Source organism: Desulfovibrio desulfuricans, from assembly GCF_024460775.1.
Taxonomy (GTDB): Bacteria; Desulfobacterota; Desulfovibrionia; order Desulfovibrionales; family Desulfovibrionaceae; genus Desulfovibrio; species Desulfovibrio desulfuricans_E.
In genome coordinates this window covers 225,360-272,126 of record NZ_JANFYZ010000005.1, presented here as the reverse complement: position 1 = coordinate 272,126, position 46,767 = coordinate 225,360, and the positions used below count along the sequence as shown (strand labels likewise).

Sequence of the window (46,767 nt, the reverse complement as noted above, 5' to 3'; positions counted from 1 at the left end):
CCAGAAGGGCAGCAAAAGACTCAAACTCTACGATGAGCAGAAATTGCTCTGCACCAGCGTCCCAAACTCCGTCGGGCGGCGGAATACAGTGACCGAAGGGCAGTAAAAAAACTTAATCTTCACGGGGAGACGAAATTGCGCGCCGCACAGGGTCCCAACTTCCGCCGGACGGCGGAATACAATGCCCGAAGGGCAATAAAAAGACTTAAGCTCCACGAGGAGGAGAAATGGCTCGTCTCCAGGCGTCCCAAACACTGCCGGATGGCGAAATCTCTTTCCCTAAAGGTGATAAACAAATCAGGTTGAGCTGAGTAAATCAGACTGCTACACACTCAACTCCTCCCCCAGTATATTGATGCTCTTCCTTGCATCAGCAGAAGCTTGGATTTAAACTAGTTTTCTGTATGATTCTGTATGACGTACGGGCAATATTCAAACGTGAATGCCAGTCTCTTGGAACATGTTTTTTTTTGATACGCTGCTATGGAGGTGCAATGTCTGATCTTGAGAAGCGACAAAAAGTCTATGACTACTTGAAGCGGCTTGGAGTGAAGTACACCGTGACGGAGCATCCGGCCGTTTTCTCAATTGATGAAATAAAGGCCCTGAAGATTAATCTTAAGGGTGATGTCTGCAAAAATCTTTTTTTGCGAGATTCCGCTGGGAAGCGGCATTTTCTTGTGACCATGTGCAACGACAAGACAGCACCTTTGAAGGTCTTGCAGCAAAAACTGGGTATTTCACGGCTAAGCTTTGCCTCGCAAGAGCGCCTTGCCAAGTATCTGGATTTGGCCCAAGGGGAAGTAACTCCTTTTGGTATTCTTAATGATGAAGGCTGCGAAGTTGAGATTGTATTTGACTCCGCACTAGAGGGTAATCCCTGCCTTGGCGTTCACCCCAATGACAACACGGCAACCGTCTGGATTTCTTTTGATGACCTTTACCGTTCTGTTTCGGCGCATGGAAATCGTATCCATATGGTCGCGCTGGATGGCTGATTTCTTGCAATTTTAAATGTACGCTCCATTAATGCTGGTTATATTGCCATAGTGTTTGCCCGTGTTTTGCCCTTTGCCGATTAAGACTTCTGGCTCATGCGGCATAACGCAAAAAAGCCGGGTTGCCCCGGCCTTTTTCACATCTGTAATAATATGCTTACTTCACCACAATCAGATCATATTCGCGTGTGCCAAGGCCGATTTTTTCGGCATGCTCCATACAGGTACGCCACTCGGATTCAGGGCCAGAATTTTTAAAGTGGTCGTGGTGATCCACAAATCCTTTTTTCGCAAGATTTTCCACAAGCTGACTGCCGGGCAAGGGTTTGGCCTTCATGCAGGCATCCACGCAGGCCTGATCAAGCGCCAGCGGGTCAAATGAGGCGAACATGCCGATGTTGGGCAGAATGGGCGCGTCATTCTCGCCATGGCAATCGCAGTTGGGTGAAACATCCACAATCAGCGAAATATGAAAGTGTGGGCGACCGTCCAGCACGGCCTTGGTGTATTCCGCCATTTTGTAGTTGAGCATTTCGATGGCGGCATCATGTGCGAAAGAAATGGCGTCAAAATTACACGCGCCAAGGCAGCGGCCACAGCCCACGCAATTATTGTGATCGACCGTGGTTTTCTTGGTTTCGGCGGAGTAGTGCAGGGCGTCATTGGCGCACTGCTTGATGCAGGCCTTGCAGCCAACGCACAGCGATTCGTTGATATTGGCCTGACCGTTGCTGTGCTGCTCCGTTTTACCAGCGCGCGATCCGCAACCCATGCCAATATTTTTGATGGCGCCGCCAAAGCCGGTCATCTCATGCCCCTTAAAGTGGGTGAGGCTGATGAAAATATCGGCATCCATAACGGCGCGGCCAATCTTGGCTTCCTTGACATATTCACCGCCCATCACGGGCACCAGGGCTTCGTCTGTGCCTTTGAGCCCGTCGCCAATGATGATGGGGCAATTCACCGTGAGGGGCGTAAAACCGTTCTGCCATGCGCATTCCAGATGTTCCAGGGCATTTTTGCGGCTACCGGGATACATGGTATTGCAGTCGGTCAAGAAAGGCTTACCGCCAAAATCCTTGACCGTGTCAACAACCGCACGCGCATAGTTGGGGCGCAGGTAACTGATGTTGCCAAGCTCCCCAAAATGCAGTTTGATGGCAACAAAACGGCCCTTCATGTCAATGTGGCCGATGCCAGCTTTTTTGATCATTTTCTTCAGCTTGGTGGGCAAACCATCGCCAAAAGCCTTGGTGCGAAAATCCGTAAAATACACCTTTGCTTTTTCCATAAGTATTCACCTTCGCGTTTAGCAGTGTTGGCCGTAATGATTGCATTGCACAATTGTGCGCAAGTTAAAAAGGGCGGCACATGGCATTCAATTGCCCCATGTTGTTTTTCGCCATCATGTCTGCATGGCTTCCAGTGGGAAAATACAGCCTGCGGCAGGGAACTGCCAAGAGCGGGCACGCCATGATCCCGACATTCTCATACCTCTGGCAGGGCGCTGCTTGCTAGCACGATCCTCCTGTTTATTTGCCTGATCCTGCAAAATCATAAAGTTATGCTAACGGTTACGCTCTCGTGCCTCCACCATATGGAGTTTGAAATAAATCTGCTTGACTTATTATACGACCGGTCTAATAATCATATGGCAAAACACGGAGCACAGATATTTTTGTATGAAAAAGTATGAACTCGTCCACTTGAGCCGCACCTCCCCAACTATCGTTCTGGCTGCACCCACAAACCTGCCGACGGGCTTTTAAGCCCGCAGTATATTACCACCCAAATGAGGATTGAATTATGGAAAGGAAAAAAATTATTGTTGCCGAATACGCCAAAAATATTCTTGAAGCTCTGCCCAAGGGTATATTGCTTACCTCAAAGGCAGATGGCCGGGTGAACAGCATGACCATTGGCTGGGGAACCCTCGGCATTGACTGGTCCAGCCCGGTATTTGTGGCCTATGTGCGCGAGCACCGCTTTACACGCGAATTGCTGGATAAAAATCCAGAATTTACGGTCAATGTGCCCTTTGGCGAATACAGCAAAAAAATCCTCGGCATTTGCGGCTCCAAATGCGGGCGCAATCTGGATAAAATTTCTGAAGCAGGCCTGACTCTTGTGGATTCAGAACTTGTTTCTGTGCCCGCCATCAAGGAGCTGCCCCTCACCCTTGAGTGCAAGATCGTATACAAGCAGAAGCAGGATCTCCCCAGCCTGATCACCGAATACCAGTCAAAGTTTTATCCTCAGGATGTTGACGGCTCCGCAGTTGGAGCAAACCGGGATGCGCACATAGCCTATTATGGCGAAATTGTCACCGCATACATTCTGCAATAAGTTGAATTTGGCAGCACAATAACCAAGGGGGTTCCCATGAAGGAGATTTTCCACAGGGTCAGCGTGCGCAAGTTTGAAGACCGCGCCGTTGAAAGTGACAAGGTCGAGCAGATTTTGCGTGCCGCCATGGCCGCACCTTCTGCAGGCAATCAGCAACCGTGGGATTTTTATGTGGTGACATCCAGAGAAAAGCTGCACGCGCTTGCTCAGGTCAGCCCCTATGCCGGGTGCGCCGCAAATGCCCCCCTGGCCATTGTGGCTGCCTATCGGCAGGATGGCTGCCGCTTTCCACAATATGCGCAGATTGATCTTGCCATAGCCATGCAAAACCTCTGGCTGGCGGTGGATTCGCTGGGCCTGGGCGGCGTGTGGCTTGGTGTGGCCCCTGACGAAGACCGGATGGAAAAGGTAGAGAAAATCCTGCCTGTGGCAGCAGGGCAGAGGGCCTTTGCCATCTTCCCCCTGGGCTATCCTGCGGAGCAAAAAACGCAGCAGGACAGATTTAATGCAGAGCGCATCCACTACGTGAAATAATTTGTGCCCCGGCTTCCGGCCTTGTGTCGAAGCCGGGCCAAGGCCAACGAAAAACGCCCGGTTCCCCTGAGTAATGGGGAACCGGGCGTTGATGTTTTTGTACGAGATAACTTAGCGCAGACGTTCAAGAACCGCCTGGGCAATGGGTTCGCTGGAGGCCGGGTTTTGCCCGGTTATAAGCTTGCCGTCCACTTCCACATGCGGGGCCCACATGGGGCCGACTACAAAGTTCGCGCCTTCGCTGCGCAACGTTGTTTCGAGCATAAAAGGAACTGCCTTTTCCAGCTGCATGGCAATTTCTTCATCATCGGTAAAGGCCGTTATGGTTTTGCCCGCCACAAGGGGGGAGCCGTCAGGCTTTTTGGCACCTACCAGCCCGGCCGGGCCGTGGCACACTGCCGCAATTATCTTGTCTGCTTTGGCAAAATCGTTGAGCAGGCGTTTCAGCTCGGCATCGGTGGCAAAATCCATCATGGTGCCGTGCCCGCCAGGCAGGAAGATGGCGTCAAAGCCCTCAGCCTGAATATCCTTGAGCTGTGCAGAATTTTTCAGCAGTTCAAGGATGTCGGGCCATTTGGCAACAGAGGCATCATCAAGGCTGTGGGGATCAACTGGCACTGCGCCGCCCTTGGGGCTGGCAACGGTTATGGAGAGGCCTGCCTTTGCCAGCGCAATATAGGGAACCGCGATTTCTTCAAGCCACACGCCTGTTTTTCTGCCGTTGGTCAGGGCATCGGCGCTCGTCGTAACCATGAGTATTTTTTTCTGCGCGTTCATAAGAATGCTCGCTGTTGTATGTGTGGTGTGGTTGGGGATGCCGCAGATTTTGGCTGGCAGTGCCCCGAGCATGCGCGGGATTGGCCAGCAGCTTCAGGCTCAGCCGGTTTTGCTGCGGCATCACAATTACCCTGCTGTTAAAACCCTTGTGAACAGCACGTTCACAAATTGTTTCAGTGGCTCGGGCGAGCGCATGACCTTTGCCCGCAAAATGGCTCCTTCCCAGCCAGAAAGGAGAAAGCCTGCAAGCGACTGGGGATCAAGCCCCGGATTCAGTTCGCCAGCCTGTTGCGCTTCGTGCAGGCACTTGGCAAACAGCCCGAGCCAGTCGTGGAAGACTTCTTCCAGGCGGCATCTGAACCGTTCGCTCTGAGCGGCCAACTCCTGCCCCAGATTCCCGATGAGGCAACCCTTGCTGAAGTTGTCCTGCACTGTACGTTCAATGCTTTCTTCCAGATACCTGCGGATGCGCTGGAGCGGGGCCAGCGCTTCATCATCAAGATAGCCGTGCAATTTTTTTGTATAGTTTTCAGCAAAGAGGTTGATGACTTCAATGCCGAAGTTTTCCTTGGTGCCAAAATGGTGGTAGAACGAGCCTTTCGGCACGCCCGCCGCCTTGAGTATGGCGTCTATGCCTGTGGCGTTGAAGCCGGAAACAGCGACTATTTCAACACCTACAGCGATGATTTTTTCTCGTGCGCTTTCTTTCATGACTAAAAATTAGACCGGTCTGATAGTGATGTCAATATCTGCTGCGGTCAGTTTTTATCAACTTGGACGGGCAACTTGCCAAGAGTCTGGTCTTGTTCGGTGCAGGGAGACGTGGACAGAAGTTTATCTGAACTTGCTAAAGCTGTTTCAAAATAAGCGATTTGGCAGAAGCAGGGCAGAAAATAAGGAGGGGAATGCAGGTATGATGGCTTGATTTCAAGAGGGTGCCGGGACTGCCGACCCGATGTCGGCAGCCCCGGCCCGCTTGCGCGGGTGTTTCATGTCGGGAAACACTATTGGGTAGGATTCACCGAGCCAGCAAAGGGATACGGCCCGGCAAACGTAGCCTGCACTGCAATCTGGCAGATGTGGGAATTCCACACGCCCTTGTCAAAGTGGTGGAGCAGATAGCCCGGCGTTTCCATGCGGAAGGTGTCGCCGCCCTCGGGGGAGAGATCAAGGTCTATCTGCATGGAAACCGCAGGTGCCGTCATGGCGATCCGCCCGTGCCATTCTGTGACGATGGGGCGGTGCATGTGGCCGAAACACAGCCGCATCTGCGGGTTGCGTTCTACAATTGCTGCAAAGCGCTCCATATTTTCAAAAGGTTCGTCCATGGCACCCATGCCCGTAACAAACGGGGGGTGGTGCATGAAGAACATGGTTGGCGTATCCGGACGCTTTGCCAGCTCACGTTCCAGCCAGTCGCCGGTTTCGGCGGGGAAGTGGCCGGAATGGGAGCCGGGGCTCATGCTGTCCATCATGATCAGCCGCAGGTTTTCCTCCTCCACCGTATAGCAGAGGTAGGGCGCAATATCTTCCTTGGCCGGGCACCAGTGGGGCATTACCTCGCGCAGGCGGTCGCGCCGGTCGTGGTTGCCGGGCACGGCGTACACTGGCACCCCAAGGGGCGAGAGTTCGTCGTGCAGGATGTGATATGCGTTAAGGTCTCCGCTGTCAGCTAGGTCGCCTGTGATAACAATGAAATCCGGCTGTTGCGTCAGGTTTTTCACGTGAGCCACGGCTTCGTCCAGGCAACGCCGGGTATCTACCACCCTGAAAGACAGGCTGTGGTCGCCCCGCAGGTGCGTGTCTGAAAGTTGCAATATACGCATGATGCTAATCCTGTGCGGTTCCTGCAGCCTGCGCAGCCAGTCTGTTGTGCCGCGCCTGGATGGTAAAGGCCGAGAACGCGCTGGTTGCTGCGGCTACGAGTACGAAGATGCAGATGTAGAAGGGATCGCCATCGTTCCACTGGATCAGGGCGGTGCACACGCCGGGCACTATGCCCGCAACCAGGAAGCCCGGGAACTGGTAGACGATGGAAATGCCCGTGTAACGCACTTCAGCCGGGAAGAGATCCGAGAACAGAGCGGCCTCAGGCCCGAAAACACCGGCGTAAAAGATGCTCAACGGGATGGCGATGGCAAGGCCAACCAGAAACATATTGCCGCCGCTGCTTTGCATAAGCCAGAACGAGGGGAAGATGGAGATGCCGCAGGCAAGGCTGGCAAGGCCATAAATGCGGCCCCGGCCAAAGCGGTCGGCCAGTCGGCCAGCGATCAGAATAAAGGGGCACATGAGCAGGGCCGCAAACATGACCGCCGTAAGTGCCTCGGTGCGGGTGGTGTGGATCTGCTGCACAAGATAGGTGATGGAAAATACGGCCAGCACGTTGAAGAACACGCCGTCAATCCACCGTGCGCCAACACCCAGGGCAATGTTGCCGGGGTAGTTTTTGCACACGGTCACGATGGGCAGGGCCTTTTTGCTGGTTTCGCCCTTGGCTTCGGCCTTGCGGAATTCGGGGGTTTCCAGAATGTGCGTGCGCACATAGAGGGCAATGGCGATGAGTACCACGCTCACAAGGAAGGCAAAGCGCCAGCCCCACTCCAGGAACTGCTCGTTGTCCAGCAGCCAGGAGAGCAGGGCAACCATGCCGGAAGAAAGGCACAGGCCGGTGGCAAGACCCATCTGGGGGATACTGGCGTAAAAGGCCTTTTGGCGATCACTGGCGTATTCGTAGGTCATGAGCACCGCGCCGCCCCATTCGCCGCCAAGGCCAAGGCCCTGACACAGGCGCAGAGTTTGCAGGATGATGGGCGCGGCAATGCCAATGGAGGCATAGGTGGGTACAAGGCCAATACCCATTGTGGCAATGCCCATGATGAGCATGGTTAGAATGAGCATGCGCTTGCGGCCCAGCTTGTCGCCGTAATGGCCGAAGATAAAGCCGCCAAGGGGGCGTGCAAGATAGCCGATGGCAAAGGTGCTGTAGGCCATGATGGTGCCGATGAAGGGGTCGGCGGTGGGGAAGTAGAGCTTGTTGAACACAATGCCCGCCACCACGCCGTAGAGGAAAAAGTCGTACCATTCAATGGTGGCGCCAAGCAGGCTGGCAATTACGACCTTGCGCATTTCTTTTTTGGAAGGAACGTATTTTTGCTGTGAGCTGTCGTCCATACAGACACCCTCCGTGTGGGCTGTCAGCACCGCAATTCTTTTGCGGGTGCAATTAAAATTTTAATTGAATTTTAATCATGCGGTGGAATAAAATTTTAATATAAAATTTTTTAATTGCCTCCACTTCAAAAATAATGTTGAATATGGCTAAATTTAGGGTTTGATATCACGCTGAAAAAAATTGTGTCAATTGAATATTTATTAAATAAAAAATAATTCTTTTGATACATAAAAATCTGAATAAAGCCTTAGGCCTGGTTTCCATGCATCGCCGTGTGGGATCGCCCATGACTGAACAGGAGGCTGCCATGACGGCAGAAACAAGCAGCAAGAGCCGCGTCAGGCATACCGCCGCAAAAAAAGTTACGCTTGCCCATGTGGCAAAAGCAGCCGGAGTTTCCCAGGCTACAGTCTCAATGGTGCTCAACGGGCGCGAAGGGGTTTCGTTTGCAGACGAAACCATTGCCGCAGTCTTTGCGGCAGCGGAAAGCCTGGGTTATCGGGGTGCAAGAAGGGCAACGGGGTGTGCAAACGTTCCCTCAGTGCTTGTGGTGGCCCCTAACGTCACCAATCCATATTATTCCACTGTTATTCAGGCCATGCAGCAGGCTGCCGCGCTCAAGGGCTATGCCACCAGCATATATACCACCTACCGCAGTCTTGAGAGCGAACTGGCGGCCCTGCGCCTTGCCCGCAATATGGGCATGGCGGGTATTATTTTTGCCATGCTGGCCCATCCGGAAGAAGTACTTGAAAAGGCTGACCGCAAGTTGCCCATGGTTGTTATTGGCGACAGGCGGCAGGATCTTAACGTGGATACGGTGGAATTGAACAATTATGATGCTGGCAGCCTCATTGCCCGGCATATGCACGATCTGGGGCATCAGCATCTGGCCTACATTTCCACCACGCTGGATCAGGCCAATCCCATCCGCATGCAGCGATTGCAGGGCCTGCGCGACACCTTTGCCCAACTGTGCCCGCAAGGCTCGGTGCTGGTAAAAAGCCGGGATATCAGCCCCGAGACAGAGCTGGAAAATTTGCAGATAGAACACATTGTGGGTCTTGAACTGACGCGCAAGTGCCTTGATGACAAAAAAATCACCGCCTTTGTGGCGGTGAACGACATGGTGGCTTACGGCGTTATAGATGCCGTGCGCGGAGCAGGTTTTACCATTCCCGGCGATTACAGCGTTTGCGGCTTTGACAATATCTTTCCCTCAGGTTTTGCGGGCGTGGCACTGACCACGGTTGAGCATTATATGCGCGACAAAGGCCGCAACGCGCTGGAAATTTTGCACAATAAAATCAGCGGTGCGGCCTCTGACCGAAATATTACCCGCGTGGAATACAGTCATAAGCTCATTACGCGCACATCTACAGCCGCGCCGCGCGCTGGCGGCTAGGGCACGCCCATAGGCCTGAATCCGGAGGGCCTTGCTGGCAATAAAAACCTGGAAGCAGGGGGGCATTCCACCGTGGGGAATTGCCCCCCTGACCTGTGATGGTAATGTTGTCTCCCCTGTGTTTATTCAAAGTAATTATCTTGTATGATTAGTAAAAATATTTATTTGACATTTTATAACTAAAAAACTAGTTATATAGTTATGAGAACAACGTACCTGAATACCCTCCCCGAACATTGGCAGCCCGTGGCCGCAGTATTCGCAGCCATGGGGGATACCACCCGCCAGCGCATCCTGCTTTTGTTTGAGCCCGGCGAGGAACTTTCCATCAAGGATATTGCCGCAGAATTCGATCTTGGTCGTTCCACCATTGTGCATCACCTTGCAGTGCTGGAAAAAGCCGGGATCCTCGCCGTGCGCCGTGAGGGCAGGCAGGCCCTGTATTCTGTACGCCACCATGTTGTGCTGGATTCTCTGGAAAAACTTCGTCTCTTTATTGAAGAAGACCTGCAAGAAGGGGCCGCTGCGCAGCCCCAAGCTAAAAAGGGAACAAACGCATGAGCCAGTCGCCCGAATCACTCCCGGCAGCCAGTGGGAAAAAAATACTGCTGAGCATGGGCACAACCTATGCCATGGGCACATTCAACGACAATTTTTTCAAACAGGCAGCCCTGTTGCTTGCCGCCAGCGCGGGGCTTGAGTCCATTCAGGGCATTGCCTCCGCCATGTTCGCCTTGCCGTTTGTGGCCTGTTCTGCCTGGGCAGGGTGGCTGGCAGACCGCATGCCCAAGAATAAAATGGTCATCTGGTCAAAATTTATGGAACTGGCGGCCATGCTCTATGGCGTGTGGGCGCTTGTAGATATGAACTGGGCGGGCATGGTTGCTGTAGTTTTTTTGATGGGCCTGCAATCCACAATCTTCAGCCCTGCCCTTAACGGAGCCATACCGGAAAACTTTCCTCCGCAGGAAGTGCCACGGGTGAATGCCCTGCTCAAGCTGGCAACCACGGCAACTATTCTGCTGGGTATCGCCGCCGGGGGCGTTGTGCTGGATCTGCCCGAATTTTCTGCATTTGCTGCATTCATCCCGCAGGGGGATCACGGTTTTGGCCGACTGGCCGTGGGGGCGGTGGCTGTGTTTATAGCTGTTATCGGGCTGGCGTCCGCCTTTGGCATTGGCAAAAGCGTTGTTTCTGCCGGGGCAAACGCTCCCTTTCCCCTGTTGGGGCCTGTGCATTCCGTGCTCCATGCGCTGGAGTGCCGCGGGCGCGACCCGCACCTGTTTCTCACGCTGGCGGGGGAAGCTTTTTTCTACTGCCTGTCGTCCTTTGCCCTGTTGTGCATCAATAATCTCGGCATCATCCAGCTCAGTTTTTCGCTTACCGTTACGAGCCTGCTTTCCGTGGCGATGATGATTGGCATATGCGTGGGTTCCGTTCTGGCCGGGCGGTACGAAGCCACAAGCTGGCGGCGCATTATGGTTCCGGCAGGCGCAGGGCTTGGCCTTGGCCTCATGCTCTCCGGCCTTGCCCCATTGCTGCCGGAGGCACTGCAATTTCCCTGGCTTTTCTTGTTGCTGACGTTTTCCGGTATTTGCGGTGGATTGTATCTCATACCACTTGTGAGCTTTATTCAGGTAAAGCCAGCCGCCACGGAGAAAGGAAAAACTCTGGGGATTTCCAACTGTTCGTGCTTCAGCGGCATCCTTCTTTCCGGTTTGATTTTCGCATGGCTGGGCAAGGTGCCCCCGGCATGGCTGCTGGCTGGCAGCGGCCTTGCGGCGCTGGTTTTCATCAGTTGGGCCGCTGTGCGAATTAGCCGCATGTTTTCTTGCGGTAAGCGTTTCAGCCTTTTGGGGCTATGTTTGCGTCTGCTGCTGGGCCTGCGCTACCGCGTGACCACGACCGGGCTTGAAACCATATCCGGCCCCGGCCCAATCCTGTTTATGCCCAACCATCCCGCGCTGATTGACCCCGTCATTGTATATTCGCTGCTGGCGAATCATGCGCCACGCCCTCTGGCCGACGAGCGCCAGATGGAAGGCCCGCTTGGACGGCTGGCGGCTAAGGCCCTGCGCGCCGTGCTTATTCCTGACGCCATGAAGGATGGGGCCAAGGCCCGACAGGGCGTTGAGGCTGGCATGCAGGCCGTGCTGGATGCCTTGCAGGCCGGGGACAACGTATTGCTGTATCCCGCAGGGAGGGTTTATCGCTCAGGCCGGGAGAGCCTTGGCGGCAACTCCGGGGCAGCGCTTATTCTGCAAAAAATGCCCGGCCTGCGCGTGGTGCTGGTGCGCACAACCGGGCTGTGGGGCAGTGCTTTTGGCTACGGAGCCACGGGCAAAGCGCCGCATTTTGGCAGGGTGCTGCTGCGTGGCGCGCTGGTGGTAGTTGCCAACCTGCTGTTCTTTACGCCCCGCCGCCCCGTGACGGTGGAGTTTGTGGAAGCCGGCGATCTGCCCCGCACGGGCGATAAACGTGTACTCAACCCCTGGCTGGAGCAGTTTTATAATCAGGCGGAGCGCCCGGCGCAGGAAATTCCCCGTTTTTTCTGGCAGGGAAGCGAGGCGCGGATTCTGGATGCCGTGCCGCAAAACCGAGCGGCAGAGGCGGCGGATATCTCTGCGGAAGTGCGCGCCGCCGTCTATGCGGCCTTGCGTGAGGCGGCTGACCTGCCGGAAGCTCACCTACTCTCGGACGACATGACCCTTGGCGGCGATCTGGGGTTGGACAGCCTGGCCCTCATGGATCTGGCCCTCAGCCTTGAAGGTGCGCAGGGTGCAACTATAGCAAATCTGGAGCTTCTGGTTACGGTGCGCGATTGTCTGCTGGCGGCGAGCGGTCAGCTTGGCGAGACCTGTGCGGACTCTCCCGCTCCTGCTGGCTGGTTTGCGCCTGCCGCTGACCAGAAGCTTGCCATACCCAAACACGCCGCAACCATAGCCGATGCCTTTCTGACCCAGGTGCGTTCCGCCCCTGCCCAGCCATTGCTGGCAGACCGCGCAAGCCTGCGCAGCCGGAGGGACATCCTCATGGGCGCACTGATTCTGGCTCGCCGTTTACGGACGCTGCCCGGCGAGCGCCTTGGCATCATGCTGCCCGCCGCGCCCGCAGTGGTCACGGTGTGGCTTGCGGCACTGCTGGCAGGCAAGACGCCTGTGCTGTTCAACTGGACGGTGGGGCAAGCCAACCTCCGTCACTGCATAACTATAACCGGGGTCAGCCATATTCTCAGCGCAACGGCCTTGCAGGATCGGCTGGAACGTCAGGGGCTGGGCCTTGCATCCCTGCCTGTGCAGTGGGTGCTGCTGGACAAGCTGGCGGAATCGCTGACCATCTGTGAAAAACTCTGCGGCGCGCTCAAAGCCCGTCTGCTGCGTAATCTGAAAGAATACGCGGTGCCGGAAACAGCGGCGGTGCTCTTTACATCCGGCTCGGAATCCTTGCCCAAGGCCGTGCCCCTGAGCCACGCCAATCTGCTCGCCAATGCCCGCGATATTGTGGAGGTGCTGCACCTTGATCCGGACGATAGCGTGCTTGCCATGCTGCCGCCTTTCCATTCCTTCGGCCTTATGGTGAATATTGTGTTGCCCCTGTCGTTGGGCATCCGCGCCGCCTTTCATCCCAACCCCACTGAACCCGGCCCGCTGGCGGCCTTGGTGCGCGATTACAGGCTTACGCTCATGGCCGCGCCGCCCACATTTCTTGGGGCAGTGCTGGAGCGGGCCGCAGGGACGGAAAATCTTGCAAGTTTGCGCTGCGCTTTTGTGGGGGCGGAAAAATGTCAGGATCATGTCTACCGCGCTTTTGCAGCGCAATGTCCGCACGCGGCGCTTTGCGAGGGCTATGGCGTTACGGAATGCTCCCCGGTGGTTTCAGTCAACAGACCGGGCGACATTGTGTGCGGAACCATAGGCCACGGCATGCCCTCGGTAACACTGGCCCTTGTGCGCGAAGAGGACGGCAATATCTGCGGGCGCGTGGAGGCGGGGCAGACCGGTATGCTTCTGGTGCGCGGCCCCAGCATCTTTGGCGGCTATCTGAGTGATGCGCCCTCGCCCTTTGTGGAGTTTGAAGGCCATACATGGTACCGCACCGGCGACCTTGTGCGATTGGATGAAACTGGCCGCCTGACCTTTCAGGGACGGCTCAAGCGCTTTGTGAAGATTGGCGGAGAAATGATTTCTCTGCCGCAGATCGAATCCGTGCTGCTCGAAATATTCGGCAAGCGGGGCGACGAGCCGGAGCAAGGCCCAGCGCTGGCTGTGGAAGCCACAGCGGAAGAAAGCGGCTCGGCAATTATGCTCTTCACCCCGATGGCGCTCTCCCTGCCGGAAGTGAATGCCGCCCTGCGTGGGGCGGGGCTTTCATCCCTGTATGCGATAAAGCGCATTGTGAATGTGGAGGCGATTCCCCTGCTGGGCAGCGGAAAAACGGACTACAGAGCGTTGAAAGGGAGTGTTGATGCGGTTTAGCTTGCGTGCCTAGGATGCTGTTATGCAAAGGGCCGCAGGAATAATATATGTTCCTGCGGCCCTTTTGTGATCTTTTTGATCGGCACTGCAGTGGGGATGTGCAGCTTGCTTACATTTGCACCTTGTCCGTTATGAGGGGGAACGCTCCGAGAGTGGCTGCACTTCAAGGTTGCTGCATTACAGCGTAAAGCAGAGAGCCGAGCGCATAAAAACCGAAACCCATGAGGATCACCCCGGACATTCTTGATACGCAAAGGGAAAATCCTTCGGGCAAGCGCCGCTGGGCCAGAGCAACCCCGCCGCTCAACAAGAACCACCACAATAACGACCCCAGAAATACTCCAGCAACAACGGCAAGAGCATTGGTTGCCCCCGGCGTATCGGTCAAGCCGAGGCCAGCGAACAGTGCCGCAAAGGAGAAAATGGTCACCGGGTTGGTGAGCGTAAGAAGGAATGTAGCGGCGATAGTTCCGGAGAGTCCCCTGAATTTATTGGTGCGGGCAGGTGTTGACGCCCGCCGGGGATTTGGCCGCAGGCTGCTACAGCCAAGCCACAGCATGAACAGACCGCCTGCAAGCTTGAGCCACGGGGCAAGCGTCGTCAGTGTTGCCGTTAAAGCTGAAAAGCCGATCGCCGCAAGGCTCGCGTAGATGGCATCGGCCAGGGCCGTTCCCATCCCTCCGGCTACTCCAGCCCAAAAGCCGCGCTCAAGCGTGCGGTTTATGCACAATACGCCGATGGGCCCGAGCGGAGCTGCCACCGCCAGGCCGAGAAGCATGCTTTTACAGAATAACAGGAGTTCCATCAGGCGTTCTTTTTGCGGTGTTGACAGTATGTTGTTGATGATCGGGCATATTCATTGCTGGGACCTTGCTCTACGGGGTTAGCCAATCGTCCGTGCCGTGGTCCCTGTGGTAGCCACCGGAATATCTGGCCCACGTGCAGCCATAAATTTTACCGTTTCTGTCCGTGTACAGATTGAAAACAGTCATGCGCTTGATTGTAAAAGAGTCCATCCTGCTTGGTGCAGCAGGGGAATCGTAGTAATATGCCCAGGTTTTGTCACCATCGTCATTGTATTTTTTGTATATTGATCTTTGGAATGAAGAGAACTCATCAATATGCTTGCCCAGATAGTCCCCCATCTGAACACATTCGCTCCTCGGCTCTGGCGATATATTTCCACGTTTCAACTCGCCGTATTTCTTTTTGAATCCACATGTTGAGGACTTTCCCGGTATTGACATCTATGACAGGCTTGCTGGGAGGTGGTCAGTCGAAATAGCAGCCAGGTCTGGAAGGCACCCGGCAAGAATGACTATGATGGATGCGCAGCATTTCAGATCCCCGCCATAGTTTGCATCGCGGGAGTATACTGGCAACTGATGATAGACGCAACGGTTTGTAATTACTAGATTATTAGTCTGTTTTTGTAGCCAGTGAGAAGTAAAATATGCTAACTTGCTAAAACTAATAGTATAAAATTATTGGGTTATTTCGGTATATAAGAGTGACAGAATGTTGTTTGCACATAGAGCGCCGCGGCTTTGCCTGTTGCACGAGAGGCGGGCACAAAAAAGCGCACCCCCAAGGATGCGCCTTTGCATGTCATTGATTTGCACCAGCCGTGATGCCGGATTTTGTTCGCTACTGTTCGGCGCTTTCCTGCAAGACGTCAACCCAGCGCGTCATGCGGGCAGTTTGTTCCAGATACCATAGTGATGCCATAAGCGGCGAAAGGGTACCGCCGTTGGGGTCAAACATGGCAAGGGAACCGCTCTTGCGCAGGGTGTCCCACGCGCTCAGAGCGTCATTAAAAGCCTTGGCGCGTTCCGGGTTCAGGGTGGCGGCAACGCGCGCGCGTTGCGCGTTCAGGCGGGTTTCAAGCCGTTCCTGTTCCGCACTCATGCAGTCCTGCATGCCGGTTGTCACCCCAGCAGCTTCGTCCATGCAGGCCTGATAGGTCTGGCTGAACAGATTCTCCGCCGGGAGGGCGGAGTCTTGCTGATCAGGGCTGTCGGCGGCAGCGGCGGCGCTGGCATCCTGCTGCGCCGGGGGCGCAGCTTGCGGCGCGGCCTCTGCGGCAAGGGCGGGGTGGGCAACAAGCAGCACGGCGCAGAGCGCACTGAATGCGGCAAGATTGGCAAAGAACGTTGCAAAGGATCGACGAGCAGACGACATCCCAGACTCCTTGGCGAAAAAACCTTATATGTTGAAAGTGTACGCGCGCCGGGTGCCGTGCGCAAGCATTCTTACCTGTATTCCCTTCCAGACCACAGCACGCGACCAATAACCCTGAACTGGTCGGCGCAGTCGCCGCGCAGGTCAAGGCTCACAGGCGGATAGGCCGGGTTGACGCTGTTCAGAACAATCTTGCCGGGGAGTTTATCAATGCGTTTTATATAGATGGCGTCTTCAAAGCCAACGGCATAAAGCCGCCCAGGGCTGATTTCCGTCTGCCCCCGATCCAGCAGCACCAGATCGTTATCAAAAATTTCCGGCACCATGCTGTCGCCAGAAACACGCATGAGCACCATACGCCGGGGGTTGCCCTTGCGGCGTAAAAAATCGCCTCTGAAGGCATAGCTGCCCTGGCTGTGACTGTTGACCTCAAGACTGCCCGTTCCGGCAGAGAGCCGCGCTTCTGCCAGCGGCACACTGATAAGATCAGTTTCACAATCCGCCTGAATGCTGGGCAGTTCGCCATCCGCCGCCTCCGGCAGCCGCATGGGCCCGCTGCCAAAAAAAAGCCAGTGGGCGTTTACGCCTGTCTGGGCGGCGCAGGTTTGAATCCACGCAGGCGGCACTTCGCCGCGTTTGCGCGCTCCACACACGGATTGTGGGGTGATGCCCAGCGATCTTGCCAGTTCCGCATCGCTGACCACGCTGAGGGCCTGCATAAGCCTTTGCAATGTTTCTTTGAACTCTGATTTTTCAGGCATGGCGTTCCTCGCTTCCGCGCGAATGGGTGATTGCCGCACACGCTTTCGGCGGGGTTGTTTCAACTTTTCATTCAGGGTATCAATCTCAGGCGTTGCTTGCAAGGATAAAATAAGCTAAAAACTGATGGTCGCGTGGTTTTGCCCCACATTTTTGCAGATTTTGCCATCCGCATCCGTCGGGCTGCGGTGAACCGATCCACAGGAGGCGGTATGGCTTTCATTTCGTCTTCACTGGAACTGCTGGCTCCGGCAGCGGCCGTTTCTGACCACAGGGCGGGGCTGCCCCTGTATCTTGCGCCTGTGGAGGCGGGTTTTCCTTCTCCGGCGGAGGATTACCTCGACTGCAAGCTGGATCTGCACAGGCACATGGTGCGCAACGAGGCTGCCACCTTCTTTTTGCGCGCTCATGGAGAATCCATGCTGGGCGCGGGTATCCATGACGGAGACCTGCTGGTGGTTGACCGCTCGGTAGAGGCAGGGCACCGCAAGGTGGTTATCGCCGCGCTGGAAGGGGAGCTGACCGTCAAGCGCCTGCTGCGCCGCGATGGACGCGTCTTGCTCGCCCCAGAGAATCCCCGGTTTGACCCCATCGACATTACGGAAAGCGAATTTGTGCATATATGGGGCGTTGTTACCTATGTCGTCCACAAGCTCTGATTCGCCAGCGTCTTTGTGGGCGCTTGTGGACTGCAACAATTTTTACGCCTCGTGCGAAAGACTGTTCCGGCCCGATCTTGCCAATCGCCCTGTGGTTGTGCTCTCCAACAACGATGGCTGCATCGTGTCGCGCTCGGCTGAGGCCAAGGCTCTGGGCATCCCCATGGGCGCGCCGGAATTCAAGCTCCGTTCCCAGTTGCGCGCGCTGAACGTGGCGGTATTTTCCTCTAATTATGCTCTGTACGGCGATATTTCCGCACGGGTAATCAGCATCCTTGAGCAGTGCTGCTCTCTGGTGGAGCCGTATTCCATTGATGAATCCTTTTTGCGGCTTGAGGCCCCCCAGCGGGCCAATCTGCCCGAATTCTGCCGCGATGTGCGGCAACGCATCCAGCGCTGGACGGGAATCACAGTTTCCGTTGGGGTTGGAGCAACGCGCACCCTTGCCAAGATTGCCACACATGTGGCCAAAAAGCATCCGTCCTACGGGGGCGTGTTTTCCCTTGTACGGCAAGAGCGCGACATCGACCGCGTGCTTGCCGGTACGCCCGTTGAGAATGTTTGGGGCGTTGGGCGGCGGCAGGCGCGGCGTTTGTGGGCCGAGGGCATCTGCACGGCCCTGCATATGAAAAACGCTGACGACATCATGCTGCGCCGTCTGCTCACCGTGACGGGCTGGCGCACGGCTTTGGAATTGCGCGGTGTTCCCTGCCTTGGCAACGAGACCGCTCCTGTGGCGCGCAAAACACTCATGTCCACGCGTTCGTTTGCGCAGCGCATCCACGACAAGGCCATGCTGGCGCAGGCGCTCTCAACCTTTGCCGTGCGCGCGGCCACGCGGCTGCGGCGCGAGGGCCTTGTGGCCAGCGGGCTGGGCGTTCATATCCGCACGGCGCGCCCCGGCCAGGCGGCAGCGGAAGAGCGGCTTTACGACCAGACAGCCCAGTGCCCCCTGCCCCTGCCCACGGCTGACAGCCAGATGTTCATCCGCACGGCGCTGGAGGGGCTGGATCGCATATTTTTGCCCGGCTTTGCCTATGCCAAGGCAGGGGTGATGCTCTACGGCCTTGAACGGGCCGATGCCGTGCAGGGCAGCCTGCTGGCCCTTGCGGCCGGGATTGAATCCGGCGGCGATGGGCGGCGGCAGAGCCTCATGCGATCGCTGGACAGCATCAATAACCGTTTTGGCCGGGATACGGTTATCTTTGGCGCGCAGGGCATGGGCGAGGCTCCCTGGCATATGCGGCAGGAACACCGCTCCCCCCGGCTCACAACCTGCTGGAATGAACTCCCGCTTGCCCGCTGTTGAAAACGCCTTCCCCTTCCTTCTTCAATTTCCCGCCCCTTGAGTGCATATGCTCGTCATGGTGGAAGTGTCATTTGCGCTTTGCCTGTCTTGCATAAATTTATGATGCAACACATTATTTATGTTGTATTACACAGCAGCAAATTGCCATATTTGCACAAAATTTCAGTTTATAGTATGGTGTCATTATCGGTACAAAAATTACAAACATCATGGGCACGTGGCATGGTATGCTGTGTGTAGAATTGTGATTTTTTCTGTTGTGGTTGTTTAACGATTTTGTGTTAACATTATGGAAGTTCGGTAGTAACCGAGGAGGCGTTCAAGAGCTGGTGCTGTCTGCGCTGATGACTCCAGCCCGTTCGTTTTGACGGCCATATTGGGGCCGTGCTTCCATATACTCGTCCCTCCTCAGGGGCTACACCCGCAGCGGTTTTCTGCTGCGGCAGAAGGAGAGTATATGGCGAAGATTTCCGTCAAGAATCTGTTCAAGGTCTTTGGGCCAAATCCGGAGCATGCCCTTCAACTGGCATCCAAGGGGCGTTCCCGCGAAGATATTTTGCGGCAGACCCGCTCCACTGTGGCACTGCGTGATGTTTCCCTCAATATAGCTGAGCGTGAGCTGCTCGTGGTCATGGGGCTTTCCGGCAGCGGCAAGTCCACACTGCTGCGCTGTCTCAACGGACTCATCATGCCTACGGCTGGTTCCGTGCTGGTAGATGGTCGGGACATCATGCAGATGAAGCCGCGCGAGCTGCGCCGCGTGCGGCAACGCTGCTTTGGCATGGTTTTTCAGAATTTTGCCCTTTTTCCGCACCGCACCGTGCTGCAAAACGCGGCCTTTGGTCTGGAGGCCATGGGGGTTGGCGAGGCCCTGCGCCTGAAAAAAAGCGGCGAAGTGCTCGAGCGCGTTGGCCTCTCCCAATGGGCTAACGCCTATCCCCGGCAGCTTTCCGGCGGCATGAAGCAACGTGTGGGCCTTGCCCGCGCCCTGGCAATGGAGCCGGAAGTGCTGCTGATGGACGAGGCTTTCAGCGCGCTTGATCCGCTTATCCGGCAGGAAATGCAGGAAGAACTCCTGACCCTCCAGCAGGATATCCGCAAAACCATCATCTTTATTACCCATGATCTGAACGAGGCCTTCCGGCTTGGCGACCGCATTGTGCTGCTGCAGGACGGCGCGGTGGTGCAGACCGGCACGCCGGAGCAGATACTGCAATCGCCAGCCAACAGTCACGTGGCCCGCTTTGTGGCCTCCGCCGACGTGACCCATGTGCTCACGGCTGGCGGCATCATGAAGCGGTCAGAAGACTGGGCCGTACTGGGCCTTGACGGGCCCCATTCCGTTTTGCGCAAAATGGCCGCGCATTCCATAAGCTCGCTGTTTGTCATTGATGCGCAGCGGCGCTTTGCGGGCATTCTGTATGCCGCCGACGCCGAGCGCATGGTGGCCCAAGGCAAGACGGACATTGCCGCCATCACCCAGCGCGACATAACAACAGTCGCGCCCTCGACCCCCATTGCAGAAGTGATGCCCATCATGGCTGAGCTTCCTTATCCGCTGGCCGTTGTTGACGAGCGGCAGAGGCTCCAGGGCGTCATCGTGCGCGGCCTGCTGCTGGCGGCAATGGTGGAAGGCATGGAAGCGGGAGGTCAAAATGCTGCCTAGAATTCCCCTAGCCCAGAGCATTGACGCCTCCGTAGACTTTCTGGTGGAAACCTGCTCGGATTTTACCCGCGCTGGTTCTGCGGCAATGGGCACGCTGCTGGACGGGTTTGAAAACCTGCTCATGTTGCCCCAACCCTGGCTTTTCATCATCCTGCTGGGCCTTGTGTGCTGGTGGGCCACGCGCAGTATCAAGTTGCCCGCCTTTTCCATGCTGGGCTTTGCCCTGCTGTGGAACCTTGGCTTGTGGGAACCGACCATGAGCACGCTTGCCCTGGTGCTTTCCGCAACCTTGCTTTCCGTGCTGCTGGGGGTTCCCTGCGGCATCCTGGCGGCGGTGTCGGGCTGGGGCAGGCAGATCATCATGCCCGTGCTGGATGTTATGCAGACCATGCCCGCATTTGTGTATCTTATCCCCGCCATCCCCTTTTTCGGCATCGGCAAGGTAAGCGCCGTTGTGGCAACGGTGGTCTTTTCCGTGCCGCCAGCCATTCGCCTCACCTGCCTGGGCATCCGGCAGATTCCCGCAGACCTTGTGGAGTGCGCCGAGGCTTTTGGCCTCACGCGTGTGCAGCGCCTGCGCAAGCTTGAGCTGCCCCTCGCCATGCCCACCATTGTGGCGGGCGTAAACCAGACAATCATGCTGGCGCTTTCCATGGCAGTCATCGCCGCCATGATCGGTGCTCGCGGCCTTGGCGGTGAAGTCTGGAAAGCAATTCAGAGATTGCAGATAGGAAATGGCTTTGAAGCCGGACTTGGAATTGTTATCGTGGCAATCACACTTGATCGCCTCTTTCGTGCGTTGGCGCAAAAATGCGCCGGACAAAACTAGACGGGAGGACGCAATGACACGCAGACTTTTTATAATGGTTCTTGCCATCATGGTTTTGTGGGTGTGGCCTGCTCAGGCCGCTGCCGGCAGCAAACAGAACAAAACCCTTAAAATTGTCTATGTTGAATGGGATTGCGCCACTGCCTCCAGCAATCTTGCCAAGGCCGTGCTGGAAGACAAGCTCGGCTACAAGGTGGAATTGCTGCCCGTTACCCAGCCAATATTGTGGACGAGTATTGCCACCGGCGATGCCGATGCCATGGTGACTGCCTGGCTGCCTGACACCCACGCCGCCATGTACGGCAAGGTGAAAAATCAGGTGGAAATGCTGGGCAAGCTTGTGGGCGGCGCGCGTCTGGGGCTGGCCGTACCGGATTATGTGCCGCTCAAGTCCATTGATGAACTGGACGCCAATGCGGACAAGTTCAAGGGGCGCATTGTGGGCATTGATCCGGGTTCCGGCCTGATGCAGCTCACGGAAAAAGCCATTAAAGACTATGATATAAAGCAGTTGCAGCTTGTGGAGGGCAGCGGAACCATCATGACCTCCAGCCTGGCTGAGGCCATCCGCAAGCAGGAATGGATTGTGGTGACGGCATGGTCGCCCCACTGGATGTTTGGCCGCTGGCAGATGCATTATCTGGATGATCCGCTGGGCAGCCTGGGCAAGGAAGAAGGCATTTTCAAGGTTGGCCGCAAAGAGCTGAAAAAGGATCACCCCGATGCCTGGGCCTTTTTGACCAACTTCCGGTACGAAGATCCAAGCCAGCTCCAGAGGCTCATGAACTGGAATCAGGAAAAGGGCGCAGATCCTCTGGAAAACGCCCGCCGCTTCATGAAGGAAAATCCCCAGATGGTAGAAGCCTGGCTTAAAAAATAATCAATGCCTGCAAGAGGCCTTGTTGTTCCTCCTGATGCACCCCGGTTGCCCGCAAAGGCCGTCGGGGTGTATGCGTTCAGGGCCGCGCGGAATGAACGGCTGGCGGGCCAAGACTGTCGCCGCGCGCGGGCCAGATAATCCGCACAGCGCCGTCGCGCCCTGTAAAGTACAGCGGCACCTTGGCGGCATCGCACCATGCGCGTAGTGGTTGTGAAGGGTAGCCATAGCGGTTTTCAAATCCGCACGAGGCGGCCACAATACCGGGGTGCACCGCCTCATAAAATTCCGGCAGAAATCCTGTGGCAGAGCCATGGTGCGGCGCAACAACAACCTCGGCGCGCAGGTCATCGCCATTATCAATCAGACGGCGCAGCACCGGGCGTTCCGCATCGCCCAGAAAAAGGGCCAGACCACGGCCATGCTGAGTCAGCCGGGCCACCACCGAGGCATCGTTGCCTTGCCATGCGTCCCACTCGTTCATTGGCGGGTGCAAAACTTCCAGGCGCAGACCCAGAGACGGTTTGCCCAGTATCAGAACATCGCCACGGACAAGGGCGCGGCTGCGGTGGGCCGTGCGCGCCGCGCGCCACTGTTCGCCCCAACTGCCCTTGCCTTCGCGCCCATTGTCCAGCAGGTGATCCACACGAAAGACGCGCAGTATGTGCAGCAAGCCGCCCATGTGGTCCAGGTCGGGGTGGGTGTTGAGTATGGCGGCCAGGTGCGGCGCGTCATTATAGGTCAGGGCCGGGGCCACCAGCGCCTGCCCCGGATCAAAACGCGGCGAGGCGCTGCCTCCGCCGTCCAGCAGCAGGCGCACATGCCCCGGCAGACGCAGCAGCAGGGCCTGACTCTGCCCCACATCCAGCACATCAAGACGGATATGGTCTGACAGGCGCTCTGCGGTGCGCAGGGCCGGGCCAACGCATAACAGCAGCGCCCCGGCCAGCAGCAGACGTCGCGCCGCGCGGGGCAGGTCTGCGCGCCCCGCCTTCAGCGCCAGCGCCCCAAGCAAGGCCGCAAAAGCTGGCAGGGCTGTCCAGTGCGGGCGCAGCAGGGCCGGGGGCTGCAACAGGTTTGCGCCAGCCAGCCACGCAAGGCAGTCTGTAAGCCATTGGCAGGGCAGAGCCGCCATGTCCAGCACTGCCCGCGCCGCAAGGTCAAGACCAAGAGCGGACAGGAACAGGCCGAGCACAGAGGCGGGCAACACCAGCATGTCGGCCACGGGCAGCCAGAGCACATTGAGCCAGAACCAGTGCCCCATATTGTTGAACAGCAGCATGTTCAGAGGCAGCAGGGCAATCTGGATGCCCAGGGAAACCAGAAATATCCGCGTTAATACCCACGCTCCCCGGCGGATCTTTTGATTCACATGTCTGCCAAGGCCGTTGCTCTGCCGTATTTGCGCAGCCGCATCCGGCTCCGGGGCCAGCACCCGCAGCCAGGGCAGGCTCATGCCGATGACCGCCACGCACAGCACGGAAAGTTGCAGGCCTGTGTCCAGCATGCTCAGCGGGGAGACCACGCTGATGCAGAGCAAGGCGGCGCAGAGCACATCAAGCGTTGTGTGGGGCCGCCCGCGCAAAAAATAGACGGCAAGAAGCAGCAGCATGACGGCAGCCCGCAGCAATGACGCCGGGGCATCGCCCAGCCACAGGTAGGCCAGTGCTGGCGGCAGTGTTGCCAGCAGCGCCCAGACGGCGCGGGGGCGGCGCAGGTATATGCCGGGGCGAACCCGCGCGGCGGCAAGTACGCAGAGCAGGCCCACAAGGCCCGCCACTGTAAGGTGCTGGCCGGAAAGGGCGAGACTGTGCACAAGCGTGGCCGAGGCAAAATTGTTCAGTGTCTGCTGGTTCAGGTATTGCCTGTCGCCAAAGAGCAGAGCCAGCAGGATGGCCTTGCCCTGCGAAAGCTTGTACGGCGTGGGTTTGTTATGGGCTGGTGGAGGGGAAGCGTCAGCCGCTATGGTTTCGTCTGGCCCTCCCGTATGGGACTGTGCCGCCTCCTGGGCCGGAAACAGCGCGTGCACAAAATCCTGCCGCAATGATTCGCGCCAGCGGGCGGAGAGGGTTGGCTGGCCGGAAATGTGCGGCTCTCCCTGATTGCCCAGAGTCCACATGCGCCAGCGCACACCCTGAGCCGCCAGCCACAGGCCCCAGTCGGTCTGGCCTTCGTTGGCAAAGCCCTGCGCGGGCATGGGGCGTCGCGTCAGGCAGACTGTCTGGCCGGGGAGCGGAGGAGAAAGGCCAATGGCGGCTGTGGGCGCTTCCCATGTCCAGGCCAGTTTGCCGGGCAGAGGGCGAACAGTTGAATTTGCAGCGTCTGGCGGTATTGCGGCAGCATCAGAGGCAGAGGGCAAGCCGTCCCTGCCGTCCGTATCGGCGGGGCGCACATCGCTCAGCAGCAGGCGCAGGCGGTTGTCGGGCAGGCCCTGCATATCGCGCACAATGCCGCACACTCGCGGCGGCTGGGCAGATTCGTGCAGCCATTGGGGCGGCTGGCCCGTTTGCCTTGCCTGCGCTTCTGTTGTGAGCAGGGTTTGCCACGGGCAGCCATAGAGCTGCCAGTATCCTGTCAGAAATCCCGCCAAAAGGCACAAGGAGGCCAGAGCCGTGCGCGCGGCGCGCCACAGGCGGGCATCCACAAAAAGCAGCAGCAAGGCGCAGCAAAGCGAGGGCAGGGGCCAGGGGGCCGCGGTAATGCCCGCTATCCAGAAGCCCAGATATGTCTGCCAGAGCAGGGGGGCTTGCAATGGAGGGTGCCGCATGAAGAGCCTTGGGAGAGATGTGAGGTGTCGCGCCCTTGCAGCAAGAGCACCTGCTCACGCAATCGCAGTTTATCTGCGCTGTTAAACGCCGAAGCGGGAGTCTTGCAAACTTTGAAAATGCACATTTTCGAAGGAAATTTGCATCTAGGGGTTGTTTCTAAATAAAATATTTTGCGCCGAGGACAAGGAAAACAGTATTTTTTACGACAGGAGTGGACTTTTTCTGTCCATGACTGGAGTAAAAATGCTGGATGACGCAGTGATCGGCCAAAAGAATTATTTAGAAACAGGCCCTAGGACAACTCCCGGGCCATATCCCGTTCCTCCGCCCTGCGTTTGAGTGTTTCGCGGTGGTCGTGCAGTTTTTTGCCCTTGCCGAGGGCAATTTCTACCTTGATCTTGCCCCTCTTGAAGTAGAGGCGCACGGGCACAACCGTCAGGCCCTGCTGGGCCACCAGCCCCGCGAATTTGGAAATTTCCCGCTCGTGCAGCAGCAGTTTGCGCGCGCGGTCCGGCTCCTGCGACACATAGCCCGCGTTGGCGTAGGGCGCGATGTGCAGCGAAACAAGCCAGGCTTCTCCCTGGCGAAAGTCTACATAGCTATCAATAAAGTTGACCTTGCCCGCGCGGATGCTTTTGACTTCCGGGCCGGTCAGTACAATGCCCGCCTCGGTGAACTCGGAAAGTTCATAGAGGTGGCGGGCCTTTTTGTTCAGGGCCACAGTGGATGGGGGTGTTTTCTGGCTCATGGGTGACTGTATGTGAAAAGGCTTGTGGTGTGAAAGGCCAGTTCCTGTCCCAGTGACTGTTGCAACGCTTCGCGCACCATGCGCTTGGAAGCGGCCACATCGGTGCTGAGCAGCACGCTGTTGGCCAGATCCATGCAGGTCTGGGCGTTGAACTGGCGTATAAGGTGCTTCATGCCCGGTACAAATCGGGGGGCGGCGGACACAGTGTCCACGCCCATGCCCAGCAGCAGGGCCAGGCCAAAGGGGTCAGAAGCAAGCTCGCCGCAGACGGAAACACCTATGCCCTCGCGGTGGGCGGCGTCAATGATGTGCTTGAGCGAGCGCACGATAGCCGGATGCAGCGGCTCGTTGAGGTAGGCCACATGGCGGTTGTTGCGGTCAATGCCCATTATGTAGTGGATAAGGTCATTGGTGCCGATGCTGAAAAAGTCGCATTCCCGCGCAAGGGCATCGCAAATAAGGGCCGCAGCCGGGGTTTCAACCATGACGCCCAGGGGCAGCAAGGGGGCATGGGGCAGGTTTTGCGCCGCAAGCTCCTGATGCAGCTCCTGCATGATGCGCCGTACCTGCTGCACTTCATCCAGGCAGGAAATCATGGGCAGCATGATGGCCACATTGCCCATGGCCCCGGCGCGCATGAGCGCCCGCAACTGCGTGCGAAAAATGCCCTGATGGCGCAGGCAAAAACGTATGCCGCGCAACCCCAGCGCGGGGTTTGGCTCCTTGAGCACTGCCTGCGCGTGGAGCATCTTGTCTGCCCCCACGTCAAGCGTGCGGAATACCACGCGATCCGGCGCGGCCCGCTGGGCCACTGCCGCGTATTCTGCCAGCAGGTCTTCTTCTGACGGCAGGCGGTCGGTAAAATAGGCGAATTCGGTGCGGTACAGGCCCACGCCGTCGGCCCCGCACTGGGCAAGAGCAGACAGCTCGTTGGTGCCTTCAAGATTGGCCTGCACTTCCACGCGCACGCCATCGCACATCTCGGCGGGCCAGCGGGCAGATTTGAGCGTGAGGTCTTCCCACGCCGTATATTCCTCGCGCCGGGCCGCAAAGCGGGCCTCGTCAGCCTCATCGGGGCTCAGCAGCACGCTGCCGCCGAGGCCGTCAACTACCAGCGTCTCGTTTTCGCGGGCAATGTCCATAAGCCCGGTAACGCCCGCAAGGCAGGGAATGTGCAGCCCGCGCGACAAAATGGCCGTGTGGGAGGTGGGGCCGCCTTCTGCGGTCAGAATGCCCAGCACCCGGTCGAGGTTGAGTTCCATGACATCAGCAGGGGAGAGGTCCTCCGCCACCAGCACGCCGGGGGTTTCATCCTCTCCCTTGTGGGCCGGGTCTGCCGCCAGATGCTCGCGCAGGCGCAGGCCCACGGCGCGGATATCCTGGGCGCGGTCGCGCAGGTAGGCGTCGTCCATGCTTCTGAACAGCGCGCACAGTTCATCCACCGTGAGCTTGAGGGCCCACGAGGCGCACACAAGGTTGCTTTCTATGCGGGCCAGCGCGGCCTTGAGCAGCTTGGGGTCGCGCGCCATTTCCATCTGGGCGGCGATGACGTCGCGGTATTCCGAAAGGTCTTCTGGCACATTTTCCATGGTGGCGGCCAGTGAGGCGCGCACGCCTTCAGCGGCGGCGCGCAGGGTCTCCTGCTCCGCAGCTACTTCGGCGGCAGTGATGCGGCGTTCGTCATCCTGCCGTGTCTTGTGCATGAAGCGCACCCTGCCTATGGCTATGCCAGGCGAAACAGGTGTGCCGAAAAGTACCGCGCGGGCCATGTCAGTCCTGTAAATTGGTTAAAAATTGGGCCAGACCACAAAGGGCCTCGCGGGCATCGTCACCCTGAGCCACCAGGGTCAGTTCTGCATTGGCGGGCGGCGCAAGGGAAAGGATGTCGAGCATACTTTTGGCGTCTACTTCGCCTGTGTCGCTGACAAGCAGTATATCTGAGGCATAGCGCTGCGCCTCTTGCGCCAGACGGGCCGCCGGTCGGGCGTGCAGGCCGTTGCGCAGGCCAATGCATACCCGTAGCGCCAGCCCGCGCGGCGTTTGTTCTATGGCTTCTTCCATCATCTTACCTTATGAGCGTGTTATCGGCCAAGGGGGGACAAAGCGTGTCCACTACCGAAAAACACGTATATTCTACATGCCTATGAAGCCCAAGTCCACGAGAATAAGGGCTCCTGTTGTCACAACCCAAAGCAGCAGCCGTGGCAGGCGCATTCGCCCTACGAGCCATGCGGCGGCAAGCACCGCTGCGGCGCCCATGGCATAGGCAGTCCAGGGAAAGGGCTTCATGGTGCTGATGGGCAGATGCCAGATGACCAGGGCAGCCAGCGCCGCATTGACCATCTTGAGCCTGTCCACCCAGTTGATGAGGTTGAGCTTGCGCAGGCGGGCGAGCGTGGTCAGCCCGTACCGCAGGCCGGAAACAAAACAGATGGCCCTGAACAGTAGCAGGGAGCCGAACAGAATCACCGCCAGCAGCATGGCCATGTTGGTAAAGCCAGCCAACAGCAGGCTGATGCTGAGCAGCGACCACAGGGGCAGCAATGTGCCGCTGAAAAATGAGTCGCCCAGGGCGGAAAGGGTTGTGGCCAGTGTTTCGCGCACGGAATTCAGCACGCCCTCCGGCAGCGCCCCCTTGGCGATGGCCTGTTCGAGCGAGAGCAGGATGCCCACGAAAAGGGGAATCATGAAGGGATGGGTGTTGCTGTGTCCCGCGTAACGGCTCATGGCGCGGGCAAAGGCCTGCGGCTCGGGATACAGCTCTCGCAGGGCAGGTTCCAGCACGTAGGCCAAACCTATCTGCTGCATCCCCCGGGCGGTCATGGCTGCATTGATGCAGCTTGTGCGCGCGAGGCAGGCAAGTACAACGCGTGTGGGATACATGGCAACCCCGTGGCATGCCGGTTTGGCCGTTGCAGCGAGGGCGCGTTCAAAAGGAAAGCGCCGCCTTATGATCACTCAGCCACGATCTGCTGCCGCAAGCTGGTTCCGCAGCATGCGCAACTGCTGGCCTGACGCAAGCAGGAGGCAAAAGAGCCCTGGAGTGAACAGCCCCTAAGCTTCCGGCTCTGCTGGCTCTGTACCCGTCAGCAGGGCGTAAATTTCCTTGCCCGACCAGCCGCGCACGGCATCTTGCACCCTGCGGGCAATCTGACGGGGTTTGCCGCCCTGAGCAAGTTCCTCTTGCGCCAGCAGCAGCACATCTTCCCTTGGGGTGCGCTCTGCCTGCTCCGGAGGGCCGACAACCACGGTGATTTCGCCCAGCAGTTCATCGGGCAGCATCTCGCTGTCTTCCAGACGACCTACTATAAATTCCTCGTGTTCCTTGGTCAATTCCCGGCACACGGCCACCTCGCGGGGGCCAAGAATGCGGGCGGCCTGGGCAAGGCTCTCCTTGAGGCGATCCTTGCGCTCAAAAAAAATGAGTGCGCCCGGCACATGGGCAAAGGCGGCAAAAAGGGCATCGCGCCCTGCGGCATCGCGCGGCAAAAAACCCAGAAAACTGTGCGGCAGCGGGGGAATGCCAGCGGCGGAAAGGGCCGTCACAGGAGCCGAAGGCCCCGGCAGGGGGGATACGGCAAGGCCCTCCTTGCGGCAGGCCCGCACCAGCCGGTAGCCGGGGTCCGCCAGCAGCGGCGTTCCGGCATCGGAGACAAGGGCAACTGTCTGGCCTTCACGCAGCATGCGCAATACGCCTTCCTGCCGTTCGCCCTCGTTGTGATCGTAAAAACTCAGCAGCCGACGGGCTTCAATGCCGCAGTCGCGCAACAGGCGGGCAGTGCGGCGTGTATCCTCTGCCAGCACAAGATCGGCGCTGGCCAGCACTTCGCGCGCTCGCGGCGAAAGATCACCAGGGTTGCCAAGTGGCGTTGCCACTATCCACAGACGGTTCGCATTCAAAGGCATGGCGGCAGTGCTCCAGGTGCAGGGTATCGCCCTCGCGCACAATGCAGACCACATCAAACCGGCAGGGGCTGCTCCATGCATCGTGGGCCGCAAGCCACGCCCTGGCCGCCCGGCACAGGGTACGCTGCTTGGCAGGGGTCAGTGCGGCGGCGGGGCCGCCGTAGGTTGAACCGCTGCGGGTTTTTACTTCGACAAAAACAACGGTGTCGCCATCGCGGCAGACAATATCGAGTTCAAGCCTGCCGCTGCGCCAGTTACAGTCCAGCAGTTCCATGCCGTTGCGTTGCAGCAGCTTGCGGGCGGCTTCCTCGCCTTTGCGCCCAAGGTTCAGATGGGCCGGGGCGGCGGCTTGTTCATCCTTGCCGCCAAAAAGTGTTTGCAGCCAGCGCGGCGTCACAACAGGCTGCCCTGCTGCGGGCTGGGCTTTTCGGGCAAAACGCCGCGAAAGGTCAAGCGGTGCTGGGGGCAGGGGCCAAGGCGGCGCAAGGCTTCGTAATGATCCTCTGTGCCGTAGCCTTTGTGCGCTTCAAACCCATAACCGGGCCAGCGTTTTCCCAGCCGGGTCATGAGCTTGTCCCTGTAAGTTTTGGCAAGGATGGACGCGGCGGAAATGGCAGGTTCGCTGGCGTCGCCGCCAATAATGCAGCACTGCGAGGGCAGGGGGGCTGTGTGCCCCTTGCGCCAGTGGAAGGCAAAAACCTCGCCGGGCACGGTTTTGTTGCCGTCAATGAGCAGATGCGCTGGCGCGCACCGCAGGCAGCGCACGGCCCTGCTCATGGCTTCAAAGGTAGCCTGCAAAATATTGATGGCGTCAATGCGGGCGGGCCACACCACGCCCAGCCCCCAGGCTACTGCGCACTGACGTATGCGCGGGGCGAGCATTTCGCGGGTTTTGGCGCTGCATGCCTTGGAATCGTTGAGGCCCGGCAGGTCGTAGCACTCCGGCAATATGACCGCAGCGGCTACTACCGGCCCGGCCAGACAACCGCGACCGGCCTCGTCTATGCCAGCGGTAAAAATTTGCGGGACGGTCTGGCTGTTTGCCTGCAAAAGGGAAGAATCATCCTGAGGCAGCGGGGCGCTCGAGGTGCTCACCATCTGGACAAGGCTCGCCTGTGCCTGCTGGTTGCGCGGCTTTGCCGGGCGGCTCGTTGCTTTTCTGCCCATGATTTCTCCGCTGCGCAGCAATGGCCGCGATCCCATGGTCAATGCGTGATGGTCAGCGCGTCGGTTTAAAGCCGTTTACGAATGAAATGAGTTAACTGCTCTGCAAGGATTTTTCTGAAAATCCTTGCCATGAAATGCGAACAGGCAGGCTTTGCCTACCGTACGCGAGCATTTCAGGTGCTAGTGTTCTAAAGACGCGCGAACAGCGCGCCAGGGGTTTTGCAGTTGCCTGCATGCCCTGGCGCGCCGTAAAAACGCTCGCTGCGATTCTGATGCCTAAAAAAGGATCAGAAGCGGCCACGCGGCTTGATGCGCGCGGCTTTGCCCTTGAGGGCACGCAGGTAGTACAGGCGGCTGCGGCGCACGCGGCCCTGCGTGATCAGCTCAACGCGGTCGATAAAGGGCGAGTTGAGCGGGAAAATACGTTCCACGCCCACGCCGTCGGAAACCTTGCGCACCGTAAAGGTGGCGCTGGTGGTGCCGCGCTTGATGCGGATAACGTTACCCTGGAAGACCTGGATACGTTCTTTTTCGCCTTCCACAATGCGCAGGTGCACTTTCACCGTGTCGCCGGAGCGAAACGCGGGAAGATCCATGCGCTGGTTTTCCAGTTCAATTTTCCTGATGATGTCCATCGTGAACTCCTTGCAAATCCGGGCGGATTGTTGCGTCGTTGCAAAGCGGCGCCGATGCGCTCAGGCCGCCGTGTTGCGTCAGTAGTAGTCGCCTAATATCCTGTCGGCCAGAATGGCGGCCGCGCTGCGCACCGAAAGATGGTTGTAGCCCAAAAAACGCACCGGCCTCAGAGTGCCTTCGCACTGTTCGAGCACCTCCGGCGCAAGCCCTTGCGCCGTGCCCAGGCAGAGCATAACCGGCCCCTGGTCGCACCAGCGCCGCACGTCACGCGGAGTCATGGGCATGCGTCCCGGTTGGGATGCCTTGCCCTTGGCAGGCCAGACGGCAGAACTAGCCACCAGTCTGGGTCGCGTTCCATGCTGCGCGGTCATATGCGCCACCGCTTCTTCAAGCGAAGTCGCGGGTTGCACCAGGCCGAGGGCCTGAGCGCGGTCGGCGTTTCCTGTACCGCCCGGCCCCCGCGTCCAGTGACGCAAAATTTCTTCCAGCACCCGCAACTGGTCGCGAAGAGGGGTCACCGGATAAAAGGAACCCATCGCATAGCTGCGGGAAATTCGGGCTATATCGTGTATGTCCAGATTTGTCAAAGAGGAAGCGCCGATTTTTTTTGGCCCAAGGGAAACCGGGTAGTGAACAAGGCAGAACGAAAGGTTGCGTCCGGGCCTGTCACGCGGGGTTTCAGCCAGCGTTTGCACGTCTTCGCGGTAGAGCGGCGCTTCATTCAACATTTCCGGGCGCATGCGCAAGGTGGCGCGCACGGATTCCTGCCTGCGCCACTGGGCAATGCGGGCATGGTCGCCGCTTTGCAGCACCTCGGGAACCGACAGGCCTTCCAGGGATTCTGGCCGCGTGTAGTGCGGATATTCCAGTAATCCGTGAGAAAAACTTTCATCGTCGCCGGATTCTTCCTTGCCCATAAAGCCGGGCATGAGTCGGGCCACGGCCTCCAGCACGGAAAGAGCCGCGCTTTCGCCGCCGTTGAGTACAATATCACCCACGCTCACAGGTTCAAGCGGAAAAAGCTGCAACAGCCGTGCGTCAATGCCTTCGTACCTGCCGCAAACAATGGTCAGGTCTTCCTCGTGGGCAAGGTCGCGCACCATGTCCTGCGTCAGCGGGCGGCCGCCGGGGGCCATGAACAGCATCCGGCCTGGTCGCTCAATGGAGCGCAGGGCACGGGCCAGAGGCTCGCCCTGCATGACCATGCCGGGGCCGCCGCCGTAGGGGCGGTCGTCCACGTGGCGGTGCTTGTCGGTGCTGAACTGCCGGGGATCATGAAAGCTGCATTCCACAATGCCAGCCTCCCGCGCACGGCCCATGAGGGCGGTGGACAGGGGCGACTCGAAAAATTCGGGAAAAAGCGTGACAAGGTGAAAACGCGGCATGGGCGGAGAGTGCCGTAAAAACGTTCGCCTTGCAAGAAAATGTCTGCCGGGGCGCTTAGACGCGCGGGCGTAAGGCGGAAAGGGCGCGCAGCAGGGTAGTCGGGCTCTGGCGGAGCACCAGTGGTCGAAAAAATTCTGGTGGAAAGGCTGTTTTGGCGCTCACCTGCTGTGCAACGCTCAGCCAGTGGCCGGGGCTGGGCAGACTGCGCCAGTAAAATACGCCCATGGGCCCGTGCCAGATCCCGGCCCTTTGCCCGAAACCGCCTGTGGGAACCCTGGCAGGATCCATGCCCAGCCCCAGACCGGATGCCTTGAGCAGCGCCTCCTTGATTGTCCAGCGGCGCAGGGCTTCGCGGTTGATGCTCTGCTGTGAAAAGCCGGTCTCGCGCCGGGGCAATTCTGACGGGGCAAAGGCATTGGGGGCAGGCGGCAGGGAAAGCAACGATTCGGCATCCAGCGCGTGCGGGGGCATGGCATGAGAGGCCAGCTCTGCATCTGCTGGCCCAGGGCAAAGGGCGCAAAAGGCCGCCTCGCCGCTGTGGCTGAAGGCCGCATGCCAACCGGGGAGCAGGGGACGGCCCTGAGTATCCATGCCCAGGTGCGGCAGCGGCCCCGTTGCGGTTGAGAACGGTGCCTTGGCCTGCTGCGCGGCATGCGTCACCAGTTGGGCGCGCGCGAGCAGCCGCGACAGAGCCGCCCGCAGTACGTTCTGCTGCGCCTCCGGCGTCTCGGCCTGCCCGTTGGGCGAGCGGCCAAAGCGGCGCACATGGGCAAGCTGCCTGTCGTCCAGCCACGGTTCCAGCGCCGCTTCAAGGGCACGCCGCCAGCCGTCCAGCTCTATAATGGAGCCATCGGGCAGGGGGGTGCAGAGTATTGTAAGCGGTCGTTCCATGATTTTTCGTATTTTGCTGTTTGCGGCAAAGACGCGCAAACCGGCTGTTTTACAGAAAACAGCCGGTTTGTCATCTATAAGAGGAAGAGGTGGTCTGCCCCACCCCAGTGGTTATTCGGCAGCCTTGTGCTTCTGGTGCTCGGCAATGACCTTTTCCGCCACGGGTTGCGGGGCTTCTTCATAATGGGCAAATTCCATGGTGAAGAATCCCTGTCCACCGGTCATGGAGCGCAGGTCGGGCGCGTAGCGCAGCACTTCGCTCATGGGCACGTGGGCCTTGATTTCCGTGCTGCCGCCCTGCGAATCCGAACCCAGCACCTTGCCCCGGCGGGAGGAAAGGTCGCCGATGACATCGCCCATGCTTTCATCGGGCACGGAAACGGTGAGCAGTACAATGGGTTCGAGCAGCACGGGCTTGAGCCCTTCCATGGCCTTTTTGAAAGCAATGGAGCCAGCCACCTTGAAGGCCATTTCTGACGAGTCTACCGTGTGGTAGCTGCCATCGTAGACCTTGACTCGGAAGTCCACCACCTGGCATCCGGCCAAAAATCCGCGCGCGGCGGCTTCCTGAACGCCCTTGTCGATGGCGGGAACATACTGGCGGGGGATAACGCCGCCCACGATGGCGTCTTCAAACACATAGCCGGAGCCGCGCGGCAGGCCTTCCATTTCAATCCAGCAGTCGCCAAACTGACCACGCCCGCCGGACTGCTTTTTGTGGCGGCCCTGCACCTGGCATTTGCCGCGCACGGTTTCGCGGTAGGGAACCTTGGGCGTTTTGAGTACGATATCCACCTTGAAGCGGCGTTTGGCCTTTTCGACCGAAAGCTCGATATGCAACTGCCCCATGCCGGAAAGCAGGATGTCGCCGGTTTCTTCATCGCGTCCCAGACGCAGGGTGATGTCTTCGTCCAGCAGCCGCTGCATGGCGGCGTAGACCTTGTCTTCCTCGCCTTTTTCCTTGGGGGCGAGGGCGTAGGTAATGAGCTGCGGGGGCAGGGTGGGCATTTGCAGGGCAAAGGGGGCTTTTTCATCGCAGAGGGTGTCGCCCGTGCGGGTGTTCTTGAGCTTGGCAACGGCCACGATGGTGCCGGGGCCAATGGGCTCTTTGCAGGGAGTCTGCGTTTTACCCTGAATGTACAGTAGGTTGCCAAGACGTTCGTTTTCTTCCGTGCGGGAGTTTTTCAGCGTGGCATCACCGTTGATGGTGCCGGAAAGAATCCGCAAAAGGGAAAGCTGCCCCGAAAAAGGATCGGCCAGGGTTTTGAAAACAAAGCAGGCCACCGGCCCATCCGGGTCAGCGGCGCGTTCTGCGCCATCGCGGCCAGCAAAAGGCGGGCGATCAAGGGGCGAGGGCAGCAGGGCTTCAATGGCGGCCAGCACTGATTCGCCGCCCTTGTTTTCAAGAGCCGAGCAGGCCAGCACCGGCGTAAGCTCACCCTTGAGCACGCCCGAGCGCAGGCCGGTTTTGAGGTCATCTTCTGAAAGAATGCCTTCTTCCAGATACTTTTCCATGAGTTCTTCATCGCTTTCTGCGATATTTTCTATGGTCACATCGCGCAGCAGGCTGACATCGTCAGCCAGGGCAGCGGGGATTTCAGCCTCTGCGGCTGCGCCGTTTTCGCCAAACATGCGGGCCTTGCCCGTCAGCACATCGGCAACACCCACAAAGGATTCGCCCTGGCGAATGGGCAATTGCAGCACAACGGGCTTGACGTTCAGGCCGGAGAGCCCGTCCAGGGCCATCTGAAAATCGGCGCGGTCGCGGTCAACCTTGTTGACCACTATAATGGAGGGCAATCCGGCTGCGCGGACCAGATTCCAGAATTTTTTGGCAAGGGGGCGCACGCCGTCCACGGCGTCCAGCACAAAAACAACGCTGTCCACGCCTTTGAGCAGGCATTCCATGTCGCCTGTAAAGTTGCCGTCACCGGGGATATCCAGAAGGAAATGGCGGTTTTTATTCCAGAGATATGTGGCGCAGGAGGGTTGAACGGAGCCGCGTCGGCGGGTTTCTTCGGGTTCGTAGTCAAGGCATGTGGTGCCGTCTTCTACAGCCCCCAGGCGATTCACCGCCCCGGCCTTATAGAGAAGCATCTCTGCCAGGGATGTTTTGCCGCAACCGCCGGTTCCGACGATGGCGAAGGTGCGTTGCATTTCCAGTGGAGTAGGCATGGTTTTCTCCCTTCGTAAGCGATATGGCGCGCCCTTGGCGGCCTGGTGAACGAAACTAGGGAAAGGAACAAGTCTTCCATCTGCTATTGGTTCCCACGTTACAGGCTTGTCGCAAAAAAGGAAAGAGGCCGCGACTTTTAATGTAAGGCTTAACGCTTGACAGCAGAGGCCGCCGCTGTGACAGTTGGTCGGATATATATTGGAGCAGGCGGAGGGAGCGACCATGGCGCTATGGGAATGGGCCGGCGCTGGTGCGGTTTTTTTGGCGGCTGTGGTTTTTTGCGTGCGCCTGATGAAGCGTGGTTTGACCACGCTAGAGGATGAGCGCGCCCAATGCCTTGAGCGCATTCGCCAGATGGAAGAAAAAATTCAGGAAGATCAAAAAAATATGGCTTCCAGCGAACACCTGCGCGTAGCCCGCGCCGGACTGGAAGACCTTTTGCGGCTGGCGGGCAATCCGCCCGGCATGCGGCTTGAGTCTCTCGCCCAGGGGCAGGGCGAAGCGCGGGGCGAGGCCCTTGTGCTGCACTTGCCCGAGGGCGAGGTGCGCATCAGTCTGAACATGCGCGAGCGGGAGCTTAAAGGGGTGCGCAAGGTGGTCCATGGGCATGGGCGGTGGCACCTGAACGGTTTGGGCCTGAATGAGGAATATACAGACCTTGTACCGCTCATGCGCGCGCTCAGCGCCAGGCTGGCCATGCATCTTGGCGGAGGTGAGAGCACAAGCGCCCCGTATTGCCCCCTTGGGGATCCCGCAGCCGATGTGCCCCCTGAATTGCCGCATCTTGCGCGGCGTTTCAGCAGCGCGCGACCTGTGCGGCAGAAGCGACCGCCTGTGGTGCGGCATGACGAGGAGGAGGGCCGTCTCGAAAGGCTGCGGCGGCTGGAGGATGCCCGTGCCGCGCGCAAGCAGTTGCGAGCCAATCCCGGACCCACCGGGAGCAGGCACCGTTAAGGCCCTGGACAAAATATTTTTCTGCCGCCGCATGTGGTTTTGCGGCGGCAGATCACGCTGGCATAAATGCGGTGGAATAACGCGGCATCATCGCAGGCAGGGGAGAGAGCTGGCGGTTACTCCGTAAAGGTGAGATTACGGAACCAGTCCGGCACAGGAACGGGGCGACCTTCGTGATTGACCAGCGCGTGCTGGGTCATGCCCGTGGCCAGAAGTCTCGTCTTGTCCTCGTTCCGTATCTCATATACAAAGCGCAGGGATGCGCGCGCCCATTCGGCTATGCCAGCGCGCACAAGTACAAGATCATCATAGCGGGCGGATGAGCGGTAACGGCACTGGGCCTCGCGCACAGGCAGGATAAGGCCTTTCTTTTCAACTTCCGCATAGCTCATGCCGCAACGGCGAATGTATTCGCTGCGTGCCCGCTCGAAAAGATGCAGATATTCCGCATAATAAAGCACGCCCATCGTGTCTGTTTCTCCATACGACACGCGGTGCGGCATCCAAATATCAGGGGTGGGAAATTGGTCATGCACGAAACGGCTCCTTGTTACGCGTTTTCCGGGCGTTGTTGCAGCGGATTTGCAAACCGTGCAGGCGGCATGTTGCGCCTGTTGCTACTGCTGGCGGTTACAATGGCTTTGTTTGCCTGCGCCAAGCAGGCCCCGCCGCCAGTGGTGGAAAGAACCTTGCCGCCGGTAGGGTTTGAAAGCCCGGAATTTTTTGTGAGCAATCTTATTCCTGCCAGTCAGGATCTGACAAGCTGGAAGGATATGGCCCCCAGTGTGCGTAAGTCGCTGCGTTACGTCAACAGCAAGCCCAAGGACGCCCTCGCAGTGCAACGCCCCGGCCTGACCGTGACGTGGGGCGATCTGTCGCGTACGCTTGAACGTTTGCAGGAACTTTTGCCCCGGCTGGACAAGGAACCGGAACTGCTGCTGGCAAACTTCCGCTGGGCGGAAGTGACGGGCGGCATCAACTATTCTGGTTACTACGAGCCTGCCGTCCCCGCCAGCCGCACACGCAAACCGGGGTACACCCAGGCCATCTATGGCCTGCCCCCGGATCTGAACAAGGTCGTTGCCAAGCGTGGGCAGTACTATGACCGCCGCACCATCGAAGAAAAGCAGGTGCTCGCGGGCAAGGGGCTGGAACTGGCCTGGGCCGCAGACCCCGTTGACGTATTTTTTCTTGAAATTCAGGGTTCTGGTCGCCTGATTTTTGACGATGGCACTCAGGCCTATGTCAACTACGCGGGCCAGAACGGGCACAAATACAAAAGCTCTGGGCGCATCATGCGCGAAAAAGGCCTGCTCAGGCGCGGTGATATTTTTGAACAGCGCGAGTGGTTCAAAAACAATCCCGACCGCGTGCGCGAAATTCTCAATGATAACCCGAGCTATGTCTTCTTTAAATACGGCATGCGTGGCCCCACCGGGGCCATGGGCTATCAGGTGGACGACTGGCTGACGCTTGCAACGGATCGCGGGTTTATCCCGCTCGGCTCCATTGTGGCCTACGGCGTCAATATACCGGATGAAACCAAGGGCAAGATGCCCCTGCGCGGCATCGGCTTTGCACAGGACGTGGGCGGGGCCATCAAGCGTAACCGCATAGATATCTTTTGCGGCGGCGACCAGCGCGCCAACTATGTGGCAAGCCATCTGGACGCCAAAGGGCCTGCCTGGGTGCTGCTGGCGCGTTAGGGCTGGCGAATATATCTTTTGCCGCCAGCAGCAATGCTGACGGATTTGGTTGAAAATTCAGAAGCATATGAGGCCGGAGCGATTGAAACCCGCTTCGGCCTTTCTGGTCTGCACGGTTTTTTTGAAACCGCATATTTTTATTATTCTATTATCAGATATTATTCTTTCATATCTTATTAATTTTACACGCAGGCTTGCCTGACAAACGGACATTTCAGCCCCATAAGCGGCCAAAAACACGCATACCTGATAATTAAACTCCTTGACTTATCTCATGTTGTGGGTATTTCTTTAAGCGTACACTGACAGCCACTCCAGAGTTGCGATAATTTTGTTTCACTGGTTTGTCTCAATGTGTACGGGAGCCGCTTGCGGGTTCCCCCTACTCTCCCCCTTGGGGCTGGAATTTTATTTCTGCCTCACCAACCCGGTTGCGACCTGCAGGGCTACGAAGCGTTGGCGTATTGTCACGGCTTTTTAGGCAACTGTGATGGCTGCACGGAGTCTATGTCAGTTCTCCCGGCTGTTGCACTGTTCTTTGTGCAGCAATCCGTTGGCCTCTTCCACTGTCCAGACCGCTCCCTTTCAGAAAAGCATCCTCGCGTCCGTTTTTATGGGTTTGCCACATCCTGGCCAGCACAATAAACGCGCATCTGAGCATCCGCTCGCCGCACCCGGTTCCTTCGTTTCAACACGTTGATAATTCCGGGCATTTTGCACGCCTATAGCGTACAGAGGAGGCTCTTCCAATGAGTGGAAAGGTATTTGAGTATATGGCCATTATGGATCGCATCAAGAATGTCACCCAATGCAGAACCCAACAGGAACTTGCGCAGTTTTTTGATGTTTCGCAATCATGTATTTCTGATTCCAAAAAGCGGCTGGCCATCCCGTCCAAGTGGCTGCTCAGTCTGCTGAAGAAAAAAGGCATCAATCCCGAATGGGTGCAGAAAGGCGTTGGCCCGAAGTTTTTGCTCCCCTATGACGAAGACCGTGGGGCAGTGTGCAGCATTTATGCAAGAACGCCCGACAAGTGCCCGCTGCAACATATTGTTTCGGACATTGGCAAGCTGGTTTCGCGGGCTGAGGGTATGGGGCGCAGCGCGTAGGCTGGTGAATCTGCCGCGTCCGCTGGGGGATGGTTTTGCAGAACGGGGCAGAGCCTGCCCCAGATTGAAGCCCACCCGCATGTTTCAGCAAAGGCAGTTGTCTTCATGCCCGCATGCGGCTTGGGCAACAGGGTTGCATCATACCTTTGGCTGTTGCGGCAATAATTTTGATCTGCAAAGACCTGCGCCAGTTTGACGCAGGTCTTTGCATACCTTGAGCATTGGTGTCGCCGGGAGTGCCATGACCATATCTTCCACGCGTCTGGCCCAGCTCAACAGCGGGCAGGACGCTTCAAAAAATCTGGCAGAGGGATTGGCGGTGGATTTTGCCGCCCTCATGGCTGCGGCCTTGCCGCAGGCTGATGCCGCGTTGCTGGATGAAATGCGCGCTGCCGCACCCCTTGGGATTTCAAAGCGCATGCTGCTGGCTGGCGAGCTGGTGTACCGGGCCGTGGGCGCGCAGGGATTGGCAAGGCTTGCTGCGCACAGGTCGGATACTGTCCGGGGCTGGATATGTTATGCTCTGGCGCACGAGCATGCCCTGCATTCTCCGGCGGAGCCGCTGGAAAATCTGCTGGAAGCCGTGCGCCCCTTTGCGGATGATGCGCATTTTGGCGTGCGTGAATGGGTATGGATGGCAGTGCGGCCTCATCTGGCAAAGCAGCCGGAACACGCCCTGCGCCACCTCGCAGGCTGGACCGCCGACCCCTCGGAAAGGGTGCGTCGTTTTGCCAGCGAAAGCACTCGCCCGCGCGGCGTGTGGTGCGCCCACCTGAATATCCTCAAGGAGAACCCTGCGCTGGGCCTGCCTGTTCTTGAACCCCTGCAGGCCGACCCCTCCACCTATGTGCAGGACAGCGTGGGCAACTGGCTCAATGACGCCGCAAAATCGCAACCGCAGTGGGTGATCGCGCTCTGCGACGCCTGGCTTGCGCAAAATCCGGGCAAGGCGACCGCGCGCATCTGCAAAAGAGCGCTGCGCAGCCTGCATAAAAAATAGAGCGCATCCCCAAGCGCCATACATGGACTGCCCTTGCGGGCTGGCTGATTTTTTCGCCAGTCTGCAAGGGCAGTCTGTTATCTACGTAGCTTTATGCAGCCGGGGCGGGAAGCATCTGTTGCCCAGATGCCCGCTGCCCAGGCCTGCCCGGCTATAGCTGGGCTTCCAGAAATGCGCGGAAGGCCTGCTTGGTGGCGAAGAGGTCAGCGCTGCTTGCCAGTTCAAAGGGGCTGTGCATGGACAAAATGGCAGGGCCGAGGTCAATAACCTGCATGCCGTAGGCCGCAAGGAACAGGGCCACGGTGCCGCCGCCGCCAAGGTCTACCTTGCCAAGCTCCGCACTCTGCCATGCAATGCCCTTGCCGTTGAAAAGCCCGCGCAGCGCGCCGAAAAATTCGGCGTCGGCCTCGCTGGCGCCGTACTTGCCGCGCGAGCCGGTAAACTTGGAAAACACCGGGCCGTAGCCCAGCAGGGCGGCGTTCTGTTTTTCGTGCACATCCTGATAATCTGGATCCAGCGCTGCGGAAACGTCGGCAGAAAGGGCGCGGGTTTCAAGCAGCACATGCGAGGGCTGAACACCCTTTTCCCACGCACGGGCGAGGTCTTCCACGCAATACTGCATAAAGCGCGAAGCTGCGCCAGATGCGCCGTCCGAGCCGATTTCTTCTTTGTCCCAGAAAATAACAGCCATGCTGCGGCCTGTGGCTTCGGCCTCAAGCAGGGCCTCCAGCGCGGTAAACACGCAGATGCGGTCGTCCTGCCCGTAGCCGCCGATCATGGCCTTGTCAAAGCCCACAAAGCGGGCCGGGCCAGCGGGCACAGCCTGAAGCTCGGCAGTGATGAAGTCTTCTTCGCAGATGCCGTATTTTTTGTGCAGCAGTTCAAGCAACTGGGTTTTGATGGGGTCTTTGGGTGCATCGTCCTTGCTGGATTTGCCAGCCTTGGGCGTGCTGTGGGCCAGAATGATATTGAGTTTTTCGGCCTCAAAGGCTTCGCTGACAGGCTGCGTAACCTGCTTCTGGGCAAGATGGGGCAAAAGGTCGGCAATGCAGAACACTGGCTCGCCGGGCTTTTCGCCAATGGTCACCGTGAGGGTTTCGCCGTTTTCACGCACGATAACGCCGTGCAGGGCCAGGGGGCGCGCAAGCCACTGATATTTGCGGATACCGCCGTAGTAGTGGGTCTTGGCCTGGGCAACGCCGGGCTGTTCAATAAGCGGGCGCTGCTTGAAATCAAGGCGCGGGGTATCGGCGTGTGCAGCCAGCAGCGAAAGCCCCTGACTCAGGGGCAGCGCACCCTTGCGGGCCGCAAAGATGGCCTTGCCGCGCAGGGACCGCATAACGCGGTCGCCGCTGAAATCTTCCGCATACCCATGCTCGGCAAGGCGCTGGCGCACGTATTCCACGGTTTCGCGCTCGGTCTTGCAGTGGGTGATAAAGTCGATATAGCGCTGGGCCAGGGCCTCCATTTCCTTGCGGGTTTTGGCGTCGGCGTTGTCCCAGATGCTTTTGGGCTTGTAGGCAAGATTTTTTTCCATGATGCTGTTCCTTTTATCTCACGCTTTATGTTTCGCGTATTATGCCTGTTGAGGGATTGCAGCGTTCAGCGCCTGACGCAGTACGCGCAGTACCTCGGGGTATTCTTTGACATCAAGTGTGCGCGGGTCAAGGCAGAAGGCGTCGTCTTCCAGCCGCCCGATGAGCGGAGGAACCGTTTCAAGCAGGGCCGCCTTGAGGGCCGTGGGGCTGCATGCCGTGGGTCTGAGCCGCACCAGGGTGGTGGGCAGGTCGTACTGCGGAAACGCGCCCCCGCCCACGCGCGACACATCCTCCCGCAAGCCTACCTCGCACAGGGTACTTTCTGCATTAAGCCCCTTGCGCAACCGTTTTGCCAGATTGCGCGCTGCCCTGGCCAGTTCATCGGGCGGGCAGGTTATCATGCGCAGGGTAGGCACGCTCTTGCGGGCTTTTTCCGGGTCAAGGTACAGGCGCAGGGTGGCCTCAAGAGCGGAGAGGCACAGCTTGTCGCAGCGCAGCGCCCGCGTGAGCGGGTTGCTCTTGAGCTTTTCCACCATGCTCTTGCGCCCGGTGATGATGCCGGCCTGAGGGCCGCCAAGCACTTTGTCGCCTGAAAAAGTTGCGATATCCGCGCCCTGCGAGAGTACTTCCGGCACGGTTGGCTCGTTGGGCAGGCCGCAGGCAGAAAAATCCATAAGGCTGCCGCTGCCGAGGTCTTCAATAAGCGGCAGGTTGTGCTCGCGCGCCAGTTCCGCCAGCTCGGGCAGGGCCACGGCGGCATGAAAGCCCACAATCCGGTAGTTGGACGTGTGCACGCGCATGAGGGCGCGGGTATTCTCGTTGATGGCGGCGCGGTAGTCGCGCAGATGCGTGCGGTTGGTGGCCCCCACCTCGCGCAGGGTGGCCCCGCTTTTTTCCATCACTTCAGGAATACGGAAGCTGCCGCCTATTTCCACCAGTTCGCCGCGCGAGACTATAACCTCGCCGCCCTTGCAGAAGGTGTCGAGCACCAGCAGCACGGCGGCGGCATTGTTGTTGACCACAAGGGCAGCTTCGGCCCCGGTGACGCGGCAGATGAGTTCTTCCACCAGCGCGTGACGGCTGCCCCGGCCGCCTGTGGCGAGATTCAGTTCCAGATTGCAGTAACCGGTAGCTGCCCGCAGCACGGCCTCTCGGGCTTCTTCGGCAAGTACGGAGCGCCCCATGTTGGTATGTACCACAACGCCCGTGGCGTTGAGCGCCGACCGGAACCGGGGGCGCAGACCGCGCTGCACAAAGGCCAGCAGGCCTGGCAACTGGCGTTCAAGGTGCAGGTCTTCGGGGGCGGTGCAGCGCCCGGCGCGGATGTCCTCCCGCCGAATGTCCCAATAAGCGGCCACAAGATCGCGTAGCAGCGCGTGCGGCGTTTGCTGGCTGTCGCCCAGTGCGGCATCCGCGCGGTGCAGTGCGGCAATGCTGGCGTCTACGGCGGGAATGGCGCGAAAAAGATTTTGCATGGGCGTCCTTTATACTGCGGTTACCGCAAAAAATAAAAAATGCGCGAGCACGGCGGCTTGGGCTTTGTCTGCCATGCAGCGTCGTCAGCCGGGCCAGCGGCGGGCTTGCCTGCGCCTACTGGACCTGCGGTTGCAGCAGCCATTGGGGGTGCTGCGTAAAAAATTCTGAAAGCAGGTACAGCGAACCCGTCATGAGCACTGGGCGGGCTTCGGTGGCGGCGGGCAGAGCGCGCGCCAGTTCAAGCGCCTTTGCCAAGCCTTGAGGGCCTTGGGGCAAGGCCTGCGCCGTGGCCGGGGGCAGGGCGTTGCAGGCGGCGGCTATGTCTTGCGCCGCTGCGGCCCGGTGGTTGCCAAGCGTGACCACAAACATGGGGGCTTCGCCCAGATAGTGCTTGAGCATCTGGGCGGCGGGCAGCCAGTCTTTGTCTGCAAGGCAGGAAAATACCGCTCCGGCGGGTTGCAGGCCTTCGGCGCGCAGGGCCTTGATCAGCGCGGCCATGCCGTGCGGATTATGGGCGCCGTCAAGTAGCAGGGGAGGGTACTGATCCGTACCCGGAACCCGTTGCAAGCGGCCCGGCATAAAGGCTTGCGCCAGCCCTTGAGCCTGGGCCTTCGTGTCGTCCGCGCTCTTGCCAAGCATGGGGGCAAGCTCGCGCCATGCCGTGAGGGCCAAACCTGCGTTGGCGCGCTGGTGAGGGCCGCTGAGGCCAAGGCGGGTATCAGCGGAAACCGGACAAGCCCTGATGAAGGGCGCATTGTGGCTGCGGGCCGCGCGCTCAAGAATTTTTGCGGCTTCGGGAAACTGCGCAACGCTGCATACGGGCGCTGCACTGCGTATGGCTGCGGCCTTGTCTGCCGCAATGTCGGCAAGGGTGGGGCCCAGGATGTCCTTGTGGTCAAGGGCAATGGGCGCATAGCACATGAGGTCGGCGGCGACGGCGGTTGTGGCGTCGTGTTTGCCGCCAAGGCCAGCTTCAAGCACTGCCAGCTCCACGCCCTTGCGGGCAAAACCCAGCAGGGCCAGCACCGTAAGAAATTCAAAGTAGGTCAGATCGGGCGCGGCAGCCATGACCTGGTTGGCTGGCTCAATCCAGTCATCCACAGGCCAGGGGGCGCAGGCGGCATCATTTGGCCCGCCAATGCGGATGCGCTCTGTGGGGCTGACAAAGTGCGGCGAGGTGTAGAGGCCCACCCGACAGCCGTGAGCAAGGGCAAGGGAAGCCAGAAATGACGATGTTGATCCCTTGCCGTTGGTGCCGAGCACCTGAGCCACCACAAAGGGCGGGCGAGCCAGATCAAGGGCGGCCAAAGCCCGGCGCATGCGGCCCAGGCCCATATCCATATGAAAAAGCCCCAGGCTGTCCAGATGGCGCTGGATATCTGCGGGAGTGCTGAACGTGTTGCTCATTTAGATATGGTAGCGCAAAGCGCGCTGTCTGTCAGCGGGCGTGCACAGGCAAAATCCGCGCAAATCTTGCCCGATGCTTGCGTAAAAACGTGAGCCATCGGGCAAACCCCGCCTCATGGGCATGTATGCCTGAATGCGCGGGAACGCTTGACGCAGTGGGGCGCTATCAATATATTGGCCGCCACACGGCAGGGCACTGCGCCTTTGTCATGTGCGCCCGTAGCTCAGTTGGATAGAGCAGGAACCTTCTAAGTTCTTGGTCAGGGGTTCGATTCCTCTCGGGCGCGCCAATAAATTCAAGGACTTGCAGTTATTTGGCTGTAAGTCCTTTTTTCTTCCCCTCGCTATTCCCCTCAGGCGGCAACTGAATGAGGGGAGGCGATTGGAAGCTAGAAACCGTGTAACGCGCCACTTACATTTGGACCAAACGCCACTTAATTTTGCACAGATGACAGCAGATTAACCCGTGCAAATGTGGCACACAGAATATATTTATTGGGATTGTAGGGGCGGGATTAATTCCGCCCCTGTTTTTTACTTACTGCTTGGTGGCTATACGATTCCGGCTGATAGCAAAATACTCTGCCGACAACTCAATACCGACATAACTCCGACCAGACTCGGCACAAGCCACGCCTACCGAACCACCGCCCATAAACGGGTCCAGCACGGTGCCTCCTGGTTGCGAAATGGCCAGCAAATCGTGGATGAGCGCCACTGGCTTACTGGTCAGATGAACCTTACGGGCTGCCGTCACTGGGTGCGCATACAGGCCTGGTAGGCACGCCCGTGTGGGGCTTTTCAGGCGGCCTTTGGCAGCGAAGACCACGTACTCGCATTGCTGCCGAAACCTGCCAAGCTGCGGGCGTGCGGCCCGTTTATCCCATGGCACGATGCCGAGCCAACGCCAGCCAGCACCTTGTACCGCATCGGTCAACGCCGGGAGCTGCCGCCAATCCGTAAACACCATGAGCGGTGCGCCATCACGGCTGATGCGCCAACATTCAGCCAACCACAGCATGCACCAGTGCGTCCAGCTACGCTGATCTTTGGCATCTCCCAACATCGGGGGATATTGGCGTTTAACGCCAGATGACTAATACTTGCTGGCAGGATCAGCCTGTTTAGCACTCAGACTGGCTCCACCGCTAGAATATGGCGGGTCAGTCAACACGGCGTCAACGCTGTCATTGGGTAATCTTGCTAGCACTGCAAGAGCATCACCGTTATACAGGGTCACATCATCAAATTTTTCTTGAATCATTGGTCTTGCTCCATTGGCCATCATGTGGCTCGGAGCTGGGGCGCGTGGCCCGCAGTACAAAAAACGTCCCGCAACGCGGGCATTTAAACTCCATCTCCAACGCTTGCCCCCGCGCCAACAGTTTGCGGCAATGAGGGCAGCGAATGTCATCAAGAATCTGTTGCATTATATGTTGAGGGTTGCGCCCCAAAGCGTAAACACCTACCCTGTATCGTCTCGCAGAGACACAGACAGGCGGATACTCTGCATGAGGCCGGAATCCTCATGTGGGGCCGTGGTGCGGCACACCCGGCGCCGCGCCGGTGGGGGCGTTAGTGCGCCCCCGCCACTGCCAATAATTACCTCCCTAAAATTGCTTGAGCACAGCGCAGATCGAGATAGTCTGCCCATGCTTGCAGCATCTTGCGCCGCTCCGTCAGTAGATCTGAACGTTGGTATGCCGCGCGTACTTGGTTTTTATCGACGTGAGCCAATTGCCTTTCTATTACTTCACTTGCCCACCCTTGCTCCGATAGCGTTGTCGCTGCCATTGCCCGAAAACCATGAGCTGTCATGATGTCCGAGCCATATCCCATGCGGCGCAGAGCCAAGTTCAAGACATGGCCTGTTTCATGCTGTGTTTTGTCCCAACGTGACGGAAACAGC

43 protein-coding genes and 1 tRNA gene (1 of these 44 cut by a window edge) are annotated in these 46,767 nt (G+C 58.5%); 16 read left to right on the top strand and 28 right to left on the bottom strand.

Annotated elements, in window-relative coordinates; translation table 11 throughout:
* Positions 1-494: 494 nt before the first annotated feature.
* Positions 495-998: a prolyl-tRNA synthetase associated domain-containing protein gene (locus tag NE637_RS08655; protein ID WP_256267687.1), complete on the top strand. Its 504-nt coding sequence runs from the start codon at positions 495-497 to the stop codon at positions 996-998.
* A 157-nt stretch (positions 999-1,155) separates the two neighbouring features.
* Here NE637_RS08655 and NE637_RS08650 read toward each other — a convergent pair whose 3' ends face one another.
* A complete protein-coding gene (locus NE637_RS08650) occupies positions 1,156-2,289 on the bottom strand; it encodes a DUF362 domain-containing protein (RefSeq protein WP_227118249.1) in 1,134 nt (377 codons plus the stop codon).
* Positions 2,290-2,804: 515 nt separating this feature from the next.
* Between NE637_RS08650 and NE637_RS08645 the strand changes: the two genes are divergently transcribed.
* Both NE637_RS08645 and NE637_RS08640 read left to right on the top strand, forming a co-directional pair.
* Entirely contained in the window at positions 2,805-3,344 is a 540-nt protein-coding gene (locus tag NE637_RS08645; protein WP_227118248.1) for a flavin reductase family protein, read from the top strand.
* 36 nt (positions 3,345-3,380) lie between these two features.
* On the top strand, positions 3,381-3,878 hold the full coding sequence (locus NE637_RS08640; protein ID WP_215648758.1) for a nitroreductase family protein: 498 nt from the start codon (positions 3,381-3,383) through the stop codon (positions 3,876-3,878).
* A gap of 111 nt (positions 3,879-3,989) precedes the next feature.
* Here the strand turns inward: NE637_RS08640 and NE637_RS08635 are convergent, their stop codons facing one another.
* The 4 genes from NE637_RS08635 to NE637_RS08620 form a co-directional block, all read right to left on the bottom strand.
* Complete coding sequence (locus tag NE637_RS08635; protein WP_215648755.1) at positions 3,990-4,655, bottom strand: type 1 glutamine amidotransferase domain-containing protein; 666 nt, start codon at positions 4,653-4,655, stop codon at positions 3,990-3,992.
* A gap of 126 nt (positions 4,656-4,781) precedes the next feature.
* Positions 4,782-5,366: a TetR/AcrR family transcriptional regulator gene (locus tag NE637_RS08630; RefSeq protein ID WP_192113893.1), complete on the bottom strand. Its 585-nt coding sequence runs from the start codon at positions 5,364-5,366 to the stop codon at positions 4,782-4,784.
* 293 nt (positions 5,367-5,659) lie between these two features.
* A complete protein-coding gene (locus NE637_RS08625) occupies positions 5,660-6,481 on the bottom strand; it encodes a phosphodiesterase (RefSeq protein ID WP_227118247.1) in 822 nt (273 codons plus the stop codon).
* 4 nt (positions 6,482-6,485) lie between these two features.
* Positions 6,486-7,829 (bottom strand): MFS transporter, encoded by a 1,344-nt coding sequence (locus NE637_RS08620; RefSeq protein ID WP_192113891.1) that lies wholly within the window; start codon positions 7,827-7,829, stop codon positions 6,486-6,488.
* A 308-nt stretch (positions 7,830-8,137) separates the two neighbouring features.
* Here NE637_RS08620 and NE637_RS08615 point away from each other — a divergent pair, with 308 nt between their 5' ends.
* The 3 genes from NE637_RS08615 to NE637_RS08605 all read left to right on the top strand — a co-directional run bounded on the left by NE637_RS08615 (position 8,138) and on the right by NE637_RS08605 (position 13,710).
* Positions 8,138-9,235, top strand: a complete 1,098-nt coding sequence (locus NE637_RS08615) for a LacI family DNA-binding transcriptional regulator (protein WP_192113890.1) — start codon at positions 8,138-8,140, stop codon at positions 9,233-9,235.
* A 201-nt stretch (positions 9,236-9,436) separates the two neighbouring features.
* Positions 9,437-9,796, top strand: a complete 360-nt coding sequence (locus tag NE637_RS08610; protein ID WP_225530102.1) for an ArsR/SmtB family transcription factor — start codon at positions 9,437-9,439, stop codon at positions 9,794-9,796.
* Positions 9,793-13,710 (top strand): MFS transporter, encoded by a 3,918-nt coding sequence (locus NE637_RS08605; RefSeq protein ID WP_227118246.1) that lies wholly within the window; start codon positions 9,793-9,795, stop codon positions 13,708-13,710. The genes NE637_RS08610 and NE637_RS08605 overlap by 4 nt, the downstream gene beginning before the upstream one ends.
* Before the next feature lie 163 nt (positions 13,711-13,873).
* Here the strand turns inward: NE637_RS08605 and NE637_RS08600 are convergent, their stop codons facing one another.
* The 3 genes from NE637_RS08600 to NE637_RS08590 all read right to left on the bottom strand — a co-directional run bounded on the left by NE637_RS08600 (position 13,874) and on the right by NE637_RS08590 (position 16,652).
* Positions 13,874-14,515 carry a LysE family translocator gene (locus NE637_RS08600; RefSeq protein ID WP_227118245.1) on the bottom strand — a complete coding sequence of 214 codons (642 nt, stop codon included), beginning with the start codon at positions 14,513-14,515 and terminating at the stop codon, positions 13,874-13,876.
* 842 nt (positions 14,516-15,357) lie between these two features.
* The gene (locus tag NE637_RS08595) at positions 15,358-15,891 is read right to left on the bottom strand and encodes a lysozyme inhibitor LprI family protein (protein ID WP_192113886.1); all 534 of its coding nucleotides are present in this window, start codon (positions 15,889-15,891) and stop codon (positions 15,358-15,360) included.
* Positions 15,892-15,962: 71 nt separating this feature from the next.
* Positions 15,963-16,652: a LexA family transcriptional regulator gene (locus NE637_RS08590; RefSeq protein WP_192113885.1), complete on the bottom strand. Its 690-nt coding sequence runs from the start codon at positions 16,650-16,652 to the stop codon at positions 15,963-15,965.
* Positions 16,653-16,862: 210 nt separating this feature from the next.
* Between NE637_RS08590 and NE637_RS08585 the strand changes: the two genes are divergently transcribed.
* The 5 genes from NE637_RS08585 (at position 16,863) to NE637_RS08565 (ending at position 21,993) form a co-directional block, all read left to right on the top strand.
* Positions 16,863-17,309 (top strand): LexA family protein, encoded by a 447-nt coding sequence (locus NE637_RS08585; protein ID WP_192113884.1) that lies wholly within the window; start codon positions 16,863-16,865, stop codon positions 17,307-17,309.
* A complete protein-coding gene (locus NE637_RS08580) occupies positions 17,290-18,618 on the top strand; it encodes a Y-family DNA polymerase (RefSeq protein WP_227118244.1) in 1,329 nt (442 codons plus the stop codon). The genes NE637_RS08585 and NE637_RS08580 overlap by 20 nt, the downstream gene beginning before the upstream one ends.
* Before the next feature lie 457 nt (positions 18,619-19,075).
* Positions 19,076-20,284 (top strand): quaternary amine ABC transporter ATP-binding protein, encoded by a 1,209-nt coding sequence (locus NE637_RS08575; protein ID WP_227118243.1) that lies wholly within the window; start codon positions 19,076-19,078, stop codon positions 20,282-20,284.
* Positions 20,274-21,113 (top strand): ABC transporter permease, encoded by an 840-nt coding sequence (locus tag NE637_RS08570; protein ID WP_022658192.1) that lies wholly within the window; start codon positions 20,274-20,276, stop codon positions 21,111-21,113. Before NE637_RS08575 ends, NE637_RS08570 begins: the two co-directional genes overlap by 11 nt.
* 13 nt (positions 21,114-21,126) lie before the next feature.
* Positions 21,127-21,993, top strand: a complete 867-nt coding sequence (locus tag NE637_RS08565; RefSeq protein ID WP_192113880.1) for a glycine betaine ABC transporter substrate-binding protein — start codon at positions 21,127-21,129, stop codon at positions 21,991-21,993.
* A 76-nt stretch (positions 21,994-22,069) separates the two neighbouring features.
* On the opposite strand, the gene NE637_RS08560 is transcribed toward NE637_RS08565, so the two are convergent.
* From NE637_RS08560 to NE637_RS08505, 12 genes are all read right to left on the bottom strand, one after another.
* The gene (locus tag NE637_RS08560) at positions 22,070-24,757 is read right to left on the bottom strand and encodes a ComEC/Rec2 family competence protein (RefSeq protein ID WP_227118242.1); all 2,688 of its coding nucleotides are present in this window, start codon (positions 24,755-24,757) and stop codon (positions 22,070-22,072) included.
* Positions 24,758-25,050: 293 nt separating this feature from the next.
* Positions 25,051-25,506 carry an SsrA-binding protein SmpB gene (gene smpB / locus NE637_RS08555; protein ID WP_192113878.1) on the bottom strand — a complete coding sequence of 152 codons (456 nt, stop codon included), beginning with the start codon at positions 25,504-25,506 and terminating at the stop codon, positions 25,051-25,053.
* Positions 25,503-27,275 carry a phosphoenolpyruvate--protein phosphotransferase gene (ptsP, locus tag NE637_RS08550; RefSeq protein ID WP_227118241.1) on the bottom strand — a complete coding sequence of 591 codons (1,773 nt, stop codon included), beginning with the start codon at positions 27,273-27,275 and terminating at the stop codon, positions 25,503-25,505. The genes smpB and ptsP overlap by 4 nt, the downstream gene beginning before the upstream one ends.
* A 1-nt stretch (position 27,276) precedes the next feature.
* A complete protein-coding gene (locus NE637_RS08545) occupies positions 27,277-27,567 on the bottom strand; it encodes an HPr family phosphocarrier protein (protein WP_027180722.1) in 291 nt (96 codons plus the stop codon).
* Between the two features lie 72 nt (positions 27,568-27,639).
* The gene (locus tag NE637_RS08540) at positions 27,640-28,389 is read right to left on the bottom strand and encodes a PTS system mannose/fructose/sorbose family transporter subunit IID (RefSeq protein WP_192113876.1); all 750 of its coding nucleotides are present in this window, start codon (positions 28,387-28,389) and stop codon (positions 27,640-27,642) included.
* Between the two features lie 171 nt (positions 28,390-28,560).
* Complete coding sequence (gene rsmI, locus NE637_RS08535; protein WP_215648674.1) at positions 28,561-29,412, bottom strand: 16S rRNA (cytidine(1402)-2'-O)-methyltransferase; 852 nt, start codon at positions 29,410-29,412, stop codon at positions 28,561-28,563.
* A complete protein-coding gene (locus NE637_RS08530; protein ID WP_192113900.1) occupies positions 29,354-29,743 on the bottom strand; it encodes a YraN family protein in 390 nt (129 codons plus the stop codon). Before NE637_RS08530 ends, rsmI begins: the two co-directional genes overlap by 59 nt.
* A gap of 62 nt (positions 29,744-29,805) precedes the next feature.
* Positions 29,806-30,579: a ribonuclease HII gene (rnhB, locus tag NE637_RS08525; RefSeq protein ID WP_227118240.1), complete on the bottom strand. Its 774-nt coding sequence runs from the start codon at positions 30,577-30,579 to the stop codon at positions 29,806-29,808.
* A gap of 287 nt (positions 30,580-30,866) precedes the next feature.
* Positions 30,867-31,214 carry a 50S ribosomal protein L19 gene (gene rplS, locus NE637_RS08520; RefSeq protein ID WP_022658201.1) on the bottom strand — a complete coding sequence of 116 codons (348 nt, stop codon included), beginning with the start codon at positions 31,212-31,214 and terminating at the stop codon, positions 30,867-30,869.
* Between the two features lie 78 nt (positions 31,215-31,292).
* Positions 31,293-32,600 carry a tRNA (guanosine(37)-N1)-methyltransferase TrmD gene (gene trmD / locus NE637_RS08515; protein ID WP_227118239.1) on the bottom strand — a complete coding sequence of 436 codons (1,308 nt, stop codon included), beginning with the start codon at positions 32,598-32,600 and terminating at the stop codon, positions 31,293-31,295.
* 55 nt (positions 32,601-32,655) lie between these two features.
* Positions 32,656-33,492: a 4'-phosphopantetheinyl transferase family protein gene (locus NE637_RS08510; RefSeq protein WP_227118238.1), complete on the bottom strand. Its 837-nt coding sequence runs from the start codon at positions 33,490-33,492 to the stop codon at positions 32,656-32,658.
* Between the two features lie 111 nt (positions 33,493-33,603).
* Positions 33,604-35,667, bottom strand: a complete 2,064-nt coding sequence (locus tag NE637_RS08505; protein ID WP_227118237.1) for an elongation factor G — start codon at positions 35,665-35,667, stop codon at positions 33,604-33,606.
* 223 nt (positions 35,668-35,890) lie between these two features.
* Here NE637_RS08505 and NE637_RS08500 point away from each other — a divergent pair, with 223 nt between their 5' ends.
* Complete coding sequence (locus tag NE637_RS08500) at positions 35,891-36,622, top strand: hypothetical protein (protein ID WP_192113871.1); 732 nt, start codon at positions 35,891-35,893, stop codon at positions 36,620-36,622.
* A gap of 116 nt (positions 36,623-36,738) precedes the next feature.
* Here the strand turns inward: NE637_RS08500 and NE637_RS08495 are convergent, their stop codons facing one another.
* A complete protein-coding gene (locus NE637_RS08495) occupies positions 36,739-37,125 on the bottom strand; it encodes an acyl-CoA thioesterase (protein WP_192113898.1) in 387 nt (128 codons plus the stop codon).
* A gap of 99 nt (positions 37,126-37,224) precedes the next feature.
* Here NE637_RS08495 and NE637_RS08490 point away from each other — a divergent pair, with 99 nt between their 5' ends.
* From NE637_RS08490 to NE637_RS08480, 3 genes are all read left to right on the top strand, one after another.
* Entirely contained in the window at positions 37,225-38,328 is a 1,104-nt protein-coding gene (locus tag NE637_RS08490; protein ID WP_227118236.1) for an MltA domain-containing protein, read from the top strand.
* A gap of 749 nt (positions 38,329-39,077) precedes the next feature.
* Entirely contained in the window at positions 39,078-39,437 is a 360-nt protein-coding gene (locus NE637_RS08485) for a helix-turn-helix domain-containing protein (protein ID WP_192113869.1), read from the top strand.
* A 241-nt stretch (positions 39,438-39,678) separates the two neighbouring features.
* Positions 39,679-40,437, top strand: coding sequence for a DNA alkylation repair protein (locus NE637_RS08480; protein WP_227118235.1), 759 nt, complete (start codon positions 39,679-39,681; stop codon positions 40,435-40,437).
* Between the two features lie 151 nt (positions 40,438-40,588).
* On the opposite strand, the gene NE637_RS08475 is transcribed toward NE637_RS08480, so the two are convergent.
* From NE637_RS08475 to NE637_RS08465, 3 genes are all read right to left on the bottom strand, one after another.
* Complete coding sequence (locus NE637_RS08475) at positions 40,589-41,974, bottom strand: aminopeptidase (RefSeq protein WP_227118234.1); 1,386 nt, start codon at positions 41,972-41,974, stop codon at positions 40,589-40,591.
* Positions 41,975-42,013: 39 nt separating this feature from the next.
* Positions 42,014-43,450 carry an L-seryl-tRNA(Sec) selenium transferase gene (gene selA, locus NE637_RS08470; RefSeq protein WP_227118233.1) on the bottom strand — a complete coding sequence of 479 codons (1,437 nt, stop codon included), beginning with the start codon at positions 43,448-43,450 and terminating at the stop codon, positions 42,014-42,016.
* A 115-nt stretch (positions 43,451-43,565) separates the two neighbouring features.
* Positions 43,566-44,858, bottom strand: coding sequence for a bifunctional folylpolyglutamate synthase/dihydrofolate synthase (locus NE637_RS08465; protein WP_227118232.1), 1,293 nt, complete (start codon positions 44,856-44,858; stop codon positions 43,566-43,568).
* Positions 44,859-45,071: 213 nt separating this feature from the next.
* Between NE637_RS08465 and NE637_RS08460 the strand changes: the two genes are divergently transcribed.
* A tRNA-Arg gene (locus NE637_RS08460) sits at positions 45,072-45,148 on the top strand.
* A 248-nt stretch (positions 45,149-45,396) separates the two neighbouring features.
* On the opposite strand, the gene NE637_RS08455 is transcribed toward NE637_RS08460, so the two are convergent.
* The 4 genes from NE637_RS08455 to NE637_RS08445 form a co-directional block, all read right to left on the bottom strand.
* On the bottom strand, positions 45,397-45,924 hold the full coding sequence (locus NE637_RS08455; protein WP_371740832.1) for a DNA-methyltransferase: 528 nt from the start codon (positions 45,922-45,924) through the stop codon (positions 45,397-45,399).
* A gap of 30 nt (positions 45,925-45,954) precedes the next feature.
* On the bottom strand, positions 45,955-46,122 hold the full coding sequence (locus NE637_RS15810; RefSeq protein WP_306804705.1) for a hypothetical protein: 168 nt from the start codon (positions 46,120-46,122) through the stop codon (positions 45,955-45,957).
* Complete coding sequence (locus NE637_RS08450) at positions 46,103-46,288, bottom strand: Com family DNA-binding transcriptional regulator (RefSeq protein WP_256267686.1); 186 nt, start codon at positions 46,286-46,288, stop codon at positions 46,103-46,105. Before NE637_RS08450 ends, NE637_RS15810 begins: the two co-directional genes overlap by 20 nt.
* Before the next feature lie 172 nt (positions 46,289-46,460).
* Positions 46,461-46,767, bottom strand: the end of a protein-coding gene (locus NE637_RS08445) for a tyrosine-type recombinase/integrase (protein ID WP_256267685.1). Its footprint extends 611 nt past the window's final position; the window shows 307 of its 918 coding nt (coding positions 612-918); its start codon lies beyond the right edge, outside the window — the gene reads right to left on this strand; it ends in the stop codon at positions 46,461-46,463.

Coding starts and splice junctions, on each gene's coding strand:
- NE637_RS08650 (WP_227118249.1), bottom strand. CDS start 2,289: ATGGAAAAAGCAAAGGTGTATTTTACGGATTTTCGCACCAAGGCTTTT.
- NE637_RS08500 (WP_192113871.1), top strand. CDS start 35,891: ATGGCGCTATGGGAATGGGCCGGCGCTGGTGCGGTTTTTTTGGCGGCT.
- trmD (WP_227118239.1), bottom strand. CDS start 32,600: ATGCCGCGTTTTCACCTTGTCACGCTTTTTCCCGAATTTTTCGAGTCG.
- rsmI (WP_215648674.1), bottom strand. CDS start 29,412: ATGCCTTTGAATGCGAACCGTCTGTGGATAGTGGCAACGCCACTTGGC.
- NE637_RS08595 (WP_192113886.1), bottom strand. CDS start 15,891: ATGTCGTCTGCTCGTCGATCCTTTGCAACGTTCTTTGCCAATCTTGCC.
- NE637_RS08565 (WP_192113880.1), top strand. CDS start 21,127: ATGACACGCAGACTTTTTATAATGGTTCTTGCCATCATGGTTTTGTGG.
- NE637_RS08450 (WP_256267686.1), bottom strand. CDS start 46,288: ATGCAACAGATTCTTGATGACATTCGCTGCCCTCATTGCCGCAAACTG.
- NE637_RS08540 (WP_192113876.1), bottom strand. CDS start 28,389: ATGTATCCCACACGCGTTGTACTTGCCTGCCTCGCGCGCACAAGCTGC.
- NE637_RS08615 (WP_192113890.1), top strand. CDS start 8,138: ATGACGGCAGAAACAAGCAGCAAGAGCCGCGTCAGGCATACCGCCGCA.
- NE637_RS08610 (WP_225530102.1), top strand. CDS start 9,437: ATGAGAACAACGTACCTGAATACCCTCCCCGAACATTGGCAGCCCGTG.
- NE637_RS08455 (WP_371740832.1), bottom strand. CDS start 45,924: ATGTTGGGAGATGCCAAAGATCAGCGTAGCTGGACGCACTGGTGCATG.
- NE637_RS08645 (WP_227118248.1), top strand. CDS start 2,805: ATGGAAAGGAAAAAAATTATTGTTGCCGAATACGCCAAAAATATTCTT.
- NE637_RS08600 (WP_227118245.1), bottom strand. CDS start 14,515: ATGGAACTCCTGTTATTCTGTAAAAGCATGCTTCTCGGCCTGGCGGTG.
- NE637_RS08605 (WP_227118246.1), top strand. CDS start 9,793: ATGAGCCAGTCGCCCGAATCACTCCCGGCAGCCAGTGGGAAAAAAATA.
- NE637_RS08575 (WP_227118243.1), top strand. CDS start 19,076: ATGGCGAAGATTTCCGTCAAGAATCTGTTCAAGGTCTTTGGGCCAAAT.
- NE637_RS08490 (WP_227118236.1), top strand. CDS start 37,225: ATGTTGCGCCTGTTGCTACTGCTGGCGGTTACAATGGCTTTGTTTGCC.
- NE637_RS08625 (WP_227118247.1), bottom strand. CDS start 6,481: ATGCGTATATTGCAACTTTCAGACACGCACCTGCGGGGCGACCACAGC.
- NE637_RS08480 (WP_227118235.1), top strand. CDS start 39,679: ATGACCATATCTTCCACGCGTCTGGCCCAGCTCAACAGCGGGCAGGAC.
- NE637_RS08620 (WP_192113891.1), bottom strand. CDS start 7,829: ATGGACGACAGCTCACAGCAAAAATACGTTCCTTCCAAAAAAGAAATG.
- NE637_RS08630 (WP_192113893.1), bottom strand. CDS start 5,366: ATGAAAGAAAGCGCACGAGAAAAAATCATCGCTGTAGGTGTTGAAATA.
- ptsP (WP_227118241.1), bottom strand. CDS start 27,275: ATGGCCCGCGCGGTACTTTTCGGCACACCTGTTTCGCCTGGCATAGCC.
- NE637_RS08545 (WP_027180722.1), bottom strand. CDS start 27,567: ATGGAAGAAGCCATAGAACAAACGCCGCGCGGGCTGGCGCTACGGGTA.
- selA (WP_227118233.1), bottom strand. CDS start 43,450: ATGCAAAATCTTTTTCGCGCCATTCCCGCCGTAGACGCCAGCATTGCC.
- NE637_RS08465 (WP_227118232.1), bottom strand. CDS start 44,858: ATGAGCAACACGTTCAGCACTCCCGCAGATATCCAGCGCCATCTGGAC.
- NE637_RS08560 (WP_227118242.1), bottom strand. CDS start 24,757: ATGCGGCACCCTCCATTGCAAGCCCCCCTGCTCTGGCAGACATATCTG.
- NE637_RS08485 (WP_192113869.1), top strand. CDS start 39,078: ATGAGTGGAAAGGTATTTGAGTATATGGCCATTATGGATCGCATCAAG.
- NE637_RS08510 (WP_227118238.1), bottom strand. CDS start 33,492: ATGGAACGACCGCTTACAATACTCTGCACCCCCCTGCCCGATGGCTCC.
- NE637_RS08590 (WP_192113885.1), bottom strand. CDS start 16,652: ATGCCTGAAAAATCAGAGTTCAAAGAAACATTGCAAAGGCTTATGCAG.
- smpB (WP_192113878.1), bottom strand. CDS start 25,506: ATGAGCCAGAAAACACCCCCATCCACTGTGGCCCTGAACAAAAAGGCC.
- NE637_RS08635 (WP_215648755.1), bottom strand. CDS start 4,655: ATGAACGCGCAGAAAAAAATACTCATGGTTACGACGAGCGCCGATGCC.
- rplS (WP_022658201.1), bottom strand. CDS start 31,214: ATGGACATCATCAGGAAAATTGAACTGGAAAACCAGCGCATGGATCTT.
- NE637_RS08640 (WP_215648758.1), top strand. CDS start 3,381: ATGAAGGAGATTTTCCACAGGGTCAGCGTGCGCAAGTTTGAAGACCGC.
- NE637_RS08475 (WP_227118234.1), bottom strand. CDS start 41,974: ATGGAAAAAAATCTTGCCTACAAGCCCAAAAGCATCTGGGACAACGCC.
- NE637_RS08495 (WP_192113898.1), bottom strand. CDS start 37,125: ATGCCGCACCGCGTGTCGTATGGAGAAACAGACACGATGGGCGTGCTT.
- NE637_RS08655 (WP_256267687.1), top strand. CDS start 495: ATGTCTGATCTTGAGAAGCGACAAAAAGTCTATGACTACTTGAAGCGG.
- NE637_RS08580 (WP_227118244.1), top strand. CDS start 17,290: ATGTCGTCCACAAGCTCTGATTCGCCAGCGTCTTTGTGGGCGCTTGTG.
- rnhB (WP_227118240.1), bottom strand. CDS start 30,579: ATGGGCAGAAAAGCAACGAGCCGCCCGGCAAAGCCGCGCAACCAGCAG.
- NE637_RS15810 (WP_306804705.1), bottom strand. CDS start 46,122: ATGATTCAAGAAAAATTTGATGATGTGACCCTGTATAACGGTGATGCT.
- NE637_RS08570 (WP_022658192.1), top strand. CDS start 20,274: ATGCTGCCTAGAATTCCCCTAGCCCAGAGCATTGACGCCTCCGTAGAC.
- NE637_RS08505 (WP_227118237.1), bottom strand. CDS start 35,667: ATGCCTACTCCACTGGAAATGCAACGCACCTTCGCCATCGTCGGAACC.
- NE637_RS08585 (WP_192113884.1), top strand. CDS start 16,863: ATGGCTTTCATTTCGTCTTCACTGGAACTGCTGGCTCCGGCAGCGGCC.